Source organism: Sorangium sp. So ce124 (assembly GCF_051525235.1).
GTDB classification, from domain to species: Bacteria; Myxococcota_A; Polyangia; order Polyangiales; family Polyangiaceae; genus Sorangium; species Sorangium atrum.
The window spans coordinates 2819462-2877132 of sequence record NZ_CP150312.1 but is presented as its reverse complement, the minus strand read 5'-3'; the positions used below and the strand labels follow the sequence as shown (position 1 = coordinate 2877132).

General features: G+C 70.9%; 29 protein-coding genes (1 of these 29 cut by a window edge). 11 read left to right on the top strand and 18 right to left on the bottom strand.

Translation table 11 applies throughout. The features are described 5' to 3' along the window. The 5 genes from WMF19_RS10965 to WMF19_RS10945 all read left to right on the top strand — a co-directional run. Nucleotides 1–2005, top strand: the 3' portion of a protein-coding gene (locus WMF19_RS10965; protein ID WP_437899031.1) for a hypothetical protein. 860 nt of this gene lie to the left of the window's left edge; the window shows 2005 of its 2865 coding nt (coding positions 861–2865); the start codon falls outside the window, past its left edge; its stop codon occupies nt 2003–2005. Beyond that, nucleotides 2002–8886, top strand: a complete 6885-nt coding sequence (locus WMF19_RS10960; RefSeq protein WP_437899030.1) for a HEAT repeat domain-containing protein — start codon at nt 2002–2004, stop codon at nt 8884–8886. The genes WMF19_RS10965 and WMF19_RS10960 overlap by 4 nt, the downstream gene beginning before the upstream one ends. Continuing rightward, the gene (locus tag WMF19_RS10955; RefSeq protein ID WP_437899029.1) at nt 8883–10769 is read left to right on the top strand and encodes an SWIM zinc finger family protein; all 1887 of its coding nucleotides are present in this window, start codon (nt 8883–8885) and stop codon (nt 10767–10769) included. The genes WMF19_RS10960 and WMF19_RS10955 overlap by 4 nt, the downstream gene beginning before the upstream one ends. A 389-nt stretch (nt 10770–11158) precedes the next feature. Further along, on the top strand, nt 11159–12661 hold the full coding sequence (locus WMF19_RS10950) for a reverse transcriptase family protein (protein WP_437899028.1): 1503 nt from the start codon (nt 11159–11161) through the stop codon (nt 12659–12661). A gap of 1015 nt (nt 12662–13676) precedes the next feature. After that, nucleotides 13677–14414 (top strand): hypothetical protein, encoded by a 738-nt coding sequence (locus tag WMF19_RS10945; RefSeq protein ID WP_437899027.1) that lies wholly within the window; start codon nt 13677–13679, stop codon nt 14412–14414. A 220-nt stretch (nt 14415–14634) separates the two neighbouring features. Here WMF19_RS10945 and WMF19_RS10940 read toward each other — a convergent pair whose 3' ends face one another. From WMF19_RS10940 to WMF19_RS10925, 4 genes are all read right to left on the bottom strand, one after another. Then, nucleotides 14635–19626: an AAA family ATPase gene (locus WMF19_RS10940; RefSeq protein ID WP_437899026.1), complete on the bottom strand. Its 4992-nt coding sequence runs from the start codon at nt 19624–19626 to the stop codon at nt 14635–14637. 207 nt (nt 19627–19833) lie between these two features. Continuing rightward, nucleotides 19834–24867 carry a beta-ketoacyl synthase N-terminal-like domain-containing protein gene (locus WMF19_RS10935; protein ID WP_437899025.1) on the bottom strand — a complete coding sequence of 1678 codons (5034 nt, stop codon included), beginning with the start codon at nt 24865–24867 and terminating at the stop codon, nt 19834–19836. 19 nt (nt 24868–24886) lie between these two features. After that, entirely contained in the window at nt 24887–34477 is a 9591-nt protein-coding gene (locus WMF19_RS10930; RefSeq protein WP_437899024.1) for an amino acid adenylation domain-containing protein, read from the bottom strand. Between the two features lie 858 nt (nt 34478–35335). After that, nucleotides 35336–35776 carry a helix-turn-helix domain-containing protein gene (locus WMF19_RS10925; protein ID WP_272101805.1) on the bottom strand — a complete coding sequence of 147 codons (441 nt, stop codon included), beginning with the start codon at nt 35774–35776 and terminating at the stop codon, nt 35336–35338. A 76-nt stretch (nt 35777–35852) separates the two neighbouring features. Here WMF19_RS10925 and WMF19_RS10920 point away from each other — a divergent pair, with 76 nt between their 5' ends. Continuing rightward, nucleotides 35853–36698, top strand: a complete 846-nt coding sequence (locus WMF19_RS10920; RefSeq protein ID WP_437899023.1) for a class I SAM-dependent methyltransferase — start codon at nt 35853–35855, stop codon at nt 36696–36698. Between the two features lie 3 nt (nt 36699–36701). Here WMF19_RS10920 and WMF19_RS10915 read toward each other — a convergent pair whose 3' ends face one another. The 3 genes from WMF19_RS10915 to WMF19_RS10905 form a co-directional block, all read right to left on the bottom strand. Continuing rightward, entirely contained in the window at nt 36702–37355 is a 654-nt protein-coding gene (locus WMF19_RS10915) for a glutathione S-transferase family protein (protein WP_437899022.1), read from the bottom strand. Between the two features lie 98 nt (nt 37356–37453). Next, nucleotides 37454–38638, bottom strand: coding sequence for an ARPP-2 domain-containing protein (locus WMF19_RS10910; protein WP_437899021.1), 1185 nt, complete (start codon nt 38636–38638; stop codon nt 37454–37456). After that, nucleotides 38638–40251, bottom strand: coding sequence for a hypothetical protein (locus WMF19_RS10905; protein ID WP_437899020.1), 1614 nt, complete (start codon nt 40249–40251; stop codon nt 38638–38640). Before WMF19_RS10905 ends, WMF19_RS10910 begins: the two co-directional genes overlap by 1 nt. A gap of 589 nt (nt 40252–40840) precedes the next feature. Here WMF19_RS10905 and WMF19_RS10900 point away from each other — a divergent pair. Beyond that, nucleotides 40841–42094, top strand: a complete 1254-nt coding sequence (locus WMF19_RS10900; RefSeq protein WP_437899019.1) for an alpha/beta hydrolase — start codon at nt 40841–40843, stop codon at nt 42092–42094. Nucleotides 42095–42316: 222 nt separating this feature from the next. Here the strand turns inward: WMF19_RS10900 and WMF19_RS10895 are convergent, their stop codons facing one another. The 8 genes from WMF19_RS10895 to WMF19_RS10860 form a co-directional block, all read right to left on the bottom strand. Continuing rightward, complete coding sequence (locus tag WMF19_RS10895) at nt 42317–42928, bottom strand: hypothetical protein (protein ID WP_437899018.1); 612 nt, start codon at nt 42926–42928, stop codon at nt 42317–42319. Between the two features lie 193 nt (nt 42929–43121). Continuing rightward, nucleotides 43122–44069 carry an SDR family oxidoreductase gene (locus tag WMF19_RS10890; protein ID WP_437899017.1) on the bottom strand — a complete coding sequence of 316 codons (948 nt, stop codon included), beginning with the start codon at nt 44067–44069 and terminating at the stop codon, nt 43122–43124. Between the two features lie 198 nt (nt 44070–44267). Then, on the bottom strand, nt 44268–45272 hold the full coding sequence (locus tag WMF19_RS10885; RefSeq protein ID WP_437899016.1) for a TauD/TfdA family dioxygenase: 1005 nt from the start codon (nt 45270–45272) through the stop codon (nt 44268–44270). An 87-nt stretch (nt 45273–45359) separates the two neighbouring features. Then, nucleotides 45360–46880: a hypothetical protein gene (locus tag WMF19_RS10880; RefSeq protein ID WP_437899015.1), complete on the bottom strand. Its 1521-nt coding sequence runs from the start codon at nt 46878–46880 to the stop codon at nt 45360–45362. Beyond that, nucleotides 46828–47901 (bottom strand): hypothetical protein, encoded by a 1074-nt coding sequence (locus tag WMF19_RS10875; RefSeq protein WP_437899014.1) that lies wholly within the window; start codon nt 47899–47901, stop codon nt 46828–46830. Before WMF19_RS10875 ends, WMF19_RS10880 begins: the two co-directional genes overlap by 53 nt. Beyond that, nucleotides 47898–48644 (bottom strand): nucleotidyltransferase domain-containing protein, encoded by a 747-nt coding sequence (locus WMF19_RS10870; RefSeq protein WP_437899013.1) that lies wholly within the window; start codon nt 48642–48644, stop codon nt 47898–47900. The genes WMF19_RS10875 and WMF19_RS10870 overlap by 4 nt, the downstream gene beginning before the upstream one ends. A 3-nt stretch (nt 48645–48647) precedes the next feature. Beyond that, nucleotides 48648–50090 carry a multinuclear nonheme iron-dependent oxidase gene (locus WMF19_RS10865; protein ID WP_437899012.1) on the bottom strand — a complete coding sequence of 481 codons (1443 nt, stop codon included), beginning with the start codon at nt 50088–50090 and terminating at the stop codon, nt 48648–48650. Nucleotides 50091–50219: 129 nt separating this feature from the next. Beyond that, nucleotides 50220–51143 carry a Rieske 2Fe-2S domain-containing protein gene (locus WMF19_RS10860; protein ID WP_437899011.1) on the bottom strand — a complete coding sequence of 308 codons (924 nt, stop codon included), beginning with the start codon at nt 51141–51143 and terminating at the stop codon, nt 50220–50222. Nucleotides 51144–51591: 448 nt separating this feature from the next. Here WMF19_RS10860 and WMF19_RS10855 point away from each other — a divergent pair, with 448 nt between their 5' ends. Next, nucleotides 51592–52479 (top strand): hypothetical protein, encoded by an 888-nt coding sequence (locus WMF19_RS10855; RefSeq protein ID WP_437899010.1) that lies wholly within the window; start codon nt 51592–51594, stop codon nt 52477–52479. Nucleotides 52480–52599: 120 nt separating this feature from the next. Here the strand turns inward: WMF19_RS10855 and WMF19_RS10850 are convergent, their stop codons facing one another. After that, nucleotides 52600–52833 (bottom strand): hypothetical protein, encoded by a 234-nt coding sequence (locus WMF19_RS10850; protein WP_437899009.1) that lies wholly within the window; start codon nt 52831–52833, stop codon nt 52600–52602. Between the two features lie 23 nt (nt 52834–52856). Beyond that, nucleotides 52857–53204 (bottom strand): NAD-dependent epimerase/dehydratase family protein, encoded by a 348-nt coding sequence (locus WMF19_RS10845; protein WP_437899008.1) that lies wholly within the window; start codon nt 53202–53204, stop codon nt 52857–52859. 172 nt (nt 53205–53376) lie between these two features. Between WMF19_RS10845 and WMF19_RS10840 the strand changes: the two genes are divergently transcribed. Further along, nucleotides 53377–53655 carry a type II toxin-antitoxin system Phd/YefM family antitoxin gene (locus WMF19_RS10840; RefSeq protein ID WP_437899007.1) on the top strand — a complete coding sequence of 93 codons (279 nt, stop codon included), beginning with the start codon at nt 53377–53379 and terminating at the stop codon, nt 53653–53655. Between the two features lie 153 nt (nt 53656–53808). On the opposite strand, the gene WMF19_RS10835 is transcribed toward WMF19_RS10840, so the two are convergent. Beyond that, entirely contained in the window at nt 53809–54780 is a 972-nt protein-coding gene (locus WMF19_RS10835) for an alpha/beta fold hydrolase (RefSeq protein WP_437899006.1), read from the bottom strand. A 457-nt stretch (nt 54781–55237) separates the two neighbouring features. On the opposite strand from WMF19_RS10835, the gene WMF19_RS10830 reads away from it, so the two are divergent. Both WMF19_RS10830 and WMF19_RS10825 read left to right on the top strand, forming a co-directional pair. Further along, nucleotides 55238–56641 (top strand): hypothetical protein, encoded by a 1404-nt coding sequence (locus tag WMF19_RS10830; RefSeq protein ID WP_437899005.1) that lies wholly within the window; start codon nt 55238–55240, stop codon nt 56639–56641. 300 nt (nt 56642–56941) lie between these two features. Continuing rightward, nucleotides 56942–57502 carry an NADPH-dependent FMN reductase gene (locus WMF19_RS10825; protein ID WP_437899004.1) on the top strand — a complete coding sequence of 187 codons (561 nt, stop codon included), beginning with the start codon at nt 56942–56944 and terminating at the stop codon, nt 57500–57502. The last annotated feature ends 169 nt before the right edge of the window (nt 57503–57671 follow it).

Sequence of the window (57671 nt, the reverse complement as noted above, 5' to 3'; positions counted from 1 at the left end):
CGTCACGCCCGCGTGGCTGGCCCGCCTCGCGTACCGGCCGCTGGCGAGCGCGCACGAGTTCCTGATCGAGACGCTGCTCGGCTCGCCGGAGCTCCACCAGAGCAAGCTGCGGGGCCTCGGGCTGCACGACGCGGCGCTCGCGCTGCTCGGCTCCCCGAGCGCGAAGGCGCGCACGTTCGCGATCGAGTACGCCCGCGCGCACGCGACGGACCTCGACCCGGAGCGCCTCGCCGCGCTGCTCGACTCCGAGCACAAGGACACGCGCGCCTTCGCGGCGTCGGCGCTCCAGGGCAAGAGCCCGCGCGCGCTCGGCCACGCGTTCCTGGGGCGGCTGCTCACGCACAGCGAGACCGAGGCGTGGGCCGGCAAGGCCCTGAGCGAGAGCTTCGACCGCGCCGAGCTGCCCGAGGGCTTCCTCGTCGACATGCTCTACGGGGAGTCCGAGCAGAAGAAGTGGGCCGCCGCGTACTTCAAGGCCAAGTACCGGCCCGGCGAGCCCGGGGCGGGCTTCTGGGTGCGCGTGCTCGACGACCCGCGCCACGAGGACGACTACCAGGCGACGAGGTCCGCGCTCGACGCGCTCGGCAAGTACCCGATCGCGGCGATCGGGACGCCGTGGCTGCTCGGCGCGCTCACGCGCAAGCGCATCGGGTCCACGGTCGCGACATGGCTCCAGAAGGCCGACGCCCTGCCCGACCTGACCGCCGAGGGCGTCGAGCGCCTGAAGGGGCTCGTCTTCAGCGCCGAGACGCGCGCGGTCGCGCTGGAGGTGCTCGGCAACCCGAAGATCGTGTCGCCGCGGCAGCTCACGCTGCCCTGGCTGCTCGCGCTCGCGCGGCGCGCCGATCCGACGCTGAACGGCTTCGCGCGCCGCTACCTCCTGTCGCACATGAAGCCGCAGGACTTCGACGCGGGGCAGGACGCGAGCGGCCGCGGCGACCGCGAGGCGGGCACCGCGAGGCTGTTCGCGCTCGCGCTCGGCGAGAAGGAGCCCGAGCCGATGCGCGCGTTCGCGCAGACGTACCTGCGCTGCCACCACCCCGTCCTCGGGCCCGAGCAGAGCGAGGCCAAGGAGCTCGAGCTGAAGCCGGCGCTCAAGCGGGGCGCGTTCACCGCCGAGCGGATCTGGCCCGCGCTCTCCGACAAGCGGGACGACGTCCGGCGCTTCGCCGCGCTCATCACGCGCGCCGAGCTCCGGGCGTGGGGCTACCAGACCCGCGTCTACGAGCTCGCGCACAGCGACGCGAAGGAGGTGCGCAACATCGCCTTCGACGCGCTCCGCAAGGTCGGCGATCCGTCGGCCGATCCGGCGATCGCGCTCACGCCGGAGGAGCTCGATCCGGCGCAGGTCTTCGCGCTCACGGAGAGCCTGAAGAAGAGCGCGCGCGAGCTCGGCCTGTCGCTCATCCTGAAGCACTACGCGCGGCTCGGCGGCCCCGAGCGCCTCGGCTGGCTGATGCAGAGCGCCGACCGCGAGGTGCGCCTCTTCGCCGTGCGGATGCTCTGGGAGAAGCACCGGCCGCGCGATCTGCCGCCGGGCTGGCGGCCGCGCGGGGCGCGGGGAGACGACGCCCGCCCCGCGGCGGAGCTGCCCGAGGACGCGGGGCGGTTCGCCGACGTCGAGGCGCTCCGGCGCTTCCTGCGGTACGTGCTGTCCGGGATCCCCGCAGGGAGGTCGCCGGAGCCGGGCGACGACGCGGGCTCGCGCAGGCGCCTCTCGGCGAGCGAGGCCAAGCGGCAGGTGATCGAGGTCGTGCGCGATCTCGCGGTCGAGGACGCGGCGTTCGCGGCGCTCGTCGCCCCCGTCATCGCCGAGTTCACCGGGTCGATCGCGAAGGGCGAGTGGCAGGCCTGCCTGGCGGCGCTCCTGCGGCTCAAGCACGCGCACCCGGGGCTCGAGATCGAAGGCCTCGAAGCGGCCGGCGATGGCCGGGCGCTCCCGAGCGCCGGACAAGCGGCCGGCGATGGCCGGGCGCTCCCCAGCGTCGGACAGGAGAGCGCATGAGCCACGCGATCGGCCATTACGAGAAGGTCCGCGCGCTCGCGATCGGCCCGCGGCTCCTCGCGGTCGGCGGCGTGCGCGCGCCGGCGCCGAGCGAGGCGGGCGGGACGCGCGAGACGCGCGAGACGCGCGAGACGCAGACCACGCGATCGCCCGCCGGGGCGAGCCAGGTGACGCTGTTCGATCACGTGGCGAACAAGCCGGTTCGCTCGATCGACGTGCCCGCGCACGTGCTGGGCCTCGCGTTCGCGGGCGACCTGCTCGCGGCGGCGTGCTCCGACGGCGCGCTGCGCCTCGTCACGGGCGGCGGCGCCGACGGGCGGGCGATCGACGCGCACCCGGGCGGCGCCACGGCGATCGCCGCGGCGCCCGGCGGCGCGCGCCTCGCGACCGTGGGGGTCGACGGCGCGCTGCGGGTGTTCCGCGTCGGCGAGGCCGCCGGATCCCCTGCCCCGCAGCCCGGCGCCGCGGTCGAGAGCTCGTCGTTCGCGCTCTCGGCGGCGCCGCTCCGCGCCGTCGCCTTCGATCCTGCCGGCGAGCTCTGCGCGGCGGCAGGCGACGACGGCGTCGTCCGCGTGGTCACGCTGTCGACGGGCGCGGTCCGCGCCATGCCGGGCCACGACGGGCCGGTCACGGCGCTCGCGTTCACGCCGCGCGACGGGCGGCTGGCCTCGGGCGGCGACGACGGCACCGTGCGCCTCTGGTACCTCGTCGGCGACGTCGAGTGCGAGGTGCGCGGCGCGGACGGGAGCGGCCACGCGGGCGGCGTCCGCGCGCTCCTGTGCCTGCCCACCCCGCCGCCGCAGGAGGACGGCAAGGAGAGCGGCGACCGCCTGCTGTCCGCAGGCGCGGACGGCGCGATCCGCATCCACCGGCTCGAGGACAAGCGCAAGCCGCGCACGCTGGAGACGAGCGCGCTGCCGCTCCACGCGCTCGCGCTCGCGCCGGCCGCCGCCGCGCGCAAAGGCGCCCGCGGGCAGGCCGCCCGCGGCGGGGCGGACGCGAAGGACGGGCTCGGCGCCGTCTTCGCCGCAGGGGACCGGCGCACGGTATGGCGCTTCCCGATCGACGCCGCCGGCGCGCCCGCGGACGGCACCGCAGAGCTCGCGCACGGGTTCGATGTCCTCGCCCAGGCGCTCTCGGGCGCGCGACCGGCCCGCGAGAGCGCCGTCAAGACGCTCGCCTCGCTCGACGAGCCCGAGGCGCTCGAGGCCGCGCTCCCCGTGCTCCGATCGGACCGCGACGCCGAGGTGCGCGCGCTCGCCGCCCGCGAGCTCGGGGAGAAAGGGCGCCGCGGCGCGCGCGCGAAGCTGCGCGAGGCGCTCGACGACGAGAGCCCGAACGTCCGCATGGCCGCGCTCGAGGCGCTCCGCGCGATCGAGCGCGACACGCCGCTCGCTCCGCTCCGGGCAGCGCTCGGCGCCCGCGCCGCGGACGTCCAGCGCCGGGCGCTCCTCGAGCTCGGGAGGCTCTACGGCACCTCGCCGCTCATCCCGGGGCTCATCGCCGAGAAGCTCGCCGGCCGCGACGCGTCGGTGCGGCTCACGGCGCTCGACCAGCTCCAGAAGATCCACCCGGACGGCCCGCAGCCGCTCCGCGCCGCCTTCGAGCGCGGCCCGGCCGACCTCCGGGTCGAGGCGCTCATCCGGGCCGCGCTCGCCGGCTGGCTCTCGGCGCCGGAGTTCGCGCCGATCGCGGCGCGCGCGCTCGACGACGAGGACGCCGAGGTGCGCCGCATCGCGTTCGCGGCGAAGGTGATCGAGCGGCGCGCGCTCGCCCACGCGCTCGAGGCGCGCGACGAGGATCTAGGCCGCGCGGCGATCGACATCGCGCGGCGCGCGGCCGAGGTCCTGCGGCGCGCCGGCGCCGGCGGCGCGGAGAAGCCCGCGGCGAACGCGAAGGATGGGGCGAAGGACGGCGCGAAGGCCGCGGACGAGGCGGCCATCAAGGCGGCGCGCGCCCGGATCCCCGGCGTGGGCAGCCCGGGGGCCGAGCCCGCCGAGGCCGACCTCGAGCCGCTGCTCACCGCGATGGCCTGCCGCACGCCGGACACGGCGGTGCGGGGCGCGCGCGGCCTCGCGCAGCTCGGCGACACGCGCGCCCTCGGCGCGCTGCTGCAGCTCACGCGCGAGCAGGACCCGTCGCTGCGAAGGCAGGCGGCGACCGCGCTCGCCGAGCTCCGGGACACCCGCGCCGAGAAGCGGCTCATCTGGATGCTCGACGACGCGGACGGCGCGGTGCGCGCCGCGGCGCTCGACGCCTACGCGCGGCTGGAGTCATCGGCCCCGCTCGTCGTGGCCGAGGCGTCGCTGCGCTCGTCGCAGGAGGACATCCGCGTCCGCGGGCTCGACCGGCTCGTGGCGCTCGCCGGCGAGGGCAAGGGGCCGAGGCCGCCCGAGGCCGAGGCGCTGCTCGCCGACGCGATCGAGGACGAGTCGCCCAAGGTCCGCCGCGAGGCGTTCCGGACGCTCTGGTCGTGGCACACCTCGGATCCGCAGACGGCGCTCGACCGCGCGCAGCTCGCGCGCTTCCCCGACCTGCGCCTGCGCGCCGTCGAGGAGCTCAAGGCGCACGGCGAGCAGCCGTGGGCCGCGGAGCGGCTGCACGCGGCCATCGGCGACCGCGACGCGGGCGTGGCCCAGGCCGCGTACGACGCCGTCGTCAAGCTGCGCGGCAAGGAGGCAGCGGAGCCGCACCTCGCCGCCATGGCGTCGATCCACCCCTCGGTCCGGGAGAGCGGCGCGCGCGGGGCCGCGCACATGCCGGCGGGCGACGACGCGCGCAACGCCCTGCTCCGGCTGCTCGCCACGCGCGTGCCGGTGGGCGAGGCCGCGCGCAGCGCCCTGAGCAAGCTGCTCGAGGACGAGCACGCGGGGCCGCGCATCGCCGCGATCGAGGCGCTCGACAAGCTGCTGCCGGGCGAGGCGGGGCCGCTCCACGTCGGCCTCCAGTCGAGCCACCTCGACCTCCGCGTGCGCGCGGCCGAGCTCTGCGCCGTCCGGCGCGACGAGCAGCTGATCAACCCGATGCGGGCGCTCCTCGCCGATCAGTCGCTCTTAAACGCGGGTCGGGGATCCGCGTACGCGGTCCCCTCCGCGCAGCTGCCGATCCAGGTCCTCGGCCCGCTGCGCGCCCGCGCCGCGACCGCGCTGGCGACGCTCGGCTCGCCGCGCCTCGTCAAGTACTTCGCCACCGAGCTCCTCAAGGACGAGTACCCCGACGTGCGCGAGCAGGCCGCGCGCGGGCTCGCGATGGCCGCCCGCCGCGGCGAGGAGGGCTACCTGCTCGACGCCATGGGCCACGCCGACGTCGCGGTGCGGTCGTGGGCCGCCGACGGGCTCGCGCGGCTCGGCGACGTGCGGGCGCTGCCGGTGCTCACGGGCACGCTGCGCCACGAGCACCCGCCCATCCGCGTCGCGACGATCATGTCGTTCGCGGCGCTCGGGCCCGAGGGCTACGGCGGCATGCTGCAGGGCCTCGAGGACAGCTCGCGCGAGGTCCAGGAGATCGTCTTCGCGATCGTGCTCGCGCGCGACCTCAGGGCGTTTCGCCGCGGCGACCCGCCGGACCTCCTGACGAGCGCGCTCTCGTCGCAGCGCTCCGACGTGCGCTTCGCCGCGGCGCGCGCGCTGGAGCTCCGCACCGATCCGGAGGCGTACCTCGCCCACCTCATCGAGGCGCTGATGCCCCCGCGCCCCGACACGGCGGAGCAGGGCCGCGCGGCCGACGGCGAGAAGCCCGCCGGCATGAAGGACTGGCCGCCCGAGGTCGCGCGCGGGCGCATCCTCGTCGGCCTCGCCGAGGCGCTCGCCAGCGACGACCCGCAGCAGCGCTACGCGGCCGCGCAGGTGCTCCGCATCCGGCGCAAGCCGGTCGACTACTTCCGCGAGGCGAAGCGCGTGGCCGCGCTGCGCCCCGCGGGCGCCCACGTCGTGGCGGACACGACCCCGCGCGCCGCGGAGGAGAGCGACACGAAGCCCGCGAAGGGGTGGCTCCGCCGCCTCTTCGCGCAGCCCGAGCAGAAGCAGAGCGACAAGCCGGCCGGCGACGCGGTCCCGGAGGGCGAGCAGCGGCGGCTGCGCTGGCTCGCGTTCGGCGCGTACATGGGCCTCCTCCGGCAGGTCTCGGCGGGCGACGACGAGGCGCACCGCACGCGCCGCGACGCCATCGACCGCATCGTCGACGTCTGCGCCAAGGGGCACGTCAGCAGCACGGCGGCGGTCCCGCCGCTCGTCCGGGCGCTCGACGACCCGCACCACCTCGTGCGCAAGGCGGCGTTCGCCGGGCTCAAGGCGCTCTTCCCTGCGGGGGCGAGCGAGCCGCTCGCGCTCGGGCTCGTGTCGGCGTCGGCCGACGTGGCGCGGACCGCGCTCGACGAGATCGCCGCGCGGGGCGGCGACGCCCGCCCCGAGATCGTGCGCGCGCTGAGCTCCGCGCTGCCCGACGTGCGCCGCTACGCCTTCGAGCTCCTGGAGCGGCTCTCGCCGAAGGGCAGCCTCGATCCGCTCCTCGCGGCGCTCGGCAGCGAGCACGCCGACCTGCGCCTCGGCGTGCTCGAGCGCCTCGCGTCGTCGAGCGATCCGCGCATCGTGCCCGCCCTGTGCCGCGCGATGGAGAGCGATCACGACGACCTGCGCCTGCGCGCCGCGGAGCTCCTCGCCCGCAGCCGCGACGATCGCGCGGTCGACGTGCTCTCGGCGTTCCTGCGCGAGAGCGCGACCGCGTCCGCGGCGCGCGCGCGCAAGGCGCTCGTCGCGCTCGCCAGCGACGCGGCGGTGCAGGCGCTCGCGGCGCGCATGGATGAGGCCGCCACGCCGGCGGACCGCGCCGCGCTGGCCGGCGCGCTCGGGAGCACGCGGAACCCCGCGGCCACCGGCCCGCTCGCGGCGCGCTTCGACGACGAGGCGGCCGAGGTCCGGAGCGCCGCGCTCAAGGCGTGCCTCGAGATCGTCGACAAGGGGCGCGAGCGCGAGAAGCGCGAGACGGGGCTCGCGCTCGCGTTCCTCGCCGCCGCCACGCGCGCGAAGGACCCGGCGCTCCGCCTCGCCGCGGCGCGCGAGCTCGATCTCGGCGACGACGCCGCGCAGAACGACCTCCTGGTCGCGCTCTTCGCGGATCGCGACCTCCCCACGCGCGTCGCGGCCGTGACGTCGTACGCGAAGCGCGTCAAGGACAAGGGCGCGCCCTCCGGGCCGCTCGAGGCCGTGCTGCGCGCCGGCGCGCGCGAGCTCGTGCTACCCGCCGCGGAGGGGGTGGCCGAGCGGGGCCTCGCGTCAGCGCTCCGGCCGCTCCTCCTCGTCGTGCGCGCGGGCGAGCCCGGGGAGCGCGAGCGCGCGCTGCTCGCGCTCGGCACGCTCGGCGACGCCCGCGCGCTGGAGGAGCTCGAGGCGGTGGCCGCCGGCGGCACCAAGGAGGCGCCCATCGAGCCGAGCATGCAGGCCGCCGCCACGGAGGCGCTCGGCCGCATCGCCCCGAAGCTGGGGAGCGCCGAGCTCCGCAAGCGCGCCTCGGAGCGCGTCGAGCAGGCGCTCAACGCGGACTCCGTCGATCTCCGCGAGTCGGCGGCGAAGGGCGTGCGCTGGCTCGGCGGCGAGCGCGCCCGGGTGCTGCTCGAGGAGCTGGTGCGCGCCGGCGACACGCCCGACAGGCTCCGCGTCGTCGCGGTGAACGAGCTCGGCCTGCTCGGCGACGGCGCGGCCGAGCCAGCGCTCGCCCGCGCGCTCGACGCGCGGAACAGCGAGGTCCGCAAGAACGCGCGCAAGGCGCTGGAGAAGCTCTTCCCTGGCGAGCGGACGCGCGTCGAGCTCCTCGCGGTCGGGAGCCAGCACGACGACATCGCGGGCCCCGCGGCGAGCTACCTCGCCGCGGAGGCCGACCCGGCCGAGCTCTTGCCCCGGCTCGCGGCGCTCAAGGACGGGAACCTGCGGCAGCGCCTCGCCATGGGCCTGCTCCGCCGCGGCGCGCTGCCGGTGGCCGCGCTCCAGCGCATGCTCGAGGACGACCGCGCCCCGGCGCGGCAGGAGGCCGCGCGGCTCATCGCCGCCGGCACCGTGGCCGGCGATCGCGGGGCCCTCGCGGGCGCGCTCGCCGCGGCGGCGCAGCGCACCGCGGAGCGCTGGTCGTCCGCGCACGGCGACGAGCGCAGCGCCGAGGCCGCGGCGTGGCGCGAGCTCCTCTGGGCCGCGGGGCGCGCCGGCGCGACCGCGATGGCGCCCGCGCTGCGCGCGCTCCTCTCGAACGACAGCGCTCCCGGCGAGGTCCGCCGCGAGGCCGCGCGCGCCCTCGGCGCGCTCGAGTCGGCCGCGAGGTCCGCAAGGTCCGCAGGCGCCGCGCCGCCCGCGGGCGCCGTGGAGGCGCTCACGGCGGCCCTGAAGGACATGGACGCCGGCGTCCGGGCCTCGGCGTCCGCCGCGCTCGCCGCGCTCGCGCCGGACGGCTCGGCCGCGATCGCTGCGGCGGTGAGGCCGTTCGACCCTGTCGCCTTCGGGCCGACCGCGCGCGTCGCCTCGCCCGAGGCGCTCTCGGCGCTCGCCGCGACCGAGCCGGGCCGGCGCCTCGCGCTGCCGGCGATGCTCGCGCGCCGCGACGTCGCCGCGCTCGCCCCGCTGATCTCGCTCGCGCAGGGAAGCGGCGGCGACGCCTCCGCGCGCCTCGACGCGATCGCGGCGCTCGGCCGCGCCGGCGGCGAGCGCGCGCTCGAGGCGCTGGCCGCGCTCGCGTTCGGCAAGGAGAAGGCCAAGGAGAAGGCCGACATCGCCGTCCGCAAGGCCGCGTACCGAGCGTACCGCCGCGCGAAGCGCAAGGCGGCGGATCCTCGCGCGGCGCGGCTCGCGTCCGCGCGCTCCTCCAGAGAGCCCGAGACCCCCGAAGGAGTCAACGCATGACGGCCGCACTCGCCCGCCCGATCCTCCTCCGGTACGCCGCGCCGAGCGAGCTCGCCGCCTCCCCGCTCCACTCGAGCGTGCGCCTCTCGCTCGACGGCGCCCGCGGCCCGGTCGGCGTGCGCGGCACCGTCCGCGACGCGGCGCTCTTCCGCGACGCGATGGCCGCGCTGGCGACCATCCTGGAGAGCGATCTCCGGTACAAGGGCCGGGATCGGACCGCGTACCTCGCCTACCTGATGAAGCAGGGCAAGAAGGCGACGGCGGCCATCTGGGAGGCGCAGAAGGCGTTCCTGGAGGGCGCCTTCCCCGACGACGCGGCGGGCCAGGGCGACGGCTCCGCGGCGAAGCCGAGGGCGTCCGGCGCGCTCGATCCCGTGCTCACGGTGCACCCGGACGAGGTCTCGATCGAGGTCTTCTCGCGCGACGAGAGCGCCTACGCCCGGCTCGCCTTCTCCAGCGACCTCTTCGAGGGCCGCGAGGCGGCCCACGGCACCGCCTTCGTCGATCTCTCGCCGCGCATCGTCGAGCAGATCGATCGCCTCCGCGCCTATGCAAAGGTGGAGCTCGACGCGGGCGCTTCGCGCGGAGACGCCGCGGCGGGCGCCACGCCGATCGAGCGCTCGCTGGAGGTCCCGACGACCTGGCTCCGCGGCTTCCTGCAGGTGCAATCGGCGGCGACGCTCCCCGCCGTCTCCTGCGAGCTCGCGCCGATCGATCTCTACAACGCGCTGTTCGTGCTCCGCACCCGCAAGGCGAAGAAGCCGCCCCGCGGCCTGCGCTTCGAGCTCGTCCCCGGCAAGCCGCCGCGCCTCATCCTGGAGCCCTGGGAGATCTTGATCGAGGGCCACGGCCCTCCGTACGAGGGTCCGCCGCGCGTGGTCCGGACCTTCGGCCGGCAGCGGCTGCTCGCGCTGTCGCGGCTCCTGCCGCACGTGCAGCGCGTGCGCGCCGAGCTCCGGGGCCCCGGGCTGCCCGTCTTCTGGGTGCTCGATCTGGGCCGCGCGACGCTGACGATCGCGCTCACGGGCTGGACCGACAGCAGCTGGGCCAGCGCCGCCTCGTTCGACGCCCTGATGCCTCGCGAGGGGAAAGGCGGCGACAAGGCGCGCGCGGCGCTCGACGCGCTCGCGGGCAGGCAGCTCGCCCTCCTCCGCGAGCGGGGGCCGCTCCCGCTCGCGTCGCTCGCGGCCGGCGGAGGCGCCGAGGACGCCCGCGCGGCGCTCCAGCTCGAGTGCCTGCGCGGCCGGGTGCTCTACGACGTCGCGCGCCGCGTCTACCGCCCGCGCGAGCTGTTCGCCGATCCGGTGGACGAGCGCGACATCCGCTACAGCTCGCCCCGCGAGGCCGCGGCCCACCGCCTGCTCGGCGCGCCCGGCGCGGTGAGGCCGACCAAGGTGCATGAGATCGCCGGCGAGGGCACCGAGATCCACGGGGAGGTCGCGGACCGGGAGGCGCACCGCGACTTCGCGCCGCGGTTCACGATGGATCTCGAGGGCCGCGTCTCCGACGCGTGGTGCAGCTGCCCCACGTTCCGCCGGAGCGGCCTCCGCGAAGGGCCGTGCGAGCACATGATCGCGCTCCGCGTCGCCTACGCCCGCGAGCGCGCCGAGCGGGACGCCTTGCGCCAGACGGCCGAGGGGCGGTCGCTCATCCGCGCGGAGACGCGCACGTACGTGCGCCGCGAGGCCTCGGGCGCGGAGGTCGTCTACCGTGTCTCCCTGGACGAGCGCGTAGTACACCTGTCGTGGGGGGCGCGCGCCGAAGCGCCTCGACACCAGCGCATTTGGTTTGACACGGACGGCGAAGCGCGCGACGCGTATTTCAAGAGACTGGATGCGTTGACGTCCTCTGGGTTCGTGGACGCCGACGCGTCGTCAGCATGAGAATGGGAAGGAGGGCAAGAAAAAGAGACTGTTCGTGTTGCCAGGAGAGGTTCTGAACGCACCAGCCTCCACGCCTCGAGCGTAGGAGCGGCGTCGCGCCGCTCTGGAGGAACCGCCAGTCACTCTCCGCAAGGTAGCCTGTTCTTGGTTCTCTTCGGCTAGACGAGCCCTACGGCGTCGGGAGAGCTGAGACAACCTCGCAAACGCCGTTTCTCCCGACGCCGTAGGGCTCGTCTAGCCGAAGAGAACCGGTGAGGCTACCGTGCACCAAGCGATGAAGGTGATGCGCTTGGAACCTCTCTTGGCGACATGAGACAGCGATCGACGGTCCGGCGTCCTCAGGACCGAATCGCTCCCATCGTGACTCACCACCACGCTCCCACCGAGACATGACCGCGAAGATCGACGCGACCGTTCAAGCCCGAGCCCCCGTCGTTCTCCCCATCACGACGCCGCCTGCCCCCGGCGGCGCGGCGGCGCGCTTCAACGTCGCCGGCGGCGTTGAAGCGCGCCGGCTCGCCCACGAGGAGCGCGTCGCCCGCTGGAAGGCGATCGACGAGGCGGGCGGGATCGACGCGTGGGTGAGCGCGGAGCTCACGGCGAAGGGCGCCCTGGCGACCGGCGATCCCAAGGCGATGTCCGACCGGGAGCGCGCGCAGTGGAAGGAGCGCAAGAAGGTCGAGGCCAGGGAGCGCCGCTCGCTGCGCCGCCTCGCCTGGGAGGCCTACGTCGCCACGCACGTCAACCACCTCGGCGCGGGCGTGCACTGGAGCGACCGCGTCGGGCCGGACAGGCTCGACGTGCCTGGGCTGAGCGAGCGCGCGCGGGCGCACGGCCTCCCCGACCTGCCGGGCGCGGCCGAGCTCGCGACAGCGCTGGGGCTGTCGATCCCGCGGCTCCGCTGGCTCGCGTATCACCGCGAGGTCGACACGGGCACCCATTACCGGCGGTGGCACATCCCGAAGCGCGACGGCAGCGCGCGCACCATCTCCTCGCCCAAGCGGGATCTCAAGCGCGCGCAGCGCTGGGCGCTCCGCAACCTGTTCGAGAAGCTGCCGGTCCACGCCGCAGCGCACGGCTTCCTGGCGAGCCGATCCATCGTCACGAACGCCGCCGCGCACGCCGGCGCCGACACGATCGTCAAGGTGGATATCAAGGACTTCTTCCCGACGATCACGTGGCGGCGCGTGCGCGGCCTGCTCCGCAAGGCGGGCGTGGCCGAGGGTCCCGCGACGCTCGTGGCGCTCCTCTCGACCGAGGCGCCGCGGGACGTCGTGCAGTTCCGGGGGCAGACGCTCTATGTGGCCACGGGCCCGCGCGTGCTCCCGCAGGGCGCGCCCACCTCCCCGGCGATCACGAACGCGATCTGCCTGCGGCTCGATCGGCGCGCGTCCGGCCTCGCGCGCAAGCTGGGGCTTCGTTACACGCGGTATGCCGACGATCTCACGTTCTCCTTCCGCGCGCCCGAGGCGCCCGCCCTCGCCGGCGCCGCGCGGCCGTGCGCGCCGGTGGGCGCGCTGCTCCGCGGGCTCCGGGAGATCCTGAGCTCGGAGGGCTTCCGGCTGCATCCGAGCAAGACCGTCGTGATGCGCAAGGGCAGCCGGCAGAAGGTGACAGGCCTCGTCGTCAACCAGGCGGGCGAGGCGGCGCCTGCGGCGCGCGTCCCGCGCGAGCGGGTGCGCGCGCTGCGCGCGGCGATCCGCAACCGGGAGCTCGGGAGGCCAGGCAAGGGCGAGACGCTCGCGCAGCTCAAGGGGCTCGCGGCGTTCGTGTACATGACGGATCCGGTCAAAGGGCGCGCGTTCCTCGGGCGCATCGAGGCGCTGGAGCGCAGCCAGCCGGCGCCTGCCGGCGAGGCGGGCCCCCACGACGCCCGCCCTGCGCTCACGTAGCGCGAGGGCTCTGGTCGCTCGAGGTGTAGCCGTCCGATCGGTGATCCACGTCTCCGTGCGGCCGGCGGCGAGGCCCCCGCCCATGTCCGACATGCCTGCCCGCCTGCTCGGCGAGGCCCCTGCCCATGTCCGACATGCCTGCCCGGCTGCTCGGCGAGGCCCCCGCCCATGTCCGACATGCCTGCCGGCCTGCTCGGCAAGGCCCCCGCCCATGTCCGACATGCCTGCCCGCCTGCTCGGCGAGGCCCCTGCCCATGTCCGACATGCCTGCCCGCCTGCTCGGCGAGGCCCCCGCCCATGTCCGACATGCCTGCCCGCCTGCTCGGTGAGGCCCCTGCCCGGTAGCCGTACCACGGGTTGTCCGAGCCTCCGTGCCCTCGCAACTCCAGCGCGATGGCGTGGTGGTGACGCGAGAATGCCTCGACTTGCTGCGCCACCACGATCGCCGTCCGTGACCATCCCGGGAACATGACCAGGGGCCTGCCTCTGCCAGCTTCGAGGTACCGCAGGGTCACGCCGTCGTGGTGGTAAAGCACCCGGCGTCGACGTTGCGGCCGCCCGCCTCGGCGTCGCGCAATATCGGGTGAGCGACGGCTTGGGCGCCGATCACATCGATCCACGGAGAAACAAACCGCCAAGCGCGCCAAGGACGCCAAGAAGATGACAAGATTTCGGCGTTCTTGGCGGTCGAATTCTGCCCTATCCAGGAGTTTCCAATCCGTTTGTCGCGAGAAAAGCTCGAGCCCTGTCTCGATGCCGGGCGAAGGAAGGAGCGGGATGCCGCCGGCGTATACGCTCCATGGCCCGAGCCCGACATGGGAGTGGCGAATCGACCCATCACGACCGTTGTGCGACGAGACAACAGCGCTCCCACGCTGCACGAGGACACTCCCAACAGCGTCGAGCGGGCGGCCCCGGCCTGCGTGAACCACGCGTGAGGCCATGCCGCGGTAATGCTGCTCTCTCCGCGAGGCGCCTGGACATTGCAAGTGTGGAATGGATAGGATGGTCGGCTATGCGAAAGCCATCTGCTCGTCTCCTTGCGCTTCCGGCCGTCCTGCTCTTCGGCGCTCTGCTCTCGGGCTGCCCCAACCCGAACTCCTACGGAACCCCGCGGACCGTGGCGCCCGGCAAGATCGCGCATTCGGTGTCGCTCGAAAGCTTCGGCTACATCGGCGAGACCGCCGAGCTCGTGGAGAATCCGGACACCGGACAGGCGGAGCCGAGGACGAGGACGATCAGCGGGTTCCTGCCGACGCTGCCCTCCTATCAGCTCCGGGCCGGCTTGACGGACATCCTCGACCTCGGGGCCCACGTTCATAACCTCAGCTCGTTCGGCGTCGATCTCAAGGTGAACCCGGTTCGCGGCGTCTTCGATCTCGCCGTCGATCCGGGGGTGCAGTACTTCTACCTCTCGTCCAACGACGCATCGGTACACATCGTCTACCTTCACGCGCCGGTGATGCTCGGCGTGAACCCCGCGGACTGGTTCTCGATCGTGCTGACCCCCGGCGTCACCTACGGCCTCGCCTCGGGTGACATCACGGACGACAACGAGGCCGCCTCGACCGCGGATGGCCTCCTCCTCCGAGGCAGCCTCGGGTTCCAGTTCCGGACCTCCGAGAGCTTCGCTATCCACCCGGAGCTCACGATGATGAAGAGCCTCGAGGGGCCGGGGGTCGTCTACAACTTCGGCATCGGGTTCAACTTCGGCGCGCTGCCGAGCTACAAGGACCTTCAAGAGCCGATGTGACGCGCCCGCCGAGCTGCGGGCTGGGCCGGTCGTCGAGAAGAGGCGTATCGCGTCCTTCGGGGTGCGCATTGTGACCATGCTCGAAAGATCGATGCCGAGCGAGGTCATCGTGTGCGCGACCGCCGGCTGGATCCCCGTGATCGCGCGTGCTCCCCGCGAGCGGACGACGCTCTACGAGGTAACGTCGATGTCCGATGTGCCTCTTCGTGTCGCCGCGAGGTCACCCTCGATTCGAGTGCTGCCCAGCAGAGGACGCGGACGGGCTCCGCCCGACCGCGAGCCCGTGATGCCTCATGCAGAAGAGCAGCCCCTCACGCAGGTTCCCCAGCGTGATGAACGACGATAGATCGACGCCGATGGACACGACGGTGCGCGCCACCTCGGGCCGGATCCCCACCAAGATGCCCTTCGATCCGACGAGCTGCACCGCGCGGATGAGCCTGATGAGATGGTCGGCCGTGCTCGCGTCGACCTTATCGACGCCGGTCAGATCGATGATGACATAGCGGCAGGACGTGCGGACGACGGCGTTGAGGAGGACATCCATCATCTGCTCGGCGCGGCGCGTGTCGATCGAGCCGAATACAGGCATCGACAGCACGCCCTCCCATACCTCGATGATAGGCGTCGACAGTTGCTGAATGGCGGCCTGCTGGTCCTGGATGATGGCCAGCTTCTCCGCCAGCGTCGCCTCGGTCTCTTTGCGGTCCGTGACGTCGAAGAGGAAGCCGCCGAGCGCCATCTTGCCATCCTCGCCCGCCGTCGAGCTCACGACGTTGTGCAGCCATACGACCCGCCCGTCCGCCGCTCGCAAGCGGAACTCGAAATCGTCGTCAGCGCCGACCGCGTCCGTCTGGAGGAAGCGGGGAAGGACCCGCTCGCGATCCTCCGGATGTACGTGCTCGCCCAGGAAGCCGGCGTCATACCACGTGTCCTGTGGGTACCCGAACATCTTCACGACCTGCGGGCCGACGTAGGTGAACCGTGCGGTCGTGCGATCGGCCTCCCAGGGGATGACGCTCGCCGTCTCGACCAGCCTCCGAAGGCGATCCTCGCTTTGCCGCAGCGTCGCCTGGGCCAGCTTTCGATCTGCGTTCTCCTGGGCGAACTCCACGTGTAGCGTCGCGTTCTCGATCGACACCGACGCCATGAACTCGAGCAACACGAGCCGTCGAGGCGTGAACACCCCCGCGGCGAGCCTGTTCTCCAGGTAGAGGAGGCCGGCCAGCGCGCCCCGCCGGAAGATCGGCATGCAGAGCAGCGAGCGCGGCCTCGCGCGGACGATGTACTCATCGGACGAGAACGCGCTGTGCTCCGCTGCGTCGTCCAGGGTGACCTTCTCCCGGCTGCGCTTCACGTAGTTGAGCACCGACGCCGGGAATTCGGACACGCTGACGCTCGCGTCCTCCTCGCGCCCGACCACCCGGACGTTGGTCTCACGATGATCCACGCGGGCCTCTGCCACGAGCGCGAAGCCCTCTCCCTCGGGCGTGAACAGGCACGCCTTCTGCGCGCCTGCGTGCTCGATGACGATGTGCATGAGCGTCGCCAGGAGCTTGTCGGGCCCCATTTCGCTCGAGAGCGCCTGGGATACCTTCACCGCCGCGAGCGTGTCGAGCTGCTCCGAGCTCGTGTCCGCGCTGCCATGGGCCGCCGGGGAGATCGGCGCGTCCTTATGCGCGAAGTGCGGGGCGTACATCCGGCCGAGCTGAAGCACCTTGCCTTGGGCGCCCCAGCGCGTGAAGCAGGCCTCGGCCCCCGCGAGGTACATGGACGGGAGAAGATCGAATTCTCGGTCGATATAGTGCCGCGCCGCGAGCTCGGAGCTCACGCCTTCGTTCTGCACAAAGCCGCCCTCGCGGAAGGCGCGGATGGACTTGTCATAGAGCTTCGCCGCGTCTCCGTCTCTGCCCTCGATACGCGCGATCTCCGCGGAGACCAGGGCGTGCGTGCCGAGGAAGTTCGCGGGGCAGCTCTCGGCCCACACACGCAGCCTCGCCTCGCTCGCGGCGAGGCGCTCGCGGAGCTCCTTCTGCTTCTCGATCGTGGCGTGTTTGTAGCGGGCCGCCGCGCAGAGGGCCGCATAGTAATAATACTCGTGGACCAGGATGGTCTCCGCGGTGGCCGTCCAGAGGAGCCCCTTCGCCGCCTCGCCCGCGGCCTCCGCCTCCTCGTATTCGCCCGCGATGAACCGCGCCTGGAGCTTGTTCACCTGGTAGAAGAAATGGACGAGCGGGATGTTCTCGGTGGCGAGGTGCTTCTCATAATCTGCCTCGACGAAATCGCCGCCGCTGAACGTCCCGAGGCGGTCCGTCAGCCCGCGCATGGCCAGCGTCAAGCGCTGGACGCTTATCATGACGTCGGCCGCGAAGGTCATCTTCGCGTTGATGATGAAGTCGGCGCTGCTCACGGCCGCGGCGTGCACGGACTCCAGCGAGTCTCCGCGGACGAGCATTCCAAAGACGTATTGCAGGAGGTTGAAGCAGGCGTACGCCGAGTTCCCGAGCTCGCGGCCCGTCACGAAGCCGATATGAGCGTATTCGACCTGCATACGCACGTGCTGGGTCCAGATGCAGATCAGACAGGCGTGCGTCTGGAAGACCTCCGGCTTGAACGCGATGAACCCGTGCCTCTCCGTGAGGTCGCACGCGAGCTTGCCGAACTCGTAGCCCTCCTGGTACGCGGCGAACTTTGCGCAGAGCGCCGCCCCGAACGACGCGTACCCCATGGTCGACGCCGGAGCGTTGCCGTGCAGCACGCTGAGCCTCACCATCGTGCCCACCACGAGATCCGTGAAGCTCGGATCGACGTAGAACGCCGAAGGGTAGATCCACGCCAGCGTGCTCATCGTGGAGGCCATCTCCGGATCCGTCATCACGGGCAGATCGAGCAGATCCTCGATACGGCGGCCCTTGACGAGGTCGCGCACCTTCTGAAGCTCTGCGAGCACCACCTCCTTCTCAGGCTTCGTGCGGAGCTCGACGCCAAAGAGCCCCACACACTCGATACAGAGGGCGATGCCTTTGTCGTTCTCCCCCCGCGCGAGGCAGATCTGCATTCGAAGCCGATAGAAGGTCGCCTTGTCGAGCTTGGTCCGGGCACGATCGACGTTTGCGCACTCCCGCTCCGCATCGTCCAGGTTGCCGCTCAGGAACAAGCACTCCGCGAGCTCCGTGTGGAGCTCGCGCGTGAGCGCGTAGTGGGTGTCCCAGCTCTCCTCCGAGAGGAGCGAGGACGCGGCGGACAGGTAATTCACTGCCGAGCGGTACGCCGAGGACGCCTTGGCCCTCTTTCCCGCCATCAGATTGAGCTCAGCGAAGCGGGTCTTCTCCTCGACGCCGCCGATGAGCGAGGCGCCGAGGTTTATCTGGTTGACAATATCGAAGATCTTCTCCGCGAGCTCCTCCTTCTTTGCCCTCTCGAGGAGCAGCCGCCCGATCTTGAGGTGCACCTCGCCGCGCGTCTCCTCGGGGATGAGCGTATAAGCGGCCTGTTGAACGCGGTCATGAAGGAACTTGTAGCCGTCCCGCCTGCTCAGCAGGAACCCTTCGCTGACGGCGGGCTCGAGGTCGGCGCGCGTCTCCTCCAGCGACTTGCCGCAGATCATCGCGAGGACGTCGTCGCTGAGCTCGTTGCCGATGCACGCCGCGAGCTTCATCGAGGCCTGCGTCTGCTCGGGCAGGCGCAAGAGCTTGCCCACGAGGAGCTCGACGACGTTCTCCGTGTAGTTCTTCGCGCTGATCGCGTCGACATCCCAGATCCACCCGACCACCGGGCCCCGGAAGCCGACGAGCCCCTCGCGGTAGAGCTCGCCCAGAAACTGGGTCGCGAAGAACGGATTGCCGGCGGTCTTCCGGTTCAGGAGCTCCGCGAGCTGCGCGGCGCGGGCAGGAGAACAGCGGAAGGTGTCGGCGACAAACTCGGTCAAGCTCGCGAGCGACAGGGGTCCGAGCGAGAACTCGGTGACGCGTGCCTTCGCGCTCCGGATCGCGTCCACCGTCGTCGTCAGGGCATGCGACGGGCCGACCTCGTTATCGCGGTACGCGACGATAACAAGGAGATGCCGCGTCTCAGGGTGAGTGATGACGTGCTCGAGGAGCTTGAGGCTCGCGAAGTCCGCCCATTGAAGATCATCGAGGAAGAGCGCCAGCGGGTGCTCGCGCTGGGCGAAGACGCCGATGAAGCTCCGGAACACTGCATGGAAGCGGTTCTGCGCCTCCGTGCTCGGCAGCGGCGCGACGTCGGGCTGCTTGCCGATGAGGAGCTCCACCTGCGGGATGATATCGACGATCAGCTTTGCGTTCGCGCCGAGCGCATCGAGGAGCTGCCGCTTCCACGCGCCGAGCTGCGCCTCGTTCGCGCTCAGAATCTGACGGGTCAGCTCCCGGAACGCCTGGCTGATCGTGAAATAGGGGACGTCCCGCTTGTACTGGTCGAACTTGCCCTGGAGGAAGAAGCCCCGCTCGCGGACGATAGGCCGGTGAACCTCGTGAACCAGCGACGATTTCCCGATCCCCGAGTACCCGGAGACGAGCGCGAGCGCGGCCACGCCGTCCGCGACCACTCGCTCGAAGGCCGCCAGAAGTCGCGCACAGTCCGCCTCTCTGCCATACAGCTTCGCCGGGAAGCGCAGCTCGTCCCACACATCCTTCGCCCCGAGGCGAAAGGGCTCGATGGTCGCCTTGGCCTCGAGCTCGGCCAGACAGTGCTCGAGATCGAGCGCGAGCCCCCGCGCGCTCTGGTAGCGATCGTCCGCCTCCTTGGCCAGGAGCTTCATCACGATGGCGGCGATCACCGGCGGCACGCCCGGGGCCGCCTCGGTGAGGGGGCGCGGAGCCCTGGCGACGTGGCAATGAACCCACTCGAGGACGTCCATGGCGACCAACGGAAGCTCGCCGGACAGCATCTCGTAGAAGGTGACGCCGAGGGAGTAGAGGTCCGCGCGGTGGTCGACCGGCCGGTTCATGCGCCCCGTCTGCTCGGGCGCCATGTACGGGAACATCTCGGCAGAGACGCTGAGCTCGTCGCTTCGGCCTCGAAGACCCTTGCGGCGCGCGTCAAACGTCGGCTCCCGCAGCTTCACCGCTCCGCCCTCGCCGCCTCCGACGATGTTCTGCGGGCAGATGTTCTGGTGAATGATGTTTCTCTCGTGGAGCTCTGCGAGCGCGGACGCAAGCTGAATACCGGTAGTGATGAATTGCTTCGAGTCCACTTGTCCTCACCGGCACAGAACGACAGTCGACTGTGCATCCGCAGATCACGGCTAGAGTTCGACATCGACTAGTAGGCGCAACACGACGCCACTGTCAACAGAGGTCCGCAGCAGTGACGATTTTGTGCGCCGGAGGTGGATCGTCGGCGTCCTCGGCTCCCCGACCGGGGAGCCAACAGGCTTCCGCGGTGAACATCGCCGGCGTCATCACATCTGGGATGCCTGATCGAGGCACGCCGTGAGACGCTCGGCGAGGGGTGCGACGTGCGGCGCGAAATGCATGGTGATGTGGTTTCCTTCCGCATCGTGGATGTCGACCCCCCCCGAGGTGAGATCGATCCACGCGAGCTCCGGGGTGTTGGGGGTCACCGAGTCGCGCTCGCGAGCACGGAAAAAGGTGATGCGCCCAGGATACGGCCTCGGAGCGTAGGCCCTCAGCGCCTTCACGTTCATCTTGAAGAGGTCCAAGAACGGTCGAAGCTCGTCGACGCCGAAGTCCGACGGCAATCGGACAGCCTGACGGCCATGCTCGAGGAAGTAACGCATGCGCTCGTCCGGATCGAGCCGCCTCAGGTCGTCCGGCGAGACCGTGAGCTTCGCACCTGCGCCAAGGAAGTAGGATAGGATGGCCACCTCATCCTCCTCCATATCCGGGGATGGCAAGTGGCCCGGCCCGCCCGCGTCGAGGAGAGCGAGGAGCGCCACATCGCGGCCCAGGCCGCGGAGCACCTGGGCCATTTCGAACGCCACGATGCCGCCGAACGACGAGCCACCCAGATAATACGGCCCCTCGGGGTCGAGCGCGCGGACCGCGTCGACATAGCGCGCCGCCATCTCCTCCACGCTGAAGAGGGGGACCGACGCCCCGTCGAGGCCGGACGCCTGAACGGCGTAGACAGGCTGATCCGGCGGGAGGAGCTGAGCCAGCTCACGATAGATATAGACGTGCCCGCCGGCGGGGTGCACGAGGAAGAGCGGGGGCTTCGTGCCGCCGCGCCGGAGCTCGACGAGGTTCCTGGGGAGCTCGCGCGCTGCGCGGAAGGTCGGCCCGGGCGACGTGCTCGCGTCCTCGAGCGACGCGGAGAGCGACGCGATGGTGGGCGACTTCAGCAAGCTGTGTTGGTCGAGCGGCTTCTGGAGAGATTGGCGCAGCTTCGAGATGAGCTGGACCGCGATGAGCGAGTCGCCGCCGAGCTCGAAGAAGTTATCGTGAACGCCTGCGCGATCGATGCCCAGCGTATGCTGCCAGACCTCGGCGATCGTGCGCTCCATCTCGGTCCGGGGCGCGACGTACGCCGTCTTCAGCGAGCGCCGAGCGACGAGGGCCCCCGCGCCGCCCTGGCCGTCTCGGCCGCTCGGGGTCTCCCCTCGCGCCTCCGCCGGCGCGCTCGCGAGCGCCGCCTCCGCGGGCTTCTGCGCGACGATCAACGAATAATCCGAGGCGCTCCTCCTCTCGCCGCTCCTGGGAAAGGCGTGGACGCCCCGGAAGCCCTGCCGCCGAAGGACGCCTTCCCACCCCGCCCCGTTCAGCATCGGGGAGTGTGGCCTGATGTCCTCATCGGCGAAATACCAGAGCCCCTCCTCGAGCCCCCATATCATCGTATGCCACCGCTCGAGGTGCGAGGCTTCGAGGAGGAGCGCTATACCGCCGGGCGCGAGCAGCTCCTTGATATGCCCGACCGACTCGTCGAGCCTCCTCGTCGCGTGGACGACGTTGAACGCCAGCACGATATCGTAGCTGCCCTGCTCGTACCCCTGCATCGCCGCGTCGGCCGAGATGTCGAGGACGCCGAAGCGCATGAAGTCGATCCCCAGCTCGACCGCCCGGCGCCTCGCGTTGACGACGAAGTAGTTCCCGATGTCAGTGAACGTGTATTCGATGTCGCGCCCCCGCAGGCAGGGGATGAGCGGCCAGGTCAGGTGCCCGGCGCCGCCTCCTAGCTCGAGGATCTTCAGCCTGCGGCCGCCCGCCCTCTCCAGGACGTGGGCGAGCACCTCCCTCGTCAGAGCCTGGTACATGGGCGCGCGCGAGAACCGGAGCCCATTCTTGATCATCGGCGCGAGGAGATCGGCGCCCCCATCGGGGTGGAGCACCTCGATGGGATTCATGTCGCCCGACAGGGCGCGCCCGTAGCTGCCGACGCAGTAATCAAGGAGCCCGAAATCGCCCCGGAAATCGGGGTACAAACGGCAGAGCTCCTCCGTCAGCGCGGCCGGGGCCGGCACGTCGCGCTCGCTCGCCAGGAACGTGATCGTGTCGCCGTTCACGCCGACGATCCCGTCGTCCGCCAGCGTCTTCACGAAGAACGCGAAGAATTTCTCATACTGCGGCGTGATCCTGAGACGGGTCAACAGATCCCGCCCGTCGTGCTTGCTGCCGCGGCTCGTATCGACGCCGCCTGCGCGGAGGAAGGCACAGATATGGCTGGCGCATATCCTGTGCGCCAGGTCTCGTAGCCCTGCCGGCAGCGCCTCCGGCTTCGCGTCCTGCTCCAGGAAGGCCTCCAGCCGATCGATCGCGGTGGCCTCCACGTCCATATCGATCGTCGGCCGCGCGAGCGGCGCGGCAGCCGCGCCGCTGCCGCGCCGCTGCGCCGGAGGGTCAATCCAGTAGCGCTGCCGCTCGAAAGCATAGGTCGGCAATGGCACTCGACGGCGCCGCTCGCCGCGGTAAACACCCTCCCAATCCACGAGGACCCCCTGGACCCACAGCGCTCCAAGCGCCTCCATGGTGCACGCCGAGCCCTGCGTGGAGGCGCTCGACGAGCTGAGCGAGCTCTGGACGATCTGCCCCGGGGGCGCGCCTGGATGGCGCCTCGCGAGGTTGCTCAACGTGGCGCCCGGACCCACCTCGAGCAGCGCCCGCGTGGGGTCGCTGAAGAGCCGCGACAGCCCGTCGGCGAAGCGCACCGTGTGGCGGAGGTGTCTTGCCCAGTAGCCCGGATCCGTCGCCTCTCCCGCGGTGATCCACGCGCCCGTGACGCTGGAGAGATAGGGGATCGCGGGCGCCGAGAGCCTCCGCCGCTTCACCTGTTCAAGAAAGGGCGCGAGGACAGGATCCATCATCGACGAGTGAAACGCGTGGGAGGTGCGCAGGCGCCGCGCGCCCACGCCTCGCTCGGAGAGCCTCCTCTCGAGCTCCGCCACGGCGCCCAGGGGCCCCGAGAGGACGGAGAGAGAGGGGCCGTTCGACGCCGCGAGGGACACACCGTCCGTCGCGAGCGCCAGCGCCTCGGCCTCCGGCAGCGCGACCGCGATCATGGCGCCAGGGGGCAGCTCCTGCATCATGCGTCCTCGCGCGGCGGCGAGCGACAGGGCGTCCTCCAGGGTGAGCACGCCGGCGACGCACGCCGCCGCGTATTCACCGATGCTATGGCCGATCATCGCCTGGGGGCGCACCCCCCAGCTCATCCAGAGCCGGGCCAGGGCGATCTCGATCGCCACGAGCGCGGGCTGGGTGATGGCGGTCTGATCGAGCCTCCTCGCCGCGCTCTCCGCCTGCGCTTCGCTGGGATAGAGCACGCTCCGCAGATCGAGGCCGAGCGCTGGGGCGAGGATGTCTGCGCATCGATCGAGCTGCTCGCGGAACGCGCCCTCGCCGCGGTAGAGCTCCGCGGCCATGCTCACGTGCTGCGCGCCCTGCCCAGGGAACATGAAGACGACCGGCCGCGCCGAAGCCGCCTCCCGGCACGAGAAGACACGGGCCGGATCCAGCGTGGATAGGGAGAGCGCCGCGTCGCCCGCCTCCTCGCACAGAATAACCCTCCTGTGCGCGTACGCCCTCCGGCCGACCGCGAGCGTATAGGCGGCGTCGGCCAGATCGGGAGCTGGATCCTGCTTCAGGCGCTCGCCGAGGTTCGCCGTCATCTTCTCGAGCGCGTCGGCCGTCATCGCCGATAACGGGAGCAGCTTCCAGGGCCTGGACACGCCCGACGGCTCCGCGGGAGGGGCCTCCTCGAGGACGACGTGCGCGTTGGTGCCGCCCATGCCGAACGAGCTCACGCCCGCCCTGCGCGGCGCCGGCCCGGCCCTCCAGCTCGAGAGCTTCGCGTTGACATAGAACGGGCTGGCCGCGAAGTCGATCGCCGGGTTCGGTGACTCGAAATGAAGCATCGGCGGGAGCTCCTTGTGCTTGAGCGCCTGTATCGCCTTGATGAGGCCCGCTACTCCGGCCGCCGCGTCCAAATGTCCGACGTTCGGCTTCAAGGAGCCAACGGCGCAGAACCCCTTCCGCTGGGTGCCCGCGCGGAACGCCCTCGTGAGCGCCGCAATTTCAATCGGGTCCCCGAGGGCCGTCCCCGTGCCGTGCGCCTCCACGTAGCCGATGGTCTCCGGGGAGACCTCCGCTGCCTCGATCGCCTGCGCGATGGCCTCGGCCTGGCCCTCCACGCTCGGCGCCGTGTAGCCTACCTTCGAGGATCCATCGTTGTTGATGGCCGAACCCTTGATCACGGCGTGGATGTGATCGCCGGCGTCGATCGCGTCCGAGAGCCGCTTCAACACGACGACCCCCACGCCGCTCCCGCCCACCGTGCCGCGCGCTCTGGCGTCGAACGCGCGGCAGTGCCCGTCGGGGGACAGGATCATCCCCTCCTGATAGAGATACCCCGATCGCTGCGGGACGCTCACCGCGGCTCCTCCGGCGAGCGCCATATCGCATTGATAGGTCAAGAGGCCGTGGCAGGCCATGCAGACGGCGACCAGGGACGTCGAGCACGCGGTCTGGACCGCGACGCTCGGCCCACGGAGGCCCAGTTTGTACGAGACCCGGGTCGCGAGGAAATCGCCGCCGTTCGCGAGGAAGAGCTGGTATTCCGTCACGCGCCCGCGAATTTCCTCGTTCTCATGAATGTTCTTGAGGAAGTACGTGCTGCTCCCTCCGCACCCGGCGTAGACGGCCGTCGCGCCGCCGTACCTCTCCGCGGAGTAGCCCGCGCTCTCCATCGCCTCGAAGGCGTGCTCCAGGAACAGGCGGTGCTGCGGGTCCATCATCTGCGCCTCCGTCGGGCTCACCCCGAAGAGAGCCGCGTCGAAGAGCTCGATGTCCGGGAGGACCCCCTTCGCTTTCACATAGCCCGGATCGCGTAGCGAGGCGGCATCGACCCCCGCCGCGAGGAGCTCCTCGTCCGAAAAGAACGAGATGGACTCCACCCCGTCCCGCACGTTCCTCCAGAGCTCATCGACGTCTTTCGCGCCGGGGAATCGACCGGACATTCCGATGATGGCGATACCGTCATTCATTGGGCTCTGATCAACGTCTCTACTCATGATCCTTTGCCTCCTTGCGCAGGGGTCGCCGGAGCCGCTTCGCCGCAGCCTTTTGCTGCATGACCCGCTCGCGGAGCGTCGTGAAACAATGTGCCTCGCACGAGGTTTGAGTCAGGTGCCTCGATAGAGCGCTCACGGTGGGGTAGGTGAAGAGATCGACCATTGGAATATCTCGCTCGAGCGAGGTCGCGAGCCTGTCGTGGACCTGCGCTAGCCGCAGAGAGTGGCCTCCGAGATCGAAGAAATTGGCGTGGAGGCCGACCTCGTCGAGGCGGAGGACGTCGCGCCATATCGACGCGACGAGCCGCTCCATCTCGGTCGCCGGTTCAGCGCCGTCCGCCGCCGCGCGCGGCTCGTCGGGATCCGGAGGAGGCAGCGCGCGGCGATCGATCTTGCCGCTCGGGTTGATGGGCAGCGCGCTCATCCGGACGAAGGCCGCCGGTATCATGTGCTCGGGCAGGTACTCCTTGAGGTGGTCTTTGAGCCTTCGCGGGGCGTCATCGCCCTCGCCGTCGGCGAGGACGAGATACGCGACGAGGCGCTTCTCGCGCGGCGTATCCTCGCGGACCGTGACGACGGCCTCCTTCACCGCGCGGTGCTGCCGGAGGAGAGCCTCGATCTCCCCGAGCTCGACGCGGAATCCTCGAATCTTGACCTGAAAGTCGGCGCGGCCGAGGAACTCGATGCTCCCGTCGGGCAGGTACCGCGCGAGGTCGCCCGTTTTGTACAGGCGGCCGCGCGGTTCAATCCATGGAGGGCCCTCGATGAAGCGCTCGGCGGTGAGGTCGGGGCGGTTATGATACCCGCGGGCGAGCCCGTCGCCGGCGATATAGAGCTCGCCGGGGACGCCGACCGGCACCGGGCGCCGCCGGCCATCGAGCAGGAAGACACGCGTGTTATCGATGGGCCTCCCGATCGGCGGCGCCGGCAGCTCGTCCGCGTGCTTCTTCGGAGGGACGAGCGCCGTCGTGGTGTATACGGTGCTCTCCGTCGGTCCGTACGCGTTGATGAACGCGAAGGGCAGCGACGGCGAAGGATGGTCGTGCAGCCTGTCGCCGGCGGTGACCATCGCGCGGAGCGCGCCGCCCGCCGGCCATTCGAGCGGGAGGACGCTCTCGGCGAGCGGCGTGGGCAGGAAGGCGACGGTGATCGAGCTCGCCACGATCCAGTCGCGGAGCGCGGACGGCGCGATGCGCGTGTGCTCGTCGGGGATATGAAGGCTCGCGCCCGCCGCGAGGATGGGCCATATATCCCCTATCGAGACGTCGAACGCGGGCCCCGCGATCTGCGTGCCTCGGTCGGAGCCCGAGAGGGCGAACGTCCGCCGGTACCAGGTGACGAAGCTGATGAGGCCGCGATGAGCCAGCTCGACGCCCTTCGGCCGACCCGTCGAGCCGGAGGTGTAGATGACGTAAGCGAGCGCGTCAGGCGCGGTGTCGCCCGGCGGGTCCTCCACGCTATGAGGCTCGAACTCCGCCCAGTCTTCGTCCAGGCAGACGATGTTCGCCGCGTGCTCGCGGAGGGCCCCGGCCAGGCGCCTCTGCGTGAGCACCACCCTGGCGCTCACGTCCTCCAGCGTGAAGGCCGTCCGCTCCCTGGGGAACGACGGATCCAGCGGCACGCACGCGCCGCCCGCCTTCAGGATCCCGAGGAGCCCGACGATGAGCTCGGGGGATCGCTCGGCGCATACCGCGACCGTCACCTCGGGGCCGACGCCCAGGCTTCGCAGGTGGTGGGCGAGCTGGTTGGCGCGGCGGTTCAGCTCGCCGTAGGTGAGCGTCGCCTTCGGCGATCGCGAGCTATACGACACGACCGCGATAGCGTCCGGAGAGCGCGCCGCCTGGATCTCGAACATACGATGAATGCAGACCTCGCGCGAGTAGTCCGCGCGCGTCTCGTTCCACGATACCTGCTGCCGGATCTCCGCCTCGGTCATGATCGGCAGCTCGGACAGGCGCCGATCCGGGTCGGCGACGATGCCCTCGAGCAAGACGTCGAAATGGTCGGCCATGCGAGCGATCGTCGAGGCGTCGAACAGGTCCGTGCGGTACTCGAAGCGGCCGATGAGGCCCTCGGGTCGTTCGTCGAGCTCGAGCGTCAGCTCGAACTTGGCCGTGAGCGTGTCCACCTCGAGCTGGCTGACGCTCCAGCCCGTCGCGAGCGTCGGCATGGGCGGCTCCAGGATGAAAGCCACCTGGAAGAGGGGGTTCTGCCCGGGCGCCCGCGACGGCTGGAGCTCCTCGACCAGGCGCTCGAACGGCACGTCCTGGTTCGAATACGCGCTGAGGCTCGCGTCCGCCACGCGCGCGAGGAGCTCGCGGAAGGTCGGGTCGCCGCGCAGGTTCGTGCGCAAGACGATGGTGTTGAGGAAAAAGCCTATCAGGTTTTCGATCTCCGGCCGGCTGCGGCTCGCCGTCACGGTGCCCACGATGATGTCCTCTTGCCCCGAGGTGCGGCAGAGGAGGATGTTGAACGCCGCGAGCAGCGTCATGAAGAGCGTGGCGCCCTCGCGCTGCCCGAGCGCCTTGAGCGCGCGGGTGCGATCGCTCGAAATGGCGATGAGGTGCCTCGATCCACGCGACGACTGGACCTTCTGCCGCGGCCGATCCGTGGGCAGCTCGAGCACGGGGAGCTCGCCGCCGAGCTCCCGCTTCCACCACGCGAGCTGCGCTTCAAGCCCGCTTCCGCGCAGCCATTGCCGCTCCCACACGGCGTAGTCGGCAACCTGCACGGGGGGGGCGGGCAGCGTGGGGAGCCTCCCGGTCGAGAACGCCGAGTAGAGCGCCGAGAGCTCGGGGAGGAACACGCTGTACACGGAGACCGCGTCCGCGACGATATGATGTAGCGTGAGGTAGAGCCGGTGCTCGTCATCGCTCATCTTGACGAGCACGCCGCGCACCATGGGGCCGGTAGTGAAATCAAAGGGGCGCAGGGCATCTCGAAGGGCGATCCTCCGCGCCTCGGCCTCTCGTTCGTCCGGAGTGAGGCCGGCAACGTCCATCACCGGGAGCTCGATTGCCGCCTCCGGGTGGATGATCTGCACCGGCTCGCCGCCCTCGACGCCGAAGGTCGTCCTCCACGCCTCGTGGCGTCGGATGATCTCGTTCAGGCTTCGCTCGAGCGCCTCCACGTCGAGCGCACCTTGGATGTGGAGCGTGGCAGGCTCGTTATAAACGGGCGAGCTTGGATCGAGCCTCGCGAGGAACCAGAGCCTTCGCTGCGCGGAGGACAGCGGGAAGCTCCGACCACGCGGGACCGGCACCACGGGCGCGGCCCCCCGGCCCGCCTCCTCGCCGCGGCGCGCCTCGATGATCTTGGCCATTTCGGCGATCGTCGGCGCCTCGAACAGGGCCCGGAGCGGGAGGTTCACCTCGAACCGATCCCGCACCCTCGAAAGGATCCGGGTGGCAAGGATAGAGTGCCCGCCGAGCTCGAAGAAGTTATCCGAAGCGCCGACGGCCCGGAGCCCGAGCGCGTCGGCCCACAGCGCCGCGAGCGCCGCTTCCATGGGCGTGCGGGGCGCGACGAAGCCAGGATCGAGGTCGGACCTCGTCCTGTCAGGCGCGGGGAGCGCGCGTCGATCGACCTTGCCGTTCGACGTGACGGGCATCGCATCGAGCAAGACGAAGCTCGACGGCACCATGTAATCCGGGAGGCGGCTCTTCAGGAAGCCGCGCAGCTCCGCGGGGAGTCCGCGCCGAAGCGTCCCCTCAGAGCTCGGCGCGTGAGGGCCGGAGCTGCGATGGTCCACGACATAAGCGACGAGGCTCTTATCACCGTGGGTGTCGCCCAGCGCGATGACGACGACCTCGCGCACGGAGGGGTGCTGCGCGAGGGCGGCCTCGATCTCGCCGAGCTCGATGCGAAAGCCCCTGATCTTCACCTGATGGTCGATGCGGCCGAGGTATTCGAGTTCGCCGTTGGGCCTCCGGCGCGCGAGGTCGCCTGTTTTGTAGAGGCGAGCGGAGGTGCCCGGACGGAACGGATCAACGATGAACCGCTCACGGGTGAGCTCCGGCCGGTTGAGATAGCCGCGCGAGACGCCGGCGCCTCCGACGTACATCTCACCCGGGACGCCGACAGGCACAGGCTGCATGGCCGCGTCGAGGAGATAGATCGACAAGTCCGGGATCGGAGCGCCGATCACGCTCCCGAGATGTTCGAGATCGGCCAGAGACAGCGGGCGGTAGGTGACGTGCACCGTCGTCTCCGTGATGCCGTACATATTGACGAGCGCCGGCCGCGAGTCGCCGTGCCGGTCGAACCAGGGCCGGAGGCTCTGGAGCTCGAGGGCCTCTCCGCCGAAGATGACCAGGCGGAGAGCGAGCTCTCGGGCGCCGCAGGACGCCTCCTCCGCCAGGAAGAGCTGGCGGAACGCGGATGGCGTCTGGTTGAGCACGGTCACGCCCTCCGCGGCGAGGAGCTCGTAGAACGCCTCGGGCGAGCGGCTCACGCAGAACGGGACGACCACGAGGCGCCCGCCGTGGAGGAGCGCGCCCCATATCTCCCATACCGAGAAGTCGAAGGCATAGGAGTGGAAGAGCGTCCAGACGTCGCGCTCGTCGAAGCGGAACCACGACCGCGTCGCGCTGAACAACCGCGTCACGTTTGCGTGACTGACGACGACGCCCTTGGGCTTCCCGGTCGAGCCCGACGTGTAGATCACGTAGGCCGCATCGAAGGCAGACGCGCCGCCTTCGAGGTTCTCTTCGTCGACCTCCGGCGCGGCGTCCCAGCCGGCGTCCATGCACAACGCGCGAGCGCCGTGTGGCGGGAGCGAGCCGAGGAGCGCCTCCTGCGTTATCAGGACGGGCACCTTCGCGTCGTCGAGCATGAACGCGAGGCGATCCGGCGGATACGCCGGGTCGAGCGGCACATAGGCGCCGCCTGCCTTGAGGACGCCGAGGAGAGCGACGACCATATCGAGCGAGCGCTCCAGGCACAGCGCGACGAAGACCTCCGGCCCCACGCCGAGCGCTCGGAGGCGGCGCGCGAGCCTGTTCGCGCGCCGGTTCAGCTCGTCATAGGTCATCTCCGCGCCGTCCCAGCGGAGCACGACGGCGCCGGGCGAGCGCTCCGCGTGCGCCTCGAAGAGGCGATGGATGCACGGCCCTGCCGCGAGATCCGGCGAAGCGATGGGCCCCGCGAGGAGGTCCCTCCGCTCGACCTCCGTCAAGATCGGCAGCTGCTCTATCTTCCGTTCAGGGGCGGCGGTGATCCCCTCCAGGAGGATCCGATAATGGTCCGCCATCCTCGCGATCGTATCGGCGTCGAAGAGATCGGTGCTGTATTCAAGGAGCCCGACGAGGCCCTCCGGCCGCTCGTCGAGCTCGATGGATAGATCGCAGCGCGACGTCCCGTTATCGATATCCATGCGTGTCATCGTCCACCCCGAGGCCATGGCGGGCATGGGAGGATCAAGGAGGAACATGACCTGGAAGAGGGGGTTCTGCCCGAGGCTCCGCTCCGGCGAGAGCTCCCTCACGAGCTCCTCGAACGGCAACTCCTGGTTGGCGTACGCCTCGAGCGTCACCTCGCGCACCTGGTCGAGGAGTCCCCGGAACGTCGAGCCGCCGGAGACGCTGGTGCGCAAGACGAGCGTGTTGACGAAGCATCCGATCAGCGAGCAAAGATCCGGCCGGCCATGATCCGAGACGACCGTCGCGACGGGGATGTCTTCCTGCCCTGTATAGCGGAAGAGGAGGGCCTTGTAGGCCGCGAGGAGCGTCATGAAGAGCGTCGCGCCCGCGCGGCGCGCGAGGGCCTTCAGCGCCTCGGTCAGCTCCTTTGACAGCGAGAAGTAATGGCGCGCGCCTCGGAACGTGCCGATCGCGGGGCGCGGCCGATCGGAGGGGAGGCTGAGCTTGGCGACGCCCGCCAGCTTTTGCCTCCAGTATTCCGCCTGGCGAACGAGCCCCTCCCCGCGCAGCCATTGCCGCTGCCAGGCGGCGAAGTCGGCGTATTGCAGTGGGAGCGGAGGGAGCGGTGAGACCGCGCCTGCGGTGAACGCGGCATAGAGCACCTGGAGCTCCGCCAAGAATGCGTTATAGAGCGAGACGCCGTCATAGAGGATATGGTGCAGCGCCAGGTAGAGCCTGTGGTCAGCCTCTCCCAGGCGCATCAGGGTCGCGCGGATCAGCGGCCCCTTCGCGAGATCGAACGGACGCCTGAGCTCCTCGGTCGCGAGCGTCCGCGCCTTGGCCTCCTGCTCGCCCTCGGGGAGGCTCCGGAGGTCGATCTGGGAGAGGGTGAACGCCAACTCGTCGTGAATGACCTGAACGGGCCGTCCTTCCTTGAGCACATACGTGGTCCGCCACGCCTCGTGGCGCCGGACTATCTCGCGGAGGCTCGAGGACAGGGCGGACGTGTCGACATGGCCGGGCATTCGGAGGGTGAACGGGTCATTATAGACGGGCGCGTTCGGCTCGAGCTCGGCCAGGAGCCACATCTGCTGCTGGGGGAAGGAGAGCGGAAGGTCCTCCGCCCGCGACGCGATCGTGACCGGGGGAGGATTTGACCTGCTCTCGCCGGCGGCGCGCGCCTCCACGCGCTTGGCGAACCGGGCGACGGTCGGCTCGTCGAGCAAGGAGCGGAGCGGCAGATCCACCCGAAGCGCGGCGCGCACGCGGGAGATGATCTGAACCGCCAGGAGCGAGTGGCCGCCGAGCTCGAAAAAGTCGTCGTGAATACCCACGCGCGTGAGCCCGAAGACCTCGGCGAAAATGCCGCTCAACACCTCTTCCACGGGCGTGCGTGGCGCGATGAAGCTCTGTGCGAGCGCGGACGAGCTCCGGTTCGGAGGGGGCAGCGCGCGGCGATCGACCTTTCCGTTCGCCGTGAGCGGGAGCGCGTCCATGAGGACGAAATCGGAAGGTACCATGAAGTCGGGCAGCTTCTGCTGCAGGAAGTCGCGGAGCCGCGCGACGAGCTTGCCGGCGATCATCCCCCGGAGCGGACTGTTGCCGTAGGTTCGCCAATGCCTCGAAGGACGCGGCGGCTCGCTCCTGGCCCGCGGGCTCGCCGAGCGCGTCGCCGCGGCGCCCGTGCGCCGGAACACGACGTCGATGAGACCGGGCGCGCCGGGCGTCGTTCGGAGCGTATGGACGTCGTAACCGAGCTCTGCCGCGAGCTCCCATACCTCTTCAGGATCCACGCCGCAGGCCTGCTGGCTCTTGAGAGCGAGGCGGTGCTCTCCGGCCGTCTCGACGCTGCCATCGCCGGCGCTCGCGAGCCATTCCGCCGTCTTCATCGCCGCCGCGACGCGCTGATTTTGCAGCCGGCGAAAGCCCACCGTATCCGGCGCACCGCCGCCCAGCGCCTGGCGCATCTCCGGCAGCGACAGCCCCCGCTCCGACGCGTCCATCCACGTCACGTCCGAGAGGGGGTTCGGCGCGCTCCCCACCTCGATGATGACATCGTAGCGGAACATCGTTATTTCATTGTGGTGGCGCCCGCGTTTATTCAGGATGCGCACGCCGCTCACCTGCGGGAGCCTCGCCTGGATGGCGTCGAAGAGCTCGGGGCTGACGAGCAGCTCCTCTTCCCGCTCCGCGCGCGACCGCACGCGCTCGGCGAGGTCTTTGCGGGAGAGCGCGTCGGGCGCCTGGTGGAGCTGCACGGACGCATGATAGGCAGAGAGGAGCGGGAGGCTCCGCACGTCGCCGATGAAGACGCGGCCGCCCGGCGCCACAGCCGCGACGGCCCCCTCGATGACGCGCATGAAATAGTCGATGCTCGGGAAATACTGAGAGACCGAGTTCAGGATAACAGTGTCCATCGACGCCGGCTCGATGCCGGAGAAATCATCGGCGGCTCTGTGATCGAGAGTCACGTGGGGAAGCGAGGGCGCCCCGCCTCCCGCGTTGAGCCGCTCGCGGAGGCGGGAGAGCACGCTCCGGGAGAAGTCGGTGCCTGTGTAACTGGCGCACGCGGGAGCGAGCCGCAAGAGGAGCAGGCCCGTCCCGCAGCCGATCTCGAGCACGCGCGAGGGCTTCGTTGCGAGGATCCGAGACACCGTCCCGTCGACGAACTCCCTCATCTGTTCCTCGGCTATCGGCAGGCCCGTGTAGCTGCTGTTCCAGCCGACGGTATCGAACGCCGGATCCCGCGGCTCGTGGTCGCCTGTATATGTGTCCTCGTAGAGCGCCTGCCATTGCGACACAACCTCGCCGTCCAGGCCGCGGGGCTCATCGTCCTTCCATGTCTCGTGGTGCAGGTTCTCGACGACGTACGCGACGAGGCGCCTCTGGTCGGGCCCGTCCTCGCGGGCGATGACGACGGCTTCTTTGACGGCGGGGTGCCGCCGGAGGACCGCCTCGACCTCGCCGGGCTCGATCCGGTAGCCGCGGATCTTCACCTGCTGATCGATTCGGCCGAGGAACTCGATGGCGCCGTCCTCCCGGCGGCGCGCCAGATCGCCCGTCCTGTAGAGCATGGCGCCCGGATCATCGCTGAACGGGCTCGGGATGAAACGCGACTCGGTCAGGTCCGGCCTGTTCAGGTATCCTCGCGCGACGCCCGCCCCGCCAGCGTAGAGCTCTCCAGGCGATCCTTCCGGGACCGGAGCGAGGCGCTCGTCCAGCAGATAGACCTGCGTGCCGGCGATCGGATAGCCGATAGGGACGGAGTCCCTCACGCCCGCGAGGTCGCCGATCGTATAGCAGCACGTGAAGGTCGTGTTCTCTGTCGGGCCATAGCCGTTGATGATCCGGCACCCATCGAGCGCCTCGGCGGCGCGTCGGACGTGGGGCACGGAGAGCACATCGCCGCCAGCGAGCAGCTGGCGCAGGCCGCGGAGGTCCTCGAGCCGCTCGTCGACCATCAGATGGAACAGGCCGGCGGTCAGCCATAGGGTCGTCACGCCATGGCGCCGAAGCGCCTGCCCCAGCTCCTCGAGGGAGGGCTGGTGAGGAGGCATGACGACGAGCCGCCCGCCGTTCAAGAGGCAACCCCAGATTTCAAAGGTCGAAGCGTCGAACGAGAGGGGAGCGAGCGCGAGGAACACGTCCTCCGCGGTGAGCGTCACATAGTCGGCACCTCGGCAGAGCCGGACGACCCCTTGATGCAGGACCATGACGCCCTTCGGCTGACCCGTCGATCCCGACGTGTACATCACATAGGCGAGGTCGCCCGGCGAGACGTCGATCCGTGGTCTCTCGGCGCTCTCCTGTGCGATTGCCTCCCACCCTGTGTCCAAACGGACGAGGCGGCCTGGCAGGCGGCCGACGCTCCCTTGGAGGAGGCGCTCTTGGGTCAGGACGATCGACGCCCCCGTGTCCTCCAACAGGAAGGAGAGGCGGTGCTTCGGGTGGCTCGGGTCCAGCGGGACATAGGCGCCCCCGGCCTTGAGCACACCGAGGAGCGCCACGATCATGTCGATGGATCGCTCGAGGTAGACAGCGACCGGGACGTCCGCGCCGACACCCAGGCTCTGCAAGTACCGCGCGAGTTGATTGGCCTTGCGATCCAGGTGACGGTACGTGACGCATTCATTCCCGAAGACCACAGCTACGGCGTCAGGTGTGCGCTCCACCTGGATCTCAAAAACCTCATGGATGCAATGGTGCTTGCGCTCGTCGCTCATACGCCCCTTCATTGATGTCGGCACCAACTGTGAGGGAATCTCGACTGCGGCAGGTGCGTTCTGGGGCGCCCCCCATTGCGCCTGCGTGTCAGCAGGCGTGAACAGCCGCGGCATGAAACCGCGCCATGTTGCGTCGGACACGCTCGCGGCTATCGAGGTTGGCCGACGTCGTCACCATACCCTCTGGAGAGCATGATGCTCAGGATGCCAAGTGAAACCCATTCCCGCCCTTGACCGAAGACTTCGTGGAAGCGACCACCAGGCTACCACAGCGCAGCGGCACAAGGGACGGAGCTTCTTGAAGATTCCGCGCACGTGGGTGGATGTGGTGTGGGGTGCTTGTCGCGCCGCGCCGCGGAGACGAGGGGAGCGTGTTTGTCCTCGTCATTCAGTGAACAGCGACAAGGTGACGCGGAACACACATCCCGCAGCGAATACGGGCGAAGCTCAGGGGCAGCACGGTCACGCCGCCGTGACCACGGTCCTACGATCGCAGACGTGCTTCAGGGGGCTGTGGCGTGTTGTGAAGCACCGTAGAGGGCCGTGCTCCACCCTGATGACCTCAGGAGACATGCCCCATGCGCCGAAGTCGTGGCAGGCATGACAGGACAGATGCTGAGTCGAGAGCCAGCCTGAACGTTGGATCGTGAGATCCGTCGCGCCAGCGGGCTGGGCGTGATTGCAGCCCTCTGCGGTTGCGTCGCGACCGTGCGCCGCGCTGGTGTCATCCGGCGGGGGCTCTTGGTGTTCACGCGGGCTTCTGCGCCGAGGTCCGCGCGATCGCGCTCGACTACGCCGACCAGATGGCGCTGGATTGCGCGAGCTTCTGACCGGCGCGCCGGCGGCATCCGCCCGGACTCAGGTGGGCCACCGCCGCCGGGGAGCCTTCTGTACAAGCGGCTCGAGACGGCCGGCGCCGGCGAGCCGGACGATGCTGCGAAAGCGCGGACACTCCATGTGGCTCGGCGCGGAGCACGCCGCCGCGTGGCGCAGGCCGTCGCGCAGGGCGACCAGCCGCTGGATGGTCCGGTCCAGCTCCTCGGCCTTGGCCGTCAGCCGCTCTCGCTCGATGCGCGGCCGGCCGTCGGGCGAGAACATCCGGGCGATCTCGTCCAGCGAAAACCCCGCCACCTGGCCGAGCGCGATCAGCGCCAGGCGCTCCACCACCCCGGGGTCGAACAGCCGCCGCAAGCCCCGCCGGCCGGTGGACGCGATCAGCCCCTTCTCCTGGTAAAACCGCAGGGTCGAGGCGGGCACGCCGGAGCGCCGGGCCACCTCCGCGATGTCCAGCTGTTTCATGCTTGACCTCAAGTTGACTTGAACTTGCAGACTACGCCGCATGATTTCCGACATCAAACCGAAGAAGGAGCCCCCGATGTCCGAAGCCCATCCGCCGAATCGCGACCAGGCCGCGCTGTGGAACGAGTCCGCCGGGCACACCTGGGTGGAAATGCAGGAAATGCTCGATGGCATGCTGGCGCCGCTCGTGGCGCCGCTCATCGAAGCGGGCTTCCCCGGCGAGGGCGGGCGCGTCCTCGACATCGGCTGCGGCGCGGGCGCCACGGCCCTCTCGATGGCGCGTCGCCTCGGGCCAGCGGGCCTCTGCCTCGGCGTGGATATCTCCGGGCCGCTCGTGGCGGCCGCCAGGGCGCGCGCCGCCGCCGAGGGCCTGGCCTCCGCCGCCTTCCTCCAGGCCGACGCGCAGACCCACGGCTTCGAGCAGGACACGTTCGACGCGGTGATCTCGCGCTTCGGCGTGATGTTCTTCGACGATCCCACGGCGGCGTTCGCCAACATCCGGCGCGCCGCCCGGCGCAGGGCGAAGCTCTCGTTCATGGCCTGGCGCAGCGCGGACGAGAACCCGTTCATGACCGAGGCCGCGCGCGCCGCGGCCCCGCTCCTGCCCGATTTGCGCGTCCCGCCCCCCGACGCCCCCGGCCCGTTCGCCTTCGCGGACAGAGAGCGCGTGCAGCGGATCCTGGACGCGAGCGGCTGGAGCGACGTCGACATTCGCCCGATCGACGCGCCGAGCAGCGTCGCGGAGAAGGACCTGCTCGCCTACGCCACCCGGCTGGGACAGGTGGGTCAGGCGCTGCGGGACGCGGACGAGCCGACGCGCGCCCGGACGGCCGAAGCGGTTCGCCCTGCCTTCGACGCCTACGTCCGCGATGGCGCGGCCCGCTTCACCGCGGCCTGCTGGCTCGTGAGCGCGCGCGCCTAGAGCTCAGCCGGTCGATGGCTTGCCGGTGTTCACCGCCAGTTGAGCGTCGAAGGCTCGCTTGTAGGCGGGCCGCGCTTCGCCGCGGGCGACATAAGCGGCCAGGTTCGGGTATTCGTCCAGGATGCCCGATGCTCTCAGCCTGAGCAGCACCGACACCATCATCAAGTCGCCGGCGCTGAACGCACCGTCGAGCCAGTCGGCATCGCCCAGGCGAGCGGAGAGCTGGCCGAGCCGAGCGCGGATGCGAGCCTCGACCAGAGGCAGACGCTCCGCCGTCCAGGGCTTGTCGCCCTCCAGGACCTTGGCGATGACGAGCTCGAGGATCGGCGGCTCTACCGTGTTGAGCGCGGCAAACATCCATGAGATCGCGCGCGCCCGAGCATTGGCGTCGTCCGGCAGGAGGCCCGCACGTCGCTCGGCGATGTGAAGCACGATCGCCCCTGTCTCGAACAGCGCGAGATCGCCCTCCTCATAGGTCGGGATCTGGCCGAAAGGATGAAGCGCCAGGTGCGCGGGCTCCTTCATGGCGCGAAACGAAACGAGGCGAACCTGGTAGGGTTGGCCCACTTCCTCGAGCGCCCAGCGAACGCGCGTATCACGCGCCAGTCCCTTGCCGCCATCGGGTGAGCGTTCAAAGGCGGTAATGGTGATCGTCATCGAGAGGCTCCTCCTCGGCGCGCATCATCGGCCGCGGAGGCAGACCTTTGCAACGGAGGTCGCGAAGCACGCCGATGTTCCCCCTCGACGCTGCGGGCTCACCTCGTCCGCTTCAGCGCCGCCTTGAGCACGTGCTCCGCGATGAGGTAGCCGAACCCCTCGCCGTCGATCCGCCGGATCAGCTGGTCGCGCGTGGTCCGGAGCGCAGCCGCGGTGGCGTCCAGGTTCCACCCGTGCGCCGCGAGCTGCTGGAGGAGCCGGGCGCGCCTCACCTGCCCCGCCGCGAGCCGGTACGTCTTCGCGTACTCCAGCGTGCCGTCCTCGCGCACGATCGCCTCGCCGATGTGGTTGTCCAGCGCCGGATCGAGCTCCGTCATGAACCGCTGCAGCGAGAAGGGCCCCGCCCGGTACACGCGCTCCGCCGCGATCGGCCGGCCGAGGAGCCCCGCGGCCGTGTCCACGTGCAGCGCGCCGGCCTCCGCCCGCGCCCGGCCGAGCGCGGCCCGCAGGTCGTCGAGCGAGCCGATCCGCGCGGCGTCGAAGGTGTGCTCGAACGCCTGGCTGTCGCCGTTGTGGCGGGCCGCGTAGAGCAGCGTTTGCTCGTAGAAGTCCTCGATCAGCGTGCGGTGCAGCGCGCGGTAGTCGTCGGGGTGCGACACCACGAACACCGACGCGAGCAGCTCGCCGACGAAGAGCAGGACGCCGCACTGGCCCTCGTGGATCTCGAAGACGCGCAGCGCGTCCTCCAGGCTCGGGATCGCGCGGCCGGAGAGCGACACCTCGGTGCGCGGGTCGAGACCGCGGGAGATCGCCCGCCGCGAGTACTCGGACCAGGCGATCTCGGGGGCGTTGAAGTGCAGCGCGAGGAAGCCCTCCATCGCGAGGTGCAGCGGCAAGAGGCGCAGGCGGTTCCGCTCGGCCGGGTCCTCGCCGCGGGCCTCGCGCCGGGCCATGCGGTGGAGCAGCTGGACGCCGCAACCCCACTTGCTGAGCGGGTTTCGGGCGCCCGGCCCCGCGAGCGCCGCGCCGTAGGACGCGACAGGCGAGCCGTCGTCGGTCCACCCGATCACGAGCGCGTGCGGCACGTAGGAGCAGTAGGCCGTGCCGTCGCCGAGATCGACGATCGACCAGGCGTCCTCGTGTCTGCGGCCGGCGATCCGCAGGTCGTCCCGCGGCGCGTCCCGGAGGAGCGGGACCAGGCGCACGCCCGCGAAGACCTGCGCGTGCGTCGCGGAGAGGCCCCGGAGCGAGAGCGACCGGAGCAGGGCCGGCGCCTTGGCCATCAGGGCACCTCGAGCGCCGCGGCGGGCGCCTCTTCTGCGAGCTCGGCGGCGCCTGCCGGCTCCACGGCGTCCGCCAGCGCCACGGCGTCTGCCGGCTCCACGGCGTCCGCCAGCGCCACGGCGTCTGCCGGCCCCGCCTCCGCGGCTGGCTCTGCGGCGCCCGGTATCCTGGCGTGCCGCGAGAGCAGCGCGGCCGCGCGCTGCGCGAGGTAGCGCTCGAGCTCCGCGAGCGGCGCCGTGCCCTCGGCAAAGCGGGCGAAACCGAGGACCGTCGGCAGGTCCTCGGCGTCGCGCAGGCCGACCGTCGGGATCGACGGGCCGAGCGCGCGGGGCGCGTAGCGCTCGCTGTCGAACACGGGGTTGATGTGGACGATCGACGTGCGTTGCCCCGGATCGAGCCGCGCCCGGAAGCACCTTGCGACCTCGGCGGCGGCGCCGGGCGGGTCGTTCTCGAAGCCGTCGGAGAGGATGACCACGACGTCGGGTCGCCAGGCGAGCGCGTCGAGCAGCGGCGTCGCGAGATCGGTCTGGCCGCGCGCGCCGACGAGGATCTCGTCGGGCGTGGGCGCGGTCCAGAAGGCGCGGTACTCGCGGGCGGCGGCGCGGAGCAGGTAGCTCACGCCGAGCGCGACGGCGAGCGGGCGGCGGCGCTTCTCGCTCGATCCGGACGCCGAGTAGCTCCGGTCGAGCACGGCGGCGACGCGCCCGAGCGCGGCCGGGCTCTTCCTGAGCGCGCGGGCGGCGGCGCGATCGAGCGCCGCGTGGAGCTCGTCGCGGCGCTCCCGCCGCGCCTCCTCGGGCAGCGAGAGCGCGTAGAGGGCGACGCGCGTGAGGGGAGCGCGGCCGAGGTCGACGGCGAGGTCGACGTCCTCGCGCCCGGCGGCGCGCTGGAGCCGGAGGCGCTCGCCCTCGGTCATGCGCGGCGCGGCGCGGCGGAGGAGCTCGTCGCGAGAGACGCCGCGGGCGGCGGCGAGCCCCTCGGCGACGGTCAGCGGCAGGTCGAAGATCGCCTCCTTCGCATAACGCGCCTGCCGCGCGCGCTCGAGGAGCGGCGTCTCGAACGGCGCGCGGCGCCTGGGCTCGAACAGGAAGGGTCCGATCTCGCCGGCGAGCTGGAGGTGGGCGTGCACCGCGAGCGCGCGGACGTGGGCGCGGTACTTGACGGCGTCGAACGCCGGGTCCGGCCGGCCGGCGAGGTAGCCGCGGATGACGGCGCGCGCGCGGCGGTTGTTCACGCGGCGCTCCCGGAGCTCGCGCAGCGCCCGGAGCGCGCGCTGCGGCGGGAGCTCCCGGAGGGCCGCCGCGATGAGCGAGCCCTCCTCGCGCCGGTCGGGGGCGGGCGTCTCGGCGCCGGTCGCGAGGAGGTTCACGGCGATGCGCGCCTGGTTGAAGTGGTTGATGCCGGCGGCGAGCGTGCGCGCGTAGAGGCGGCGGTAATTGCCGAGGATGTACTCGTGGAGGAACTCGATGGAGACGGCCTGGCCTCCGGAGGTGCCATAGAACTCCGCCTGCCCGGTGCACGCGAAGCAGGCGTTGATGAACATGACGAGGTCCTCGCGCTCGACGCGCTCGGTATGGAAGCGTGCGGGGGGCGCGGGAGGGGCGGTGGGCATGGCAAAGAGCCGCCCGGGGAATGGTGGGGCGATCAACCTACGACAGTTTCCAGACTGGGATCGGAAATCGCCCCGGAGTCCCACGGGCGGCGACCGGCAGCATACACCCTGAGGGGCGCCTCGATGAACGGGCCGAGCACGTTTGCTTCACTGGCGCACCGCGGGGGATACAACCGGCACGTGCGGCGTGGCTGCACGATGAGAGCGTTCACAACGATAGGTTGTTGGTACAGCGTCACTTTCCAGGAGGGAGGCGAATCGCCCAAGGTTTCCCATGTCAACCGGTACGTGCGGCGTGGCTGTATCATGAGAACGTTCACACGATGCGCTTGACATTCGGATCGCGTTTGGATTCTCTAGCCACTCGGATCGCGTTCGGATTTCCTCGCCCTGTTGCTCCTCGGAACGCCTGAGGCGCAGTTTTGCATGCCAGCTGCAGCGTGGTGCGCGACCCGTGCGTCGGCACGTGCCGCTTGCTTGGGACACCACGGTGACAATGCAAATGCGCCAACGCGCTTGTAGCGCGGGCCATGGAACTAGCGCGGGCCATGGAACTCGAGTTTGACTTTTACGTACGTTGGAGGTCCTCATGCCCGTAAAGAACTGGCCTGCTATCCTTTCGCTCTCGGTCATCTCTGTCCTCCCCGCCGCGGCGTATGCCAGCGACCCCGCCAATCTTCCCCTTCCGCCCAGGGGCTTCGATACCAGGGACAACAACATTCCCCATGGGAAGCTGGACGTCTCCGTCAGCTATCCGACCCGGAACTACGGGATGCGGAAGGTGACGGTTTACATGCCGCCGGGGTATTCGACGAACCAGAAATATCCTGTCGTCTACCTGCATCATGGAATCGGCGGCAATGAGGTTTCCTGGATCGGCCAGGGGAGCAACGAAGGCAACGCCGACAATATCATGGACTATCTGTACTCGAAGCAGATGGCCAAACCCATGATCGTCGTGATGCCCAGCGGCAAGATGGACGGAGCGGACGATTTCGCGCGCTTCGCGAACTTCGGGGACGTCCTGCTCCACGACCTGATCCCCTGGGTCGAGAAGACTTATTCCGCCGCCACCAATGCCGATTTGCGGGCCATCTCCGGCCTGTCGATGGGCGGGGGGCAGACCTTCAACTTCGGGTTCCCCAACACCGATGTCTTCCACTACATCGGACCGTATTCGGCTGCGCCCAATACCCAGAAGCCAAGTGACACCATCAAGGACGTGGCTGCGGTCAAGAACAACGTGAAGCTCATCTTCATCTCTTGCGGCAGCGCAGACGGCTTGATCGGCAACAGCAAAAATTACCACGACTTCCTGGATCAGAACAACGTCGACCATATTTACCAGATCGAGCCGAACGAAGGTCATACCAAGACCGTCTGGAACCGCAGCTTTTACAACTTCGCCCAACGCATCTTCCTCGACGTGGGCACGACGAGCGGCGGTGGAGCGGGTGGGGCCGATGGGGCCGGTGGGGCCGGTGGAGCCGGTGAAACCGCGGGCAACGGCGCTGGTGCAGGGGACGGCAGCGGAAGCGGAAACGGCGGTAGTGCGGGGGACGGCAGCGGAAGCAGCGGTAGCGCAGGGGACGGCAGCGGAAACGGCGGGGGCGTGCCCGGAAGTGGTGCCGTCACGACAGGCGGTTCTGCAGTGACTGGCGGGCAGGTTTCGAGCAGTGCGAGCGGCGGCACGGACGAGGACACGCCCGCGACGGAAGACTCTAGCTGCAGCGTCTCGGTCCCCGGGTCCGACCCCGGAACGCCGCCTTGGCGCTTCGGGATCCATCTTGCGGCGATCGGAGCCCTCCTCTTCAGAGCGCGAGCCAGACGGAATCGCGGCTGAGCGGCCCAGCGTCGCTCCGAAATCCGCGCTTTTCAGTCAGCTTCAACCCGTTTGTCGCTCTACAGCGGTCTCCGCCCACCTCTGCGCCATGCCGAGCAGAGCGACGGTCACCCGCACAGGAGACGGGCCCAGATCGGCGTTTTCGGCGCGCAAGCGCACTCCGGTGCGCTGAGCACCGAAAACGTCGAGATGGGCCCGTATCCGAAGCGGGTGACCGTCGCTCTACTCCGGCCAGACTTCGATCCAGACGAACAGCACCTGTCCGGCCGCCTGGTTGTCGACCGCCACCGGATAGACCGTGCGCGCTCGAAGCGCCTCGACGAGGTGACCGTGATGGATCGCGAACCTCCCGATGAAGTCGTCGTTCACGAGGTCCCTGTCGATGAGCTCACCGCTCAGGTGGACATCCGGCGTGAGCGGCACGCGGTACCAGGTCGGCGGGCCTTTCCATCCGGGCGTGCAGGTGTCGCGTTGCCCCGGGCGATCCAGCGTGCGCCGCCCCAGCGACCGGCCGCCCACGAACAGCTCCGCCGAGCCGAAGGGCTCCGGCGGCTCGGTCCCCGCCCCTGCCGCCTCCGCCACGAAGCCGGCCACGCTGGCGGCCGCCGCGACAGGGTGCTTCGTGCGGAGCAGGCCGCCGATGGCGGTGAGCGCCTCCGCCGGGACCGCGCCCATGCCGTCCCATTGACGGCCGTCCGCCTTGGCCGGGCTGATGACGGCGCCGTCGATGGAGATGCGGACATGCGCCGGCAGCGGCGGCGTCGCCGGCTGGCACGCCGCGCAGCTAAGGGCGATCCCGCACAGCGCGGCCGCTCCGAGAGGACGTGACGCCATGCCTCGAGAGCGTATCCCGGCGGCCGCGGCGCACCAACACCGAAGCGCGCGCGGGGGCGCAGCGGGGTGCGCTGGTCGCGCGGCGCCGTCTCGCGGCGAGACCGCTGCGGCGCACGCCGCGCCCGCGCCCAAGGCCTCGCGTCCGAGCCAACGACCGCGCACGACCCCGTGGTCCGAGAGCGCCGCGGCGATGCTACCGGAAGTCTTCCGGATTGGTATCCTGGTCGCCGTCCTCGACGGCCTGATTGTATCGCCACACGTCGGGGCGTGAACCGTCAAGGTCCGTGAAGCCGTACTCGGCCGCCAGTCGCGCTGATGTCACCGACCGCTGGTTCCATCGCTCGCGCGTGGGGTCGGTCGCGAGCGCCACGACCGCGCGCCCCACGTAGCGAGGCGACTCCGAGACCGCGAACCCGGGCGGAGCCGCCGCGGCGCGCCAGTTGTCCTCGGTGACCTTGTAGTTCTCGAGCATCATCTCCGAGCGGAGCCATCCGGGGCTGATCGCCACGGCCGTGGCCCCGTGTCGCGCGAGCTCGTGGCCCTGGGAGAACGCCAGACGATTCACTGCATGTTTGGCCAGGTCGTAGAACACCGAGATGCGGTACCGCGAGGCATTGTAGTCGGCGGTGCCGTCGGTCACCTCGACCAGAAGCCCCCCGGGACGAGCGATCAGGAGCGGGATGAGGTGGTGGGAGGTTATCAGGTGCGTATCGATGGCGAGGCGGAGAATCCGGAGCCCCTTCTGGAGGTCGTGCCGCCAGATGGGCGTGTTCCATTCGGAGGGTCCACCTTTGAGACGCTCCGCGCCCCAGATGTCGTTGACCAAGATGTCGATGTGCCCGTGCGCGTCCCGGATCTGGTCCGCCAGACGCTTGACCTGGGCCGCGTCGAGATGGTCGACGACCATGGGGATGCCGTGGCCGCCCAGCGAGGTGACGAGCTCGGCGGTCTCCTCGATCGTTTCGGGGCGGTCGTAGTCGGACAGGAGGGAGCGGCTGCGGCTGGTGCGGCCAGTACAGATCACCGTGGCTCCGGCCTCTCCCAGGGCGGCCGCGATACCGCGGCCAGCCCCCCGCGTCGCCCCGGCGACGACCGCGATGCAACCTCGCAAAGCGTTCGGATCCAGACACCAGCTCGTCATTTCGCTTCTCCTGGGATCGGTACGCGGATCGAGGGGTCGAACCCTTCACGCCACCCAACGCCTAGCCGAAAAGCTGCGGGCGTGAAGCGCTCGCCGGATCCGTCGGCTTGTTGGGCAACGAGAACAGCACCTGTGCGCGTGCCCTGCGAACATCATCGGCTCACAAATTCATTATCGTTGCAACCAGTTCGGGTCACGCTACATCGCCTCGCCCAGCGCGCCATCGTCCGCGCCCTCCGCCTCGCCCGAGAGCGCCTCCTCCGCGGCGGCGAGCGCCGCGTCGCGGAGGCGGTAGAGCTCGGGCTCGGGGATGCGCTCGCGCGCTGCGAGGACGCCCGGCGGGACGCCGCGCAGCATCTCCAGGACCAGGCCGAGGCGGCGGCGGGCCTCGGGCGGCGGCGGCGCGCCGAGGCCGAGCCGCCGCCGCGTGGCCGGCGGCCCTCCGGCGAGGCGGCGCGCGGCGGCCTCGGCGACCTCCGCGGCGAGCGCGTTGTACGCCGGCGGCGACGGGAGCCGCGCCTCCATCCAGACGAGAAGCCGCACGAACTCGCGCGCCCCCTCGAACGCCCGCCGCCCGTGCAGCATGCGCCGGTTGTCGACGACCAGGATGTCCGCCGGGCCGAGCGACAGCTCGATCAGCTCGCGTCGCGACGCCTCGACGAACCGCGCGAGGCGCGCGGCGATCGCGTCCCCCGGCGGCACGAACGGCGCGTGCGTGAGCGCGAGCGCGCCGCCGCGGAGCGACACGGTGGGCCCGAAGAAGTCGCCGAAGACGAACGGGATGCGCCTGTACACCGTGAAGAGCGCGCGGAAGAGCTCGGGATCGGCGCGCTCGATCGCCGAGAGCAGCGGCCAGCCGTCGAGCAGGAGGCAGCCGCCGCCGCGCTCCGCGGGCCTGACGCAGGCCATGATCTGCACCGCCGGAGGCGCGCCTGCGAAGCACTGGCTGTCGGTGTGGAGCGGCGCCGCCGCGGAGCTCGCGGCGAACGACCTGCCGCCCGGCACGGCCTTGATCGGCTGCCGCTCCACCAGGAGCGGCCTTGCCCCGAGGAGCCGCTCGGCGAAGCTCCACGGCGCCCGCGCGGCCTCCTCCGGCGCCAGCGCCGCGTCGCCGCGGAGCACCGAGAAGCCGCGCGCCGCGAGCTCGTCGAAGAGCCTCGCCGGACCGCCCTCCGGCCCGGGCCAGATCCATCGCTCGCTCATGGGCGCGCTCCGCGGGGGCGCTCGAAGGGCAAAATCATCCTATTTATCCAGCACATACGGACCCGATGATCGCGCGGTCCACCTCGGTCACGCATCGAGGAAGCGGGCCTCCCGGAAGCCGGCCCGGAGCAGTTCGCGCGGGATGGGGACGATCCGGAGCAGCTCCGCGCCCTCGGGCACCTCGATCGGCGCCCCGAGCCGGCGCACGTGGAACACCGCCGGGGTCGCGAAGAACGCGTCGGTCGCGACCACGCCGCGCATCACGTCGTAGCCGTCGCCGTTGACGCCGTCGAGCAGGCTCGACCAGCCCGGCGGCGTCCGGGTGAAGGCCCACGGCTTCACGAAGAAGTGCGGCTCGCCCGGCGGATGCGGCGTGAAGTACTTCGTCAGGTACCAGAGCGCCCCGCGGTTCGCGGAGATGAACTCGTCGCCGAAGGTCTGCGCGAACGAGCGCTCCACCGCGGCCGCCGCGTCGGCGAGGCGCGGCGCCTCCGGCGCGACGGCGAGCGTGTTCCCGTCGAACGTCGCTCGGAACGGGACGGCGTTCCTCACCACGATCGACGCGAGCCGCCGAGCACCCCCGCGCCAGGGGACCGGATCCGGCCCGGCCGCGGTCGTGACCTCGGTCACCTCGGTGATCTCCGGCGCCGCCGGCCCCGCGACGACCAGCCTCACGCGCGCCGGACCCGCGCTCCCCTCGCCTGCGCTCCCCTCGCCCGCGTTCCCCTCGCCCGCGCGCCTTTCGCCCGCCGTCTCCTCGCCCGTGCTCCCCTCGCCCGCGCGCCTTTCGCCCGCCGTCTCCTCGCCCGTGCTCCCCTCGCCCGCGCCCGCGTTCCGCCCGCCCGCCGTGCCCGCCACGAGCCGCCGGTACTTGCGGGTCACCTGGCCCTTCTTCACGGCGAAGTACTTCGCGTCGTAGAACTCCGTGTGCGCCCGCCCCACCTCGGGCGCTTCCGCGAGCGAGCACGCCTCGATCTGCACGTCGGGGAGCACCGGCGCGATGCAGCCGATCTCGCCCTCGAGCTGCAGGCTCTGCGGGGCCTCGTCGCGGACGCGCAGCTCGACGACCAGCGGGACGAAGGCGCCGTCGTCGGCAAGGTACGCCTCGCTCACCTCGATCAGCGCGTTCCGGCGGTTGGCTGCCCCCGCGACGCGCAGCCACAGGCCCGGGTCGGGGCGCACCAGGAGCCCGGTCCACAGACGCAGGCGAGGCGGCCCCAGCCCCTTCCGGCACGTCCAGGCGAGGCTGCCGCGCAGCGCCCGGTGCCATGCCCCTTCCGGCGCCAGGAAGCCCTGCGAGACCAGCCGGGGCAGCGCGGCGCGATGGGCGCGGACGAGCGCCTCGCGGTGCTCGCCCGCCGGCTCGGCGCGGAGCGACCCGAGGCGCCGCCGCACCTCGATCGGCCGCGCCAGCGTGATCTGGAGCCCGAACGCGTTGCCCTCGAGCAGCGGCACGCACGCCTTCGCCACCCGGAGCGGCACCGCGCCGTCAAGATCGCCGGTGCGCCGGGTGAGCCGGCACAGGCCGAGGGCGTCGAGCACCTCGAAGCGGGCGTCACCCGCCGCAGCCACCACCACCGCCGCAGCCGCCGCCGCCGCCGCAGCCACCGCCGCCGCCGCAGCTCGACGAGCTGCAGCTCGATCCGCCCGACGAGCCGCCCCCCGTCGAGATCGGCGGGGGCGGGGTCATCGCATAGACCATCGGCCCGAAGAGCGGCGACATCGCGAGCGCCGCCGTGCCGCTCGCGGCGACCGTCAAGCCGATGTCCACCGCCTCCCGGCGGCGGCCGCTGGCGACGTCGGAGCGGAGCGAGACCGTCGAGTCGTCGATCCACCTGAGGTAGTCCGACTTCATGGTGCTGTAGGCGCTCGCGGTCCGCGCCACGATCCACGTGGCGACGAGCAGCGCGATCATCTCCACCACCAGGAACGAGTAGGGCCGATCGAGCTCCTCCGCCCGGATGGCGCGGATCAGGCCCACGCCGAGCAGGCCGACGCCGACCGCCCACACAACGGCCGAGAGGGCCGTCATCGTCCCCCGCGGGCGGAGCATCCCTGCGGCGGCGAGCTCGGCGCGGAGCTCCGGCTCGAAGCGGGCCGCGATCTGGTCGGCGGAGGCGCGCACCTGATCGAGCGAGAGCGCCACCATCCGATCGCCGTGCGCGCCCCTCGACGAGAGCGAGCTGAAGAACGCCGCGAGCACCCGGTCCGGCGGGGCCGAGCCGACCATGACGTGGAGCGCCTGCGGCGCGTCCTTCGCCTCCCCCGCGGGGACGAGCCAGCCAGCGGCCATCGCGACCGCGATCAGCGTGGCGGCGACGCCGTTGTTCCCGTCGCGGAGGTACGCGATCGCCCAGTACTCGTCCGGCTGAGGGATCCAGCCCGCCGAGAGCCGCTGCCGCGGCGGCGCATGCGCGTAGGCCGGGGTTCGGTAAGGCGCGCCCCCCGGCGCCCCCGCGACCGCCGCGGCGCCGCTCAGCTGCGCCGAGCGATCGAGGGAGGCGCCGACGGCGCTGCGCACCAGGATGGCGACGACGAGGCCGGCGATCGAGAGCGCCAGATAGAAGAGCAGGAACGCCGGCCCCGACCCCATGTTGAACGGGAAGAAGTCGAAGATCTCATGGATCATCGCGCCGCCTCCGGGTGCTCCAGCCGGTCGACGTCGTCGACCGCGCGCGCGAGCAGCTCTGCCAGCGCCGCGTAGGCCGCGCCCGGCGCCTCGTGGACGCGCTGGAGCGGGGCCACGTCGACGCCGAGGAGCTTGCCCGCTCCGGCGAGCACCGTGCCCAGATCGTCGCCGCCCTCGATCCCGTGCAGGCCGAGCAGGGCGTGGAGCGGGCCGCGGATCTGCTTGACCTTGCGGGAGACCGCGCCCTTCAAGGCGTCGTCCGCGCCCATCCCGTCCACCACCGCGCGCCGGAGGCGGATCTGCGCCTCGCGCAGCTCCTGCTCGACGCGCAGGCGGCGGTTCTTGCCGTCGATCACGAGCGCCGAGAACGGGTCGCGGCCGGAGAGGAGCACGTGGCACCGGCGGATGTCGTCGTAGAGCAGCGGGAACACGTCCGCGGCCCGCGGGATCTCGGCGGCGGTGAGGATCATCGCCTCGATGCGGGCCGCGTAGCGCGCGATCTGGAGCGCGTTGGCGATCGCGTCGAGGCTCTGGCGGGAGGCCTGCTCGAGCACCACCATCAGATCGACGTCGCTCTGCCCGTCGCGGTAGCCGCCCCGCGCCGCGCTCCCGTACACGAGCAGGCACGAAAGCTCGTCGCCGAGCGTCCGCTCCAGGCCCTCCTTGAGCTCGACGAGCCGCGCCTGCACCGGCGCCGGCAACCTGGAGACGGCGCTCCCCGTGGCGATGGATCCCTCGTTCATGGTCTACCTTCGCGGCTCGATGAGCCGGACCTCGGCGGTCGAGCCCATCCCCTTGATCGCCCAGACTACCCGACCTCCCGGCAGCCGCTCTCGCCGAATGAACGGCAGGAGCCTGGGCTTGACGCTCCCGTCGCCCGCGGGCCCGACGAAGCGGGCGCGGAGCAGCAGGCGGTCGACGATCGCCTCGGGCGCGAGCCGGGCGTCGTCCACCGCCGCCGCGGCGATGCGGAGCGCGTCGGCGACCGCCGTGAGCCTCGGGGCCCGCGGCGACGCCTCGACACACCGGGCCCCGAGGCGGGCGACCGCCTCGCGGTGAGGCGAGAGCCGCGGCAAGAGCGGGAGCGCGTCGTCGACGCGCTTGCGCTGGAGGATCGCGCGCGACCGGGCGACGTCCTCGGCGTCGAACGGAGCCACGGCCTCCGGCGGCGGATCGACGGGTGAGGTGAGCAGCTCGGCCACGCGGGCCTGGACCTCGGCGAGCGCCGACGCCGATGGGGGTGAGGTGCCGGCAGAATTTTTCAGCAAGGCGCGAGAGGCGGGCAACCCCGGTCGGGTCGGCGCCAACGTGGGTCCGGCCAGCGTGGGCCCGGTCAACGTCGGTCGGGATGGCGCGGACCGGGCGATCGCCCTCGCGGTCGCGATCTCGGCCGCGAGCGCGGCGAAGGGCGGGAAGTCGCCGTCGCGCTCGAGGAGGATCGGGAGCGGCCCGGTGCGCGCAACGACCTGGGCCAGCAGGGCGAACACAGGCGCGGGGACCGGATGGGCATGCGTGTCGAAGTAGAAGCCGTGCTCCACGACGCCGCCGGCGATGTGGATCATCGCCACGCGCTCGAGCGGGTAGGAACCGACGAGCTCCCCGGGATCGACGCCGGCGTTGACGGCGTTCGCATAGACGTTGCCGACGTCGAGGAGCAGATCGCACCCGGTGCGGTCGACGACCTCGGCATAGAAGTCCCCCTCCCCGAGGGCGTCGCCGGGGAACCGCAGCGTGCACGCCGCGTTCTCGAGCAGCAGGGGGATGTCCGGGAGCGCCCGCCGGGCGGCGGCGACGTTCCGCGCGACGGCGCGCGCCGCCTCGAGCGTGTACGGCAGGGCGGTGAGGTGGCCGATCTCCCGGCCGCCGCCGCGCACGAACGCGACGTGCTCGCTCACGACCGGGGCCGAGAGCTCCCGGCAGAGCGCCCCGAGGCGGCGCGCGCGGTCCATGTCGATGCCCGAGGCGCTGCCGAGCGAGAGCTTCACGCCGTGGGGCACCACCGGCCAGATGCGCGCGATGGCCGAGGCCTCGCGCCGCGCGGCCGGGCTCGCGAAGCAAGCCTCGGCCACGACCTCGACGAAATCCACGGCGCCGGGCGCGGAGAGCAAGTCGGCGGCGAGCTCGGGGCGGAATCCGACGCCGACGACGCCGACGCCGGAGAGGGGCGATCTGGGGGCGGGCACGAGCACGCGGGGACCTGCCTCAGTCTGCCCGCGCGGAGCGATCCGGAACAGAGGGCATCGGGATCGGCTAGAAGTCGAGCTCACCCGAGACGCGAGAGCCCCGCTCGGATAGGCTCCGCCGCCGCGCCCCGCGCGTCAGAGGAACTGGCTGCTCCACTTGCGGAACGTCATGATGCCTTTCTCACCGGCGCACAGGACGGGCTGAGCGCGGTAGATCTTGTTCTCCCAGATGGGGATGTCCTCCTCGATCTGCCGGCAGACCTCCGCGGCCAGGGCCTGTCCGAGGCGCTGCGCGCCGTCGTTGCGCAGCCAGAAGGCGACGCGGATGTCGACGAGCTCGTCGTCGATCGGGGTGACCGTGTTCACGAAGAGGAGCTCGACGATGCCGGTGAAGCGGATCGTCCCGTACCCCATGCCGTGGCCTTCCCATGTGATCGTGCCGTCGACCACCTGCCCTCCCGGGCCCTTCTGCTTCACCGCCGACCTGGATCGGATGATATGGCCCTCGATCTCGATCTCGGTCCGGGGCGGCACCAGCATGCCGTGCACCGTCACGAAGTGGGCTGGATCCACGATGTTCTCGAGGTTCTCCTGGATGTGCGTCCGGACCCTCCAGCGCTTGCTCAGCTTCGGGGACCACTCCGTAGAGCGCGCCTCGGCGAGCGGCGGGATCTCGAAGGCGGGGGGCTCGCCGCCGAGCGCGTGGTGGACCAGGATCAGGCCGTCGAGCTCCCGTACCTCCCAGGCGCGGGTCCTCGCTTTCGGCGGGATCGTGTCCGCATAAGGGATGTGCACGCACTTCCCTTCGCCGGAGATCACCCATCCGTGGAACGGGCACCGGATGCCGCCCTGCTCGACGCGGCCGCCGACCCCGAGGTGCGCGCCCATGTGAGGGCAGTGGGCGTCGAGGACCCGGGCCTCGCCCTCCTGCGTCCGGAACAGCACCAGATCCTGCCCGAAGCAGCGGAGCGGAATGGGCCCGCCCGTGGACAGCTCGTCCGAGGTGGCGACCTGGAACCAGCCTCGGGGGAAAGGCTGCAGGGGAATTCGAGCGCTCACGTGGATCTCCTCGGCTCAGCGTCTGTCGGGGCCGCCCGCGCGCTCATGCAGCGCCGGGCGGAGGGGCTTCATCGTGCCGGTGATCGCGGCATGAGAACGTCACTCTACCAGCAAACCTCGCAGGCGTGAGTGCGCCGAGGCACTGGCACGCTCCCTCGCCGCGCGCGGCGCGCCTGACGAGCAGCCGGGCGGCCGGACGCGAGCTGCTGGGCATCCGGGGCGGGTGGTGGGCTACTTACCCTGCCCTGCCGGAATGATGGAACCGCCAAGGACGCCAGAAGACGCCAAGATTTTTATGTTTTTCTTGGCGTCTTCTGGCGACTTGGCGGTTCAAAAGACGCCACCTTCGGCCAAGGTACACTACCCCCCGTGGGCGAGCTACGCTCGCGCCGGAAGGAGCGCAGCACGCTGATGGCCCCCATGCTCGGCGCAGTGTAGGCTCGGCCGCGTGTCAGGACCGCGCTGGGCTCGCCGCGCGAGGAGGGCGACGCAGGCCGTCGTCGCGGCGACGGGGCTCGCGCTGCTCGCGCTGCGCTACGTGATCCCTGCCCTGATGATGCAGGCGCATCCCATCGGGTCGACGGCGTCGCCCTACGGATATGTCGAGTACGTGCCGCCGGAGCCGGGGCCGCGCCCGCTCCTGCTCGTGCTGCACGGCGGCGGCAGCCGCGGTGATGGTACGCACCCGCGCGCCATCATCCACCGCCTGCCCCCGCCGCGTTATCTGGCGCGCGCGCGCCTGTTCGGCATGTCGTCCCCGCTCGTCGACGCCGGCGCGCTGATCGCCGCACCGCAGTCGCCCGGCGAATGGGACCCGGCGAAGATCGACGCTTTCCTCGACTACCTGCTCGCGACGCACGAGATCGATCGCGACCGCATCTATGTCACCGGTCCGAGCATGGGTGGATGCGGAACCTGGCGCTACGCCGCTATCCATCCGGAGCGGCTGGCGGCGGCGCTCCCCATCTGCGGCGCTTGCCCGCAGACGGGTGAGCTCGCGGCGGGTCTGCGCACGCTGCCGGTGCGCGCGTTCCACGCCTTCGACGACGAGATCGTGCCGAACTACATGTCCGCGACCTGGGCGTCCGCCATCGCGGCGCTGCGGGGCGCCCCGACCGGCAATCCGATGCTGAGCTATCCGCCGGGGTCCGATTCGACCGCGGTGTTCGATGGCGGCCAGGTCGTCTGGCGTCCCGGCACCGACGCGTCCACGGACGAGGCGCTCACGCTCACGGAGTTCGCGCGCGGCGGGCACGCCGTGTTCGTCGATGTCTACGCCGAGGATGCGACCTGGTGCTGGCTGTTTGCGCAGCGCCGCGGCGCTCGTGCGCAATGAACGCACGACGGGCATCGAGCCGTCACGCTCAGCCCCCGCCGCGACGGCCGAAAACGGCCCGACTCCCGCCACGAGCGGCCGAAGGGTCGCCGGCGCTCACCGCCCGCGGCTCGTCCCCTGTCAGCGCGCCGCCGAGAGCTGCTCCAGCCCCTCTTCCACGCCCACGACGGGCGCATACCCGAGCTCGGCGCGGGCGCGCTCGGTCTTCACGGTCACCGAATGCGACATCATGGCGACGGCGAAGCGGGTCATCGGCGGCGCCCGGCGGACGCCGAGGAGGCGCCATGCGCCCTCGATCGCGGCCGCGAGCGGGAGCGCGACGGCGCTCGGGACGCTGCGCCCCGGCAGCGCCACCCCTTGCGTCCGCGCCAGCGCCGTCAGGAACTCGCGAAGCGTGCGCGTGCCGTCGTCGGCGACGAAGTAAGCGCGGCCCGCGCCGCGTCGAGCACCCGCGCCGTCCCCTCCACGTTGCCCTCCCAGAACTGCGCGCGCGTCCCCCACTCCTCGACATACGCTGCGCAGTGCACCGCGGCCTCGGCGCCCGCGATGTCCTCGCCCTTCAGCGTCCCGAGGTCGGCCGCGACCGGCGCCGCGCCATGACGTCGCACGACGTCGGCGCTCCTTGGCGAGCGCGCCAGCGCGCTCACCTCGTGACCGGCGCGCACGAGCCCCTCGATGAGATGGCCTCCGATGAACCCGGAGCCCCCCGTAACGAAGACCTTCATGGCCGCCACGATGCCCGCTCCCTCACCGGATGTCCAACGCGGCCAGCCGCGGTGCCGGGACGGGCGCAGTCGTCGACCGGCTCGGACTGCCGGAGAGGAGTTGACTGGGCCGCTGTGCCCGCGGTCAATCGGCTCGCTGGACCGCCCAGTTGTACGAATGTATATCTATGGAATGGCGCATCGCTACTCCGTCGCAGAGGCTCAGGCCCATCTCCCCTCCATCATCGAGCAAGCGGAGGCGGGTGAAGTCGTCGAGCTCACCCGGCGAGGTCGCCCTGTGGCGGTCGTCCTGTCCCGGGAGGAGTTCGAGCGGCTGCGCTCGGCTCGACCGAGCTTCGGCGGCGCGTACCGTGCATTCCGGAAGAGGCGCGTCCTCGAGGAGGTGGGTCTGGAGCGCGACTTCGCCGCGTCCGTTCGCGACCGTTCGCTGGGTCGACAGGTAAAGCTGTGAGCGCGCGCTTCTTGCTCGACACCTCCACGATCTCGGAGCCGATGAAAAGCGGGTCGAGCAGAAAGAATCAGTAGGCGCCGCGTCATCGTATCGGCAGCGAAGCCAGGTATCGCCGCGCAGCCCCGCGTGACGGCTGCTCAAGGGCGGCGCAGCTCAGCCGAGGAAGTCGAGGACATCCTCGTTGAACTTCTCGGGGTTCTCGAGCCACATGAAGTGGCTGCCCCCCTCGTCCGCGCCGAAGAGGATGAGCTCGGCGCCGGGGATCTGGTCGGCGACCCACTGCTGGGAGATGGGGTTGAAGATGCTCGCCTCTCCGCCGACGACGAGCGTGGGCACGTCGATCCGCGGGATCACGTCCCTCCAGTCCTGCTCGGCCTGGTCCACGAGCAGCTTGGCGGCGTACTCGCGCGGGAGCTTCAGGTTCTGCTCGACGACCAGGGCGAGCTGATCCGCCGGGTAGCCGGGGGTGAACATGGTGGCCACGAGCCCGTAGGTCGTGGCGATCCCGTCCGGCCCGCGCAGCGCGGCCGCCGTCTCGTGGAGCGACTGCGGGGTGAACAGGGCCCCCGCCTCGACCGCCTCTTCCGCGGACCAGTCGGGCCAGGCCGTCATCGCCGGGCCCACGTCGACGAGGATCAGGCGGTCCAGGTCGCGACCCCCGTAGTTGTCCCAGTAGCTGTAGAGCGCGCCGCACCCCATCGAGTGACCGAGCACGGAGAGGTGCTTGAACCTCATCCCGCGGATGAATTCGTAAAGATCCCTGCTGAAGCGGGCCATGCGGTAGCCGTGCTCGGGCTTCTCCGACTCGCCATGGCCGCGCCAGTCGAGCGCGAAGACATGGTGGTGCCGCGAGAAGGCGAGGATCTGCGCCCTGTACAGCGCAGCCGACTGGGACCACCCGTGCAGGAGCAGCAGCGGCCTCCCCCTCCCCGCCTCCAGGTAGTTGAGGGCGACCCCGTCGCTCGTCGTGAAGGTCCCGGAGCGGATGCGCGGCGCCGCCGACGCCTCGCCACCGAGCAAGCTAGTGGCGGCGAGCCCCGCGCCCAGGCCCACGGCCTGCTTCAGCACCTGGCGACGGGTAGGGGTCGAGCTGGACGAAGGAGTTCCTTGCTTCTTGTCGGTCATGGCTCTTGATCTCCACTGCCGGCCGCGCGCGCGAGGTTGCCCCTCGAGCACGCGCTGCCATGGCTAAAAGGAAGAGTCTCGACGCGACCGCGGCGATCGCCAGGATTGACGATCATCTCGGCCGCGCCGTCGAGCTGATTGTTCACAAACGGACCAAGGCCGCAAGTAAATACTAGTTATAAACGGCTCAAGCAAATCTCCGACGCCGGCGCGTGTCTACACCGGAGACAGGCCGCGCGGCGCCGCGATCGCGACGGCGCGCGCCGTGTCATGCATGGATCGGACGCAATCAGTCGGAGGGAGGTGTGACATGTCACGTCCCGGCGTGACGTGTCACGGTCGCGGCGCGAAGGCACCAGAGCCGCCGAGGGGAGCCACGGCCCGCATGGCAGTGGCTGACGTTGCTGACGACAGTTCAGGAAGCGGACGGACCGGCGCTTCCTCTGTATTCTGAGCCATGCGACACGATCTCCTTGCCAGTCTCGCGGCGCGCGCCGTGCCATTCTTCTTCTCCCTCTCGGCCCTCTCGGCGAGCTGCTCTCGCGGCGCGCCGGAGCCTCCGAGCGTCGACGGCGCCGGCGGACATCCGGCGATCGCTGACGCGACCCAGGGCAGCACGCACGGGTCCGGGACTGCAGGCGAGGCGGCGACCGGCGCCAGCGTCCCGGGTGACGCTGGCCCGGACGCTCCCCCTGATGCGCCTGAACATCCAGGCGACAGCACCTGGAGAGCTACGCGTTGGCTCGAAAGGTGCCAGATCGACGTCGCCGACGAGCCCAGCAAGGCGCTGCCGCCCTTGCGCTGGGAGCAGTGCCCGGGGAACGCACCGGGCTGCACGTCGCTCGCCGTCGACTGGGATGCCGACAAGTACCCACGAACCGCCTCGCCGAGCGTCGTTCGATGGGGCGACGGCTACCGCGTCGGGCTGTACCTCCAGTACCGGGGTGAGCGACGGACCGGCGTCTACGACGCCGGCGGGACACCGCTCGCCGCATGGCGCTTCAAAGACCTCGAGCCGACCGTGCCCGAGGCCGACCCGAGACAGGAGTACTGCATACCGACGGTGCCGAACGTCGGTCATGAGCGGGTCTGGCTCGGCGCGCAGAGGGTGGCCGTCGAGACGCCCGGCTCGGCCTACCTCGTCTCCGGCTACGACGCGCTCGCCACCGCGAGCCAACCCATCCCCGTCGACGCGCTGAGCCAGGGCCTCCACACGAGCGACGACACCTTCGCGCTATCGGGGCCCGGGCCCGGCACGGTCAACATCTATGACAGGATCAGCCACCAGACCAAGAGGTTCGGTCGCCAGCCAGGCAACGACGCACCATCGTTCGACCAGATGTATCCAGTCGGCGATCATGCGCTCGGCCTGGCGGTCCTCGAAAACGCCACGTCCGAGGGGTGGATCTGGAGCCGCCAGACCCACACCATCGAACCGCTGCTCCGGGCGGAGTCGCCTCGGGTCGTCGCCGACATCAAGAGCGACGGGCAGACGCTCGTGTGGCTGGAGGCGGAGCCCTACTCCGACGACGGGCTCTACGGGGCGTCCAGCCTCTGGACCAGCCCCTTCGCGGCGACGAAGGCGGATCTCGCTCCGAAGAAGCGCCGGCCGGGCCCTATCATCGGATACCCCATCTCGGCCGCCGGGGAGGGCTTCTATGCCGTCTACGCGATCGGCGAGGAGGTGATCCACGTTTACCGCCTGTCCGACGCCCATCACTGGTCGTTCAAGACGCCCCCCGAGCTCTTCGACATCCAGGACATCGCTCACGTGGACTCCCGCGAGGTCTGGGTCTGGGTCCGAGGCGGCATCGTGCGCCAGGCGATCTCGGAGCTCGGCGCCGGCGATCCCGCCCCGTGATGTCCGCCCCCACCCTCGGGACGAGCCTGGACGATAACACGGCAAGTCCCATGGCGGGGTCCGCCTGCCCCGCACCAGGGCTCACCCCCCTGGCGCCTGCGGCCGCGCAAGCGGCGGTGCGGGTCCACGGATCGCGCGCTCCCGCGACACCTGGCTGGCGGGAAGCCTGCCTGGCTGGTAGTAGCGTCGAGCTGGTAGCAACCTCGTGAGCCCCCTCCCCTCCACCGCGGCGTCGTGGGAATGCGCATCACGCCGCCTGTCGGCTCGAGCGGAGAGGCGCTATTGCCTTGGAGAGAAGACATGTTGAAGGTGGCGATCATCCTGGGGAGCACGCGGCCGGGCCGCAACGGCGAGGCTGTCGCGAAGTGGGTGCACGACGTGGCGCTGAAGAAGGGCGGCGCCGACTACGAGCTCGTCGATATCAAGGACTTCGACCTGCCGTTGCTCGACGAGCCGGCGCCCCCGTCGATGGGACAGTACACGAAGCCTCACACCAAGGCCTGGGCGGCAAAGATCGATCCGTTCGACGCCTTCGTGTTCGTCACGCCGGAGTACAACCACGGCACCTCGGGCGCGCTCAAGAACGCGATCGATTACCTGTACAAGGAGTGGAACAACAAGGCGGCTGGCTTCGTGAGCTACGGCAGCGCGGGAGGCTCGCGCGCCGTCGAGCAGCTCCGGCTCGTGATGGCCGAGCTCCAGATCGCGGACGTGCGCGCGCAGGTCATGCTCTCTCTGTTCGACGACTTCGAAAATTTCAGCGTGTTCAAGCCCCGCCCTCGCCACGAGAAGTCCGTCGGCGCCTTGCTCGATCAGCTGCTCGCGTGGGCCGGCGCCATGAAGACGCTGCGCGCCGGGTGAGCAGCGGCTCCAGGACCTTCACGCACGGCCGCGCCGCGTGGCGTACCGAGCGGGCCCATCGAGGCGCGGCACATCGCACCTGCACCGCACAGCTCGCCCGGCGCGGCCGGCCCGCGCGACGGGTTTGCACATCGGCGCGACATCGGCTCTGATGGTCGAAACTCTTCCG

Coding starts and splice junctions, on each gene's coding strand:
- WMF19_RS10875 (WP_437899014.1), bottom strand. CDS start 47,901: ATGATCCATGAGATCTTCGACTTCTTCCCGTTCAACATGGGGTCGGGG.
- WMF19_RS10845 (WP_437899008.1), bottom strand. CDS start 53,204: ATGAAGGTCTTCGTTACGGGGGGCTCCGGGTTCATCGGAGGCCATCTC.
- WMF19_RS10925 (WP_272101805.1), bottom strand. CDS start 35,776: ATGAAACAGCTGGACATCGCGGAGGTGGCCCGGCGCTCCGGCGTGCCC.
- WMF19_RS10830 (WP_437899005.1), top strand. CDS start 55,238: ATGCGACACGATCTCCTTGCCAGTCTCGCGGCGCGCGCCGTGCCATTC.
- WMF19_RS10910 (WP_437899021.1), bottom strand. CDS start 38,638: ATGGCCAAGGCGCCGGCCCTGCTCCGGTCGCTCTCGCTCCGGGGCCTC.
- WMF19_RS10930 (WP_437899024.1), bottom strand. CDS start 34,477: ATGAGCGACGAGCGCAAGCACCATTGCATCCATGAGGTTTTTGAGATC.
- WMF19_RS10955 (WP_437899029.1), top strand. CDS start 8,883: ATGACGGCCGCACTCGCCCGCCCGATCCTCCTCCGGTACGCCGCGCCG.
- WMF19_RS10890 (WP_437899017.1), bottom strand. CDS start 44,069: ATGACGAGCTGGTGTCTGGATCCGAACGCTTTGCGAGGTTGCATCGCG.
- WMF19_RS10960 (WP_437899030.1), top strand. CDS start 2,002: ATGAGCCACGCGATCGGCCATTACGAGAAGGTCCGCGCGCTCGCGATC.
- WMF19_RS10885 (WP_437899016.1), bottom strand. CDS start 45,272: ATGAGCGAGCGATGGATCTGGCCCGGGCCGGAGGGCGGTCCGGCGAGG.
- WMF19_RS10935 (WP_437899025.1), bottom strand. CDS start 24,867: ATGAATGACGGTATCGCCATCATCGGAATGTCCGGTCGATTCCCCGGC.
- WMF19_RS10840 (WP_437899007.1), top strand. CDS start 53,377: ATGGCGCATCGCTACTCCGTCGCAGAGGCTCAGGCCCATCTCCCCTCC.
- WMF19_RS10920 (WP_437899023.1), top strand. CDS start 35,853: ATGTCCGAAGCCCATCCGCCGAATCGCGACCAGGCCGCGCTGTGGAAC.
- WMF19_RS10870 (WP_437899013.1), bottom strand. CDS start 48,644: ATGAACGAGGGATCCATCGCCACGGGGAGCGCCGTCTCCAGGTTGCCG.
- WMF19_RS10835 (WP_437899006.1), bottom strand. CDS start 54,780: ATGACCGACAAGAAGCAAGGAACTCCTTCGTCCAGCTCGACCCCTACC.
- WMF19_RS10915 (WP_437899022.1), bottom strand. CDS start 37,355: ATGACGATCACCATTACCGCCTTTGAACGCTCACCCGATGGCGGCAAG.
- WMF19_RS10905 (WP_437899020.1), bottom strand. CDS start 40,251: ATGCCCACCGCCCCTCCCGCGCCCCCCGCACGCTTCCATACCGAGCGC.
- WMF19_RS10945 (WP_437899027.1), top strand. CDS start 13,677: ATGCGAAAGCCATCTGCTCGTCTCCTTGCGCTTCCGGCCGTCCTGCTC.
- WMF19_RS10900 (WP_437899019.1), top strand. CDS start 40,841: ATGCCCGTAAAGAACTGGCCTGCTATCCTTTCGCTCTCGGTCATCTCT.
- WMF19_RS10895 (WP_437899018.1), bottom strand. CDS start 42,928: ATGGCGTCACGTCCTCTCGGAGCGGCCGCGCTGTGCGGGATCGCCCTT.
- WMF19_RS10950 (WP_437899028.1), top strand. CDS start 11,159: ATGACCGCGAAGATCGACGCGACCGTTCAAGCCCGAGCCCCCGTCGTT.
- WMF19_RS10825 (WP_437899004.1), top strand. CDS start 56,942: ATGTTGAAGGTGGCGATCATCCTGGGGAGCACGCGGCCGGGCCGCAAC.